Raw genomic sequence first — 57,671 nt, forward strand, 5'->3', positions numbered from 1 at the left:
TGCGGATGGACCACGCAAGCGAACTGCATGCGCTGGCCAGCGAGAAGGGGCTGATGCTGGCCTCGGCTCCTTGTAGCTTTCTGGGCGAGGCCGCGCAGACCATCGGGGCCGCCCTGCGCGCGGACGTCGCGGGGAAGCCCCGCCTGATCTATGCCGAGCTGGACGACGATTTCATACCGCAGGCACCCTATGCCAGATGGCAAAGCGAAAGCGGCGCGTCCTGGCCTGCGGGCGATGAATTCAGGGTCGGGTGTACGCTGGAACATGCGGGCTATTACCTGACATGGCTGATTGCCCTGTTCGGATCGGTGCGCACGGTGGTTGCGGCCTCGGGCGGACAGGTCAGCGATCAGTTGCCGGTGGATGATCCGGCCCCTGATTTTTCCGTCGCGACGCTGTTTTTCGAATCCGGCGTGGTGGCGCGGCTGACCTGCTCGATCATCGCGCCGCACGATCATGCGTTGCGGATCATCTGTGACAAGGGCGTGATCGAACTGGACGAGGCATGGAACAACGCCGCCAGGGTCCGGTTCCGCCGCCGTTTCACCCTCCGCCGCCGTTTGGTGAACGCTCCCGTCGCCCGCCGCTTGCGGCTGCCGGGCGAGACCCACCCCAAGGTTGGAAGGTGGGGATCGGCCTCGATGAACTTCATGCTGGGGGTTGCGGAAATGGCCGACGCAATTGCACAGGATCGCCCGCCGCGCATGTCGGCGGAGCTGGCCTTGCATCTGACCGAGGTCACGCTGGCCATCCAGACCGCGGGCGAAACCACCGGCGCGCAAGTCATGCAAACCCGCTGTGATCCGATCGAGCCGATGCCGTGGGCGCAACGCCTGAAAGGGGCCCTGTGATGAGCGATGTGATCAGGTTGGGCATTGCCGGAACGGGCCGCATGGCGGCCAGCATGGTGCAGGCCGTGGCGCTGACCCCCGGTCTTGTGGTGCAGGCCGTCGCATCGGGTCAGCCCGACCGCGCGAAGTGGTTCGCGGATGCCTGCGGCGTTCAGGAGGCGATGGATACTGCGGCGCAGATGGCCGCCAGCGACAGTGTGGATGCGATCTATGTCGCCGGGCGCACCCGCGATCACGCCGCCGCCGCGCAAGAGGCCCTGCGCGCGGGCAAGCCCGTGCTGGTGGAAAAACCGCTGGCCGCCGATCCGGACGAGGCGCGCGCGCTGGTCGCTGCCGCGCGCAAGGCGGATTGCCTGCTGATGGAAAACCTGTGGTGTCTTGCCCTGCCCGCCTATCGCGCCCTTGCCGAACAGCTTGGCAGTGGCAGTTATGGCACGCCGCTGCATCTGCATTTCGATTTCGGATATCCGGTGCGGCCCGACAGTTATCCGTCGCTGTTCGATGCACAGGATGGCGGCGCGATCCTTGATCGTGGGGTCTATGGCGTGTCTTTTGCCCTGCAATTGCTTGGCCCGGTTGCACAAGTGGACTGCGTTGCACAGACCGATGGCCATGGCGTTGATTTGCTGTCCGACATCCGGCTGCGGCACGAGTCCGGCGCAACCTCGCATGTGGCGGTGGCGCTGAACGCGCTGATGTCCAACACCGCATCGCTGGCCTGCACGCATGGATGCCTCGGGCTGGGGGCGCCGGTAGTCGGGTCCGAGGTTTTGCAGGCCACGCAGATGTTGCCGCAAGCGGCGGCGCAGGCCGTACCGGGAAACGCGCCCGGACTGAAGGACCGGATCAGGGCCGCGCCCTTTGCCCGTCGCCTCAAGCGCAGGCGCGATATGTCGGGTGGTCGGTTTCTGGCTTACGGGGCCAATCCCTACCTGCCGGTGCTGGCGCATTTCACCGGCCTGATCTGGGCAGGCCAGGCCGAAAGCGATCTGATCCCGCTGGATCTGTCGCTGCGCACGCAGGAGGTTCTGCAACAGGCGCGGCGTCAGGCGTTTGGAGGATAGGCAGATGCGCATTGGCTATCTGATGAACGCCTACCCGATGACCAGCACCACCTTTATCCGGCGCGAAATTCACGCGATCGAGGATGAAGGGGGCGAGGTCTTGCGCTATGCCATTCGTCCCTGGGACGAACCGCTGGTCGATGCGCAGGACGAGGCGGAACAGAGGAAAACCTTTTACCTTCTTGTCGGGCGTGTCCCGGCCCTTCTGGGCGATTTTGTCAAGGAGACGCTGGCAAACCCACGCGGCATGGCGCGCGCGCTGAAAACCTGGTGGCGGCTCTGGCGCAACGCCGGGCGCGGGTTCGTGCCGCATGTGGCCTATCTGCTCGAGTCGGTTTCGCTCAAGCGGCGGGCGGTCAGCGACGGCATCGGCCATTTGCACACCCATTTTTCCACCAACTCCGCCGCCGTGGCGATGCTGTCGCACAAGCTGGGCGGGCCTGGCTACAGTTTCACCGCTCATGGCCCGGACGAGTTCGTGGATTGGGGCCGGTCATCGCTGGATATGAAAGTGGCCGAGGCGCGCTTTGTCGTGGCGATATCAGAGTTCTGCCGGGTGCAGATCGCCCGCGCCGCAGGCATGGATCAATGGGACAAGATCCATATCGTGCGCTGCGGCATAGACACGTTCGAGTTCGCCCCGACAGATGCGCCATTCGATGCGCAGGCGCCTTTTGTGACCGTCGGGCGGTTATGCCCGCAAAAGGCCCAGACCCTGATCGTCGAGGCCGCCGCGCGCGTGGCCCCGGCACATCCCGACCTACGCATTATTCTGATCGGTGACGGGGAAACCCGGGATCGGGTTGAGGCCGCGATTGCGCGCCACGGGTTGCAGGGCAATATCACGCTGCTTGGCTGGTGCGACAACGCGGAGGTGCGCGAAACCCTTGGCCGGGCGCGCGCCCTGCTGCTGCCGAGCTTTGCCGAGGGCCTGCCCGTGGTCATCATGGAGGCCCTCGCGCTTGGCCGCCCGGCGATCTCCACTTATATCGCGGGAATTCCCGAACTGGTCGATGACGGTTGCGGCTGGATCATCCCCGCCGGTTCGGTCGAGTCCATTGCACAGGCCATGCAATCCGCCCTCGACGCGCCCTCAGACACCCTTGCCGCCAAGGGCGCCGAGGGGCGCAGGCGTGTCGAGGAGGGGCATGATGTGATGAAGAATGCGCGACGACTGAAGGCGCTGATCGAGGAAAGCAGCAAGGGATGAGCGGAGGATTTCGATTTTCCCGGTTGTCGGATTTGCGCCTAACCTTAACCGTATATTAATTTCGTCATTGCGGGCACAAAGGGGATACGGAAATTTGAAGATCACATTTATCACCCCGCCTCCCAACTTGTCGGGGGGATCCCGCGTGATCGCGATCTATGCCGATTTGCTGACCGACATGGGGCACGATGTGACAGTTGTGGCTCAGGGCCGCAAAAAGCCCGGAAAACTCCGGCGTTTGAAACAATTCCTGAAGGGGCACAAACCCAAGGTCTGGCCAACGACCAGTCATTTCGACACCATGAACGCCCGGTTGCATGTGGTCGATGGCGCGCGTCCTATCGGGGATGCGGATGTTCCCGATGCGGATGTGGTGATCGCGACCTTCTGGACGACTGCCCAGACCGTCGCCAATTTGTCGGACTGCAAGGGCCGCAAGTTCTATTTCGTGCAGCACCACGAGGTCAATAATCCGCTGTTTGCCGATCAGGCGGCCGCTACCTATCGGTTGCCGTTCAGGAAAATCGTTGTTTCCGGCTGGCTTCGCGATGTCATGCGAGAGACCTATAGCGACGATGACGCGCAGCTCGTTCCCAATGCCGTTGATCACCGGCAATTTCGGTTCAGGGCACGGAGCAAACAGGACGCGCCGACCATCAGCCTTATGTATTCCGGCAAAGGATTCAAAGCTCTCGATACAAGCTTAGAGGCCCTCGCCCTCGTCCGGCACCGGTTGCCCGATCTCCGGGTGCTGGCGTTTGGAACGCCCACGCCGCTGGAGCGTTTGCCACTGCCCGATTACGTAACTTACGTTCAGTCTCCGGCGCAGGATGAAATTCCAAGGCTTTACGCCGCCAGCGATCTGTATCTGTTCGGTAGCCGATCCGAAGGGTTCGGCCTCCCTGTGCTCGAAGCGATGGCGTGTGGCTGTCCAGTGGTCGCAACGCGCACGGGCTGTGCGCCGGACGTGATCGAAGAGGGCAAGACAGGCTATGTTGTCGATGTGGACGATGCCGAGGCGCTGGCGGATGCGATGATCAAGCTACTGACAGCCGATGCCGATACATGGCAGACCATGTCGCGGGATGCCGCAAAGGCCGTCGACGGCTATTCCTGGGAGGCCAGCGCCAGAGCATTCGCCGGGGTACTCGGGGCATAAGCTCTGGTTCGCCGGAATGGGTTATGCTCAGTCCTGCCCGAAATACATCCGTCTTAGTCGCCAGCCCAGATAGACCATCACGACAATAAACGCCCCAAGCGGCAACAGCAGCGCAATGGCGCCGGGCAGGCCGAGCACAACGAGGATATCCTTGAGCGGGATGACGATGCCGTGGAACGCATAGATCGGCAACGCCAGCCCGCCGATCACGATCATGACCTGAAGCACTCCGCGCCCAAGGCCGTTCATGCGGTTCCACGACCTGAGGATTTGATCGAATGCGCCCACGAGAAATACCGCGGTACTGAAATAGAACACATATCCCAGCAGGCTTTGGAAAAAAGGCGATCCACTGGTGGCAAAGGGGGCCGGCGGCAGCACGTCCAGCGCGACGATCATTGACATCGCCATTCCGAAGGCCCCGGCCACGGCAAGCGTCTTGCTGGCTTCGCTCAGGCTTGTTTGACGCGAGAACCAGTACCCAAGGGCGATCCCTGAAAATACCAGTGCACAAAGCTTGAAATAGCTATAGCCCGCCACTGCAAGCAACCTTGGCCATTCAAGGATACTGTCCAACTGTCCTGGCAGGACGGCCTGCAAGAACCAGGTCACGGGCAGCGCCAGCACCACGACGATCAGCGCACGCAGCACCACATTGCCCCCGGCAGTCAGGTAACGCAGCCAGAGCGGCGCGGTGGCAAAAGCCACGACATAAAACGCCAGGATATTGTAGAATGCGTGCGCGACTTCGAGGCCACCGATATCGGCCTCCAGAATATAAAGCCGCAGCAGACGCACCACCGCCATCAAGGTCAGGCCCGACAGGACCAACAGGAACGACTGACGCAGGCGTTTGTTGACGGCGGTTGTTTCACCGATATAGCGGGGCAGGAAAAAGAACCCCAGTCCGATACCGAAGATGCTGGCGAAGCCTTCGGTGCCCATGCGGTAAACGCCGCCCAGATAGAAATCGACCTCTCTCCCGATGCCCAGCCGGGAAAAGAACCCGGGCCCCCAATGCGAGAACATGACCGCAAGCGCCATGAGGCCGCGGGTGATATTGATCGCCCATGTGGCGGTGGTACGTTCGGGCAGGACATCGGACGCGGGCGAGGTTTGCCCGGTGGCGCTCTCGGCCTGCGCAACCTCGCTCAGGCTGCGGCCCTCCAGAGTGGCGCGCACGGCGCGTCGGGTAAAGCCATGCTCCATGACCAGCCCGATCTGAACCGCGCTGAGGGAATCCCCGCCGACATCATAAAACGTATCGCACGGGCGCATGGCGACCTGTCCGACCACCTTGCGCCAGGCTTCGGCAATGCGGGTTTCGGCCGGGCTCATGCTCCCGGTCGTTTCGTGCGGCGATGCCATCTTTGCACCGGGCGGCGTTTGATTGTGCTCTTCGAACAGGGTGCGCAGCTTTTTGCGCTGTATCTTTCCCGTGCCGGTTTTCGGAATGTCCTCCACTTCGAAGACATGCACGCAGCCGCTTTGATTGACGCCGAATTTCCTCAGCGCGATATCGGCGGCCTTTTCGACCAAGGGCGCGCGCTCGGCAATGTCCTGATGGACCGCGACAATCGCCGCATCGCCGCGCAGGGGATCGGGCACGCTGCCCACGGCGATCTGCCCGGTGCAGTTGCACAGCCCGACAATCGCCTGTTCAAGGTTCTCGGCGTTCACGTTGACGCCGGCGATATTCATCTGGTCGTCAAGGCGGCCCTCGTAAAACAATTGCCCGTCGCGGATCGTGCCCTTGTCCTTGGTGTGCAGCCAGTCCAGATCGTCGGTCAGCGGATCAATCCCGCCTGAGGCATTGAGTATGCCCAGGGCCACATGTGCGCCGCGAATGCAGATTTCGCCCTCGTCCCCGATCTTCACGGCGGCGGGGGCGCTTGTGGTTCCGACGCTTTCCAGAAGCGCCTCGTCGCTGTTCGAAATATCGAGGAATGTCGTGCGCGAGGCTTCGGTCAGGCCATAGTGCTGCACGATCCGGGCCTTGGGGAAAACCCTGCGCAAGGCGGCCTTTTCCGGGCCGGACATGTACTGGCTGCCGATCTCGATCCAGCGCACGGCCTCCCCCGCCCGGCCGATCGCGTCGGGGGCCGACAGGATCACGCGCCACAGTGTCGGGACTGCGGAAATCGCGTTGATCTCGCCTCGCTCCAGCATCTCGCGGATTTCGACCGGGTCGAACCGCTCGGGCAGGAAAAATCGCCCACCGGCAGCGGACACGGCGCGAACACGCCCCAGACCGAAGGAATAGGTCACGGGTACGCCGATATATTCGCGGATCGATTCATCCGGCTCCATCGCCGCATTCAGGCGTGTGACAACGTCCGAGATATTTCGCTGGCTCAGAACGATGGGCTTTGGAAGGCCTTCCGTGCCTGACGAGAACAGGATCTGCGCGGGCGCGTCCGATGTGCCGGGTACGAACTGTTTCTGCCCCCATCCGCCGCCCGGTTTGGATGACAGGCGTTCCGTGACATGGAGCCCGGGATAAAGCGACAGATCCAGCCCGGCGCGTTGTATGGTGAACAGTGTTTCGCTGTCATACAAACGGAATGCGTGGTCTATGAAGTCGAGTGAATTGCTGGCCTCGATCGCAATTGTCCTGAGCTTGTTCGTCATTTTTCCATCTCAAAGCCGTCAAACTGTCGCTGTAACAACCCGCTACCGCTAATTCGGCCTGGGCCTGCATTGCCTGAACAAAAATCAATTCCGCCAAACACCTGAAGAGTGGCAATTTTATGAACCGGAAAGCAACAGTTCAGAAGTGGGTTTCGAAATTTATCCCGCATCGGCGGGCCCGGAACCTTGTGTAGCGGAGGCAGATCCGGGCTAATGGTCTGGATTGCCTTGGGACACATTTGATGACGCGCGATTTATTCGGAACGGAGAACTTGCAAGCATGATGGATAGCTCCAGGCTCAAGGTTCTGATCGTTGCGCCGAATGCCTCGGCGCGGATGGGGGGCGAGGCATTCCTGCCGCTCAAGTATTTTCAGCTTCTTCGGCAGCGCGGGTATCCGGCCAGGCTGATCGCGCACAGCCGCAACAGGGACGAATTGATCAAGGCCCTGCCGGATGAGGCCGAGCATATCTATTTCATCGAAGATACCCGGTATCACCGTGCGGTCTGGCGCCTTGGGAAAAGATTGCCTGTGGCGGTGCGTACGCCGCTGATCGGCAATCTCATCAACCAGATCAACGAGGTCTGCCAGAGGCGTCTGATCCGCGATTTGCTCCGCAAGGGGCTGGTCGATCTGATTCATCAGCCTATCCCGGTCTCGCCGCGTGCGCCGTCGCGGATATACGGGTTCGGTGTTCCAGTGGTGATCGGGCCGATGAATGGCAACATGTCCTATCCCGAGGGGTATGAGGATTACGAAAGCCGCGCATCCCGCCTGTTCGTTCCCGCGGCGCGCACCCTTGGGCGTCTGGCGAATGTCCTGATCCCTGGCAAACGGCGCGCCGATGTTCTGCTGGTTGCCAATGAACGGACCCGTGCGGGCCTGCCAGTGCCGAACCGGGGCCGCGCGGAGGTGCTTGTTGAAAACGGTGTCGATCTGTCGGTCTGGTCCGGTGATACACTGGCAACGACAGCGACTGCGCCCGGAGCGCTGAAACTGGTGTTCATGGGGCGGTTGATTCCGCTCAAGGGGCTGGATTTCTCCATCGAGGCGGTCCGCCTGGCGCGCCAACAGGGGGCCGATGTGACATTGGATATCCTTGGAGACGGGCCCGAGCGTGCCGCGCTCGAAGCACAGGTTGCGGCAGAAGGCCTGACCGATCACATCCGGTTTCACGGCTTCCGTTCGCAAGCCGACTGTGCCGACGTGTTGCGCGCCTCGGATGCGTTGATCCTGAATTCCTTGCGCGAATGCGGCGGGGCCGTGGTGCTTGAGGCGATGAGCATGGGCCGCCCGGTGATCGCCGCCGATTGGGGTGGTCCGGCGGATTACATCGACCCCGGTTGCGGCATCCTTGTGCCCCCCGTACCCCGGCAAGATTTCCCGGATCGTCTGGCCCACGCCATTTTGGACTTGGCGAACAGCCCCGAAACAAGGCAGACTATGGGTGAGGCAGGCATAAAGAAAATCCAAAGCCAGTTCGACTGGCAGAAAAAAATAGACCGGGTTTTGGGGATTTATCACGAGGTGGTCGAAAAGCACCGCTGATACATGACCCCATTGAGCAGGAGCAGTATCAGACATGTCGATGAAACGCTTGAGCGCCGTTGTACGGGATTCCGCCCGATTTTCGCCAATTTGTTCTGATCTTTAAGGGATCACCGGTCCGAACCTGGTTCGGGCCGAAGGTAAGGCGAGGACATCATGAACAACATCGTGCCAACGCGCAGAATGCCAAAGCACTTGCAGGGCACCCGCCGGGGATTGTTCTTTTTGCTGCAATCCACCCCGAACCTGGTGAGCGATGACGTATCCGCGATGCGGGCGCCCGTGCAGGCTGTCAGCCCTGCGCCCCGGCCAGCCGAACCCGAACCCGAAACAGCCGATACGTCCGCAATCAGCGCGTTCCTGTCCTCGGACGATTTTCATTTCAATCTTTGAGGGACGGCACAAGCGTTCTGAAGCCTGATCTAAAGGATAGGTTCTGCCGGCAAAACCCTAAAATACGGCTGCGAATTGAGCGGGAAGGTGCCTGGTTTCATGGTGATTCCCGGGGTTGGTTTGTTGCCGGTCAACGCCCCTGTTACATAAAAATCAAAACAAAGTTTGCGATGTAAATTCGCAACGCGAGGTGACGGTGGTTCGTCTCAAATCTGATCGGGGGCGGTCTGAAACGATTCAGATCTCTCTCAGGGTGTACCGGTTCGCAGCTGTGTCCTGCGAGCCTTGTTTGTGTGATCGGTCGCCAAGACAACTTTTTTGCGAGCTTGCCGGAAAGTGGTGCAATCTTAAGGGGGTATGTCCTTTGTTTCGTCCTGGGCCCGCCCTGAAATGAACAAGAACGTAGGCCAAGCATTTGGCCATTAGAGGCAGTCAGAGACCTTGGGAGCATTGAAATGCGGTTCTCGGAAATCATGCAGGCGGGTACAATTACGTCCGTCTTTCAGCCCGTCGAAAATAATATAGCCAACTACTGGGGTTCGAATATTGGTTCCGTGTTTCAACAGCCGGAACCTGTGCAGCCGACCTACTCACCCTTCGCAGGCAGTTTTCAGGGGATATTATCCTCATTTTATGATACGATGGATTGGTCGTGGCTCTGGCCCGGCGGTGCGTTTTGGAAGCCTGATACATCGACTCCGGATTCGGACGCTGATGAGAGTGAAACGGACGATACGGATGCCGTGGTGGACGCGGAGCCTCCCGAGGAAACAGACGCTCCGGCGAGTTCCGGACAGGGCCTGAACGTCAGTTATTTCGATGTTGGAAAAGGTATTCAATCCCTGTCCGAAGTCGATTTTAACGCCACCCCTGACGCTACCGAGGTGATTGGCGCGCTCGATATGTACCGTACCCGTGATGCTTGGTGGGACGGTGGCCCGAAAAACAAATTCGCAGCCCGTTACGAGGGTTATCTGAACGTGACGACGTCCGGTGAATATACCATCTACCTGACATCCGACGACGGTACGGCGCTGTATCTGGATGGCGATCAGGTCATTGATCACGATGGACGCCACAGTACATCGGAAAAGTCGGTCACGCTTCATCTCGAAGCTGGCTCGCATGAGCTTCAGCTTGATTATTTTGAAAACCTTGGCGCGCAGACTCTTGTTCTGGAATGGGCCGGGCCGGATTCCAATGGCGAACGCGTGACGATCGACGGCGACAGCTTCAGCTTTGTGCCGTTCGACACCGATGACGATGACATTGCCGATGGGTCGCATGACCATGACGATACCGTCACGGGGTCGGAAGGTGATGATACGGTCGATTCCGGTGACGGAAGTGACGACGGCATGGATATGGGCCATGGCGACGGAACCGATGACGGCATGGACCACGATGACGGAACCGATGGCGATATGGGCCATGGTGATGGCTCCGATGGCGACATGGATCACGGCGACCATGGGGATCATGACAATGCAGGGCTGGAGCAGCCCACCACCCCGGAAGAGGAAGACGCCTTTGTTCAGGCCGTCATCAGTGACCCTGACGAGGGTCACATGATGCATATGGACGACGAGTCGAAGGCGATGGAACATGGCCAGCTCCTCGATCTGGTGCCGCGCAACGAGGCCACGCATATCGCCGTTCGCGATGGCGACTGGTTCGATCCCGATACCTGGTATCAGGGCCGCATCCCGGATGCAGGCGCCAAGGTGCTGATTCCCAAGGGTGTTTCCGTTCGTTACAATGACGAAAGCGATGACTCGCTCTTTACCGTCCGCGTGGATGGGGAACTGTCATTCGCCACCGATACGGACTCGCGCCTGCTGGTGGATACGCTGGTTGTGGACACCTCGGGCCGGCTGGAGATCGGGACGGCGGACAATCCGATTCAGGACGACGTCAATGTCGAGATCGTCATCGCCAATAACGGCGATATTGATGTCGATTGGGATCCCTCCCTGCTGTCGCGTGGCGTGATCTCGCACGGACAGGTCGAAATCCACGGCGCGGAAAAAACGGGCTATACCGCCGTTGCCGAGGCCCCGATGGCTGGCGATACCGAAATCCGCCTTGCCGAAATTCCCGACAACTGGTCGGTTGGGGATACGATCGTTCTGACAGGAACGCACAAGACCGGCTGGACGCTTAATCCCCAAACTTCACAAAAGGAACATGTCGAAAGTCAGGACGAAGAGGTGGTGATCACCGCGATCGATGGCGATACCATCACCATTGACCGGGCGCTGACCTACGATCACGACGCCCCGCGTGAAGACCTTTCGGCTTATGTGGCGAACATGAGCCGCAACATCACCTTCTCCAGCGAGGATGGTGATGCGTCGGAAATCCACCACCGCGGTCATGTCATGTTCATGCATAACGATGATGTCGACGTGCGTTATGCGGCGTTCGACGATCTGGGCCGGACCGACAAATCCGAACCGGCGTTCCATGTCGATACGCTGGACCCGGCGAGTATCGAAGCCGACACCAACATTCAGGCGCGGTATTCCTTTCATTTCCACAGGACCGGCACCGAAGATCAGGACAATCCGGCAATCGCCTTTGGCAACGCCGTCAGCGGATCGCCCGGCTGGGGTTTCGTCCATCATTCAAGCCATGCCGAATTCGTGCAGAACATCGCGTTCGACGTGTTCGGTGCGGCCTTCGTTGCCGAAGACGGTGACGAAACGGGCCTGTGGTGGGAAAACATGGCGATCAAGAGCGAAGGCATCGGTTATGGCCACGCCAAGACCAAGTCGGGGGAAGATACTGCGCGTGACGATGTCGGGCGTACGGGTGACGGATTCTTCTTCGGTGGTCGCGCCGTCGAGGCGGGTCATAATATCGCTGCCAACACGACCCATGGCTTTACCTGGATGTTGCGCGCTGCCGATGCGGTTCCGACTTCGGATCAGTTGAACCAGCCGGACGCATATTATGCTCTCGAAACGCCCAGAAGCAACGATCAGATTCCGATCCAATCGTTCCACGACAACGAAGCTTTTGGCACGCAGGTCGGTCTTATCGTTGTGAAAACCAGCAGATGGCAAGGCCATGATGTGCGTACGGTCATGGATGGGTTCACGAACTGGGAAACGTCCTACGGCGTCGAACTGACCTATACGTCACACTATACTCTAAAGGATTTCGATCTTCTGGCGACAGAGAATACGGACAGAATCGCGAATGCCCAGGTCGGGTTTGATTTCGGTCCGCATACTTTCGACCTTGTAATAAACGGGCTGAAGGTCGAAGGATTCAAAACCGGCGTGAATATGGCACAACGGTTCCCGGCAGACTGGACCGATGCTGATTTCGGTCATGTCATTATTGATCTGGAGGCCAACGGAAATGGCGTCGATCTGGCCGGTTTCGATTCGAACCGCCATATGATCATGACTTCAGATCAACTTGTTCCGGGGCGGCTGCAATTTGAAATGCATGGCGAAACCACCATTGATGTCAGTGAAGGGTTGGGCCTGTTCTTTGACGGTATCAAGACCGATTCCATCGGATCGCGTGACCGCCAGTTCATCGACGATCCGCAAAAGGCATGGTTAAAGCCCTTGCTTCTGCGGGATGGGTATTTTGAAACCGAAGACGGCGATTATGTCATGTTCGTCAAGGATTTCGTTGCCGACCGTGCGACGGGTGACCTTCTTAAGTTTACCCACGTCATAACACTGGACGCGACACAAAAGGAACTGGACAGGCTGGGGGCTGTCAATAACGGTCTTGTCGACATCAACAGCAGCGCGCCGGTCGCCAATGACGATACGGCAAGTACGGCCATGGAAACCCCGATCGTGATCGACGTTCTGGCCAATGATTCCGATCCCGATGGCGATGCCCTGGCAATCGACGGGTTCACCAACCCGTTCCATGCCGACCTCACGCTTCAGGACGATGGAACACTGTTGTATCAGCCGCACGAAAACAAGGTCGGGACCGATAGTTTCGATTACTGGGTTATCGACGATAACGGCGTGTTGTCTCAAGCGACTGTCGTCGTGGAAATCTTCGACCTGTAAGAGCGGCCTCGGTCGCGGTGTTCAGAGGGCCCGCATGATGGCGGGCCCTTTCCTATTTCAAGGCCGCCGCATCCCGGTCACGTATCCTGCGCTGGCAACGGCCATGGAGCGCCGCAAGGCCGAGACGCCGCGCCAGTTTGTCGGTCACAAAAAGCGGCAACCCGTATCGCCGGATCGCTTTTCGCCAGATGCGCAGCCGGTTCACCATCCGAAGCCCCAACCGTTCGACCGAACCGGGATACACCGGATCGCCCGATGGCGAATAACCACGGCTTTGCAACAGGGTGCTGACCTTGCCCTCGACCAGCGCAACCTCGCGCGGGGTGGATTTTCGTTTCCATTGTTCGATCAGAGCCGGGTCGGGGGGGCTGTAAGTCGTTTTCTCGTGATAGTGCAGCATGCTGTCCTCGAAAGCGACGCCGAGGAATTCACAGACCCGGTGTAGTTCCCGCGGTGCGTTGTCAATCAGATCCTCGTACCTGAGATGTAGTACCTGATCGGGTTGCAGCCTGTCAGCCGTGGCCTCCCATTCACGCTCGGTGTTCATCCACTGATCGACGCCATGATACAGCGTGCCGGCCCATCCCATTCCGATTGAGGAGCGGGCCACATCCCGCGGGTCGCGCAGCATGTGGATGATTCTTACCGCGGGTAAAATCTCATGCACCCGCCCGATATTCCGATGAATATTCAGCGTCAGCACGCCATCGCCCCTGCGCCGGTATTGCCCGATGAAATCCTGCAATAGCGCGATACCGTCCAGTCCCGCAGGAATGCTCAGGCCCGAGGCCAGAAACCCCCTGCTCTCACACAACGCCGCCAGATCGTAGCGCCACCCACCTGGCTGATCCGGGTCAAGTAGCAGATGGTCGAAAAGAAAGTCGACCTCGCCGGGGTTGTTGAGCGCAGGGTGCGCGTTCAGCATCAGGCGAAACACCGTGGTGCCCGAGCGAAGGGCGCCGAACACAAAGACCGGAGCGTCGCCAGAGGGTGCATCGGTCATTCGCGGTCAAATCCCCGGCACGAAACGCGGCAGGCGCCCAAGCAGGGCATACATGCTGTCTTGTAGTCGCGCTTCGGCATCCGCTGGCTCTTCATCCACGCCGATAGGGGTGATCAGCCGGACGATGGCGCTGTCGTTGCGCCCGTTGCGCAGCTTACCCATCATCAGGTGCAGTTTCGCACTGTACATCGAGGCCGTGCGCACGCCTTGCTGCTCGTACCAGTAATAGACAAGATTGCGCTGCACGCCTTTCTGAATGATCGCCCGGTTCAGGGTGAACGGGTCCCCTGCCCTGTCGGTGGTTTCGATCTGTTCCAGCTTGGCGATCTCCCATCCGGCCCCCGGCAGGCAGACTTCGGGGGAATGCACGCCACCCTGGGTCTGATCCTTGTACCAGGCCAGGAAAATATCGACAGTCAGCGGCGTACCCGGTTTGACAAGCGAGGCCATCAGATAGTCATCGGCCCTCAGGGCATTCTCGATCGAGGAATCCAGCCGCCCGTGCTGAATGGCGCTCCAGTCGCCGACTGTGGTCGGGAACAACAGGAACGGTTCGCGCTCCACCACCACCGCGTCGCGTTTCGGCATCGCCTGCCACCCGATGGCCAGCATACCCACGATGACCGTCGTCAGGATCAGGGCCGAGGACGGGCGCACCAGACCGATGCGTTTGGCCTGTGTGCCCAACCCTTCGGTTTCCAGATCGAGCGCCTCGATCAGGCCTACCTTGTCGCGGCGCAGCTTCACCAGAACCCAGGCAAAGGCAAACAGGATCAACACGCAGGAAATGAAGATCACCCAGCCCTCGAAGAAATGCGAAAACCCTTCGACATGTTCCAGCCCGTAATTGTTCACGATCCAGCCCGCGATGGCGATCCGTACCGAGTTCATGAAAACGGTGATCGGCGCGGCCGAGATCAGCAACAGCGCCTTGTGCCACATCGGCCCCTGATAGAGCACCGCGAAGATATAGGAAAAGCTGAGGATCGGGAACAGATAGCGCAGGCCCGAACAGGCCTCGGCCACCTGAAGCTTGTAAACGCCCAGGTCGATGATGTTGCCCTCGAGGTAAACGGGAACGCGCAGCAGTTGCAGGAAATACACGCCCAGCTCCGAGGACACCCCCTGAAGATAGGTGGACAGCCCGTAGTATAATGCACCGGGAAGCGGCAGCATGTAGACCAGATGCAGGACCGGCGGCCAGAAATGCTTGCCGGTGGTCCAGCCGAAACTGATCAGCAAAATCGCCCCGACCCAGAGGATCAGGGCATAGGCCACGATGTCGGGGATCTCGATCAGCTTGCCCGCGGCGCCCATCAGAACCGCGACGATCAGCACCAGAACACCGGGCCAGCGATCATGCACATGACCGTCATTGACCGGCACGGTTTTCAACTGTCGCAGGAACAACAGGCCCGACAGCACCGGGATCAGCGGCCCGTGGCTGTATTCCGGCAGTTGCCACGCCTTCAGCAATTCGGCGATGCCTTCCTGGAAAAACAGGCCAGCCGCCACAACGGCCAGAAGCAGCCACAACATGCCCCAATGCAGAAAATCACGGGAGGCTTTTGAAATCCGGGAAACGGAACCGGTATCTGACATGGCTGTACCTTGATAATTGAATTCGAACTTTATGAGCCGATCAGGCGCTCTGAAAAAACATTAACGATATGAAGTCATACGCGATTTTGCCTCGCAATTCCACGTTAAACCAGCCTTTCCAGACATGCGAAAGCCGTTGATTTGACGATATTGGAGAACAGTCGATTTTTCGCCCGAATGATGGTATCATCAAGCATTACTTATTTATATCAGTATGTTGCATGATTTTTAACCGAAAGGTTTCACAAATTCATTGTCGCGCTTTCGGAAACCGGCCTGCGGGCGGCGTGGCAATCACAGTCCGGTGAAGGCCCTCGATGGGAATGCCGCCGTGAACTGCTTATCTGGTGTCTGGGGTGATCTATGGGTGCACTTTGATCACCATGACGATCCTCGGGATACGGTTACAGCCAGCGCCACATCCCCATACAGGTGATTCGCCCAAATATCCGTTTCCAAAAACGCGCCAATTGCTCAATTGAGAGTCTATTGTTTATATGAAATGCAACTCACGAGGGAAACGCCCGGCCTTCGTGCCGCGCAACTCTACCCAAGGCAGAACTGCTTTCTTTTCAGGCGGTTTTCCTGAAAGATGACCGAATTGTGGCGATTGCATGGCGAAAAACGATGCCTTGGGATTGCCGGCGAATTGAAGCAAGTACGTTATCAGGAGTTCCATAATGAGTCTCTTTTCAAAGACCAAAACCTTTACCGCCGCGGTGTCCTTTGCCCTGATCGCAGGTGCGTCGCATGCCGCCACCGTCGAGGTCAGCAATCAGTATTCGAACACCCACGGTTCCTATGGCCACAAATCCATGACCCTGACAGACGATCAGGCTGGCAGCATTTCGGCCAGCGTGGGGGCGTTTGCGCTCAGCGCGACAGGGCTGGGAAGTTTCATCGCGTTCTGTCTGGATATCGACGATGTCCTGCGCCTGTCCTCGCAATACGATGTGACCGAAGACAGCAGCGGCTTTGTTCCCTATTCGAACACCACGGAACTGTCTCTCGAACGCAAGTCCTGGGTGCAGAAGCTTTACGATACGGCGTATTCCACGCTCGACCTGACCAGGGATGAGGATTCGGTGGGGTTCCAGCTGGCCTTGTGGGAGGTCGTTTTCGAAGGTGACGACGATATCGCCGCCAGCGGGTTCGACGCCGGTTCCGGTGATTTCTCGGCCTCGGGGTATGGGGACGGTGTTGCGCGGGCCAATGAACTTCTGGCCGGAATTCTGGGAAACACGACCCAGTCCTACAAGCTGACCTTCCTTGAATCGAACGATCAGCGCGGCAATCCGCAATACAGCCAGAACCTCGTCACGGCCTCGCCTGTTCCGCTTCCGGCGGCAGGGTTCCTGCTCATCGGTGCCCTGGGCGGTCTGGCCGCAGTTGGCCGCCGCAAGCGGGCCTGATCCCCAGGATTGCCCGCACCCGAAACGCAGAAACGCCCCGAACGTGATGTTCGGGGCGTTTCTCCATGTCCAGCAGGGCACATACCCCGGCCCGGATCAGGCGATCGTCACCATGTCGTAGGTGGTTTCGTACCCGATGTCTTCCATCGCGGCGATGCTCATCTCTGACATGTAGTTGCCCGAGTAGCGCAGATAAGGCGTCAGCAGTTCCTTGGTAAAGGTTCCGTCGTGCCAATGCGCGCCCGAGCTGTCCAGTTGAACGCCCTGATCCGACAGGGAATCCCCGCTGGCAATATCCGCGAATTCGCTGTTATAGGCCTCGATGGCATTCGCCCCGGTAAAGCGCATCTGCCCGTCGATCTGCTCCACCAAGCCAAGGGTCGAGAACAACGTGCCAAAGCCCAGGGCGTGCATCATTTCATGCGTCGCAAGATCTTCCCACAGCCCCTTGGAATCCAGCGCATCGACATCCGCCTCGTCGAAGGTCAGGACACCGGTGCTGGGAAGGTAACTGTCAGAACGCAGGCTGCGCGGCCCGCCCGTGGCCCAGGCCCCGCCGTCACCATCTATCGCCGCCTTCGTCACGGTGATCCGGATATCGTCGATCCCGTTATGGCTGGGCAGGTCGCCGGTGATGAAATCGCTGATCGCCTCGGCGGCATTCGCCAGCGCGGCTTTCTGCGCGTCGGTCCAAAGGCCGTCGAAGAGCAGCTCGATATTAAACCCGTCCGGCGTATCCAGCCCGCTGACATACACATCCGGGTTGTCGCTGCCGGTGTTGGTTTCTCCGGTATCCGTCCCGCCAGTGTCTCCACCGTCAGTGCCGCCGGTATCGCCGCCATCGGTCGTGTCGCCGCTGTCGGTCTTGTCCTTGTTCTTGCCGTTGCCCTTGCCTTTCGACCCCGAAGTGCCCCCGTCATCGGTCGAATTCTTGCCGCCGCCTGCCCAGACCGGTTTTGCCTCGGCATCTACGATCTGATCGTCGTGATCGTGATCGTCGTCGTCTTCGGCAGCGAACTCCTTCAGGGGGCGGGCACGCTCGTCCAGATCGGTCGCGGCATTTTCCGCCGCGCGCATCAACCCCTCCAGCGCGTGTTGCGCCGCATCGGGGAAAAGGCTTTCAAGGTCGGGAATTTCCGGGACGTCCTCGCCGCCATGTCGCCACACCGCTGCATGTTCGGGCGGGCCGGCGCGATCCGGCTGAGGCCCTTCGCCTCGGGCAAAGAACGTCTCTACCGTGTCAGAATCGAATTCAGGGGGCAGAACGTCTGCCAACGGGCCGTTCTGGCCGAACAGGTCATCTCGCTTCATGTCTGTCTCGCTCGATATCGCCCCCGATCGGAGCAGGTTTTTTGAGCGATAACTTGGTCAAAAATAAGGCGCCCGTAAAGGGCGCCCTATCCGAACGAGTGATGTTCTGTTTCGCTTCAGGCGGCTTTCCGCTTGCGGCGGGCGATCAATCCGCCGATCCCGAGCGCCGACAGCATCAGCGGCAGACCGGCCGGCAGCGGGATGACGCCGCCCGGGGGGGTGTTTCCGCCGCGGGCATACACAGACAGGTGGCTCAACGCATGTTGTTTGTCCTGCGTGTTGTCCTTGATGAACGAGGGCATCACGAACGTGCCGCTCTCAGCATCGGCAACAACGTTGTACAGGTAGGCAGCGAAATCGGTTGATCCCTTGAGAACGATTATGACCTGTGAATATTGTGACAGAATTCCATCTGTCATGTCCCAGCCACCGCTGGTCGCGCCGCCATCGGGTGTTGCATCAAGGCCCAACGCCGCGCCGCCGGCATCGGTGCCGCCGGGGGTGTCGTCTTTGCCCAGATAGCTCCAGTCGGTATAGCCGAACAGGCCTGTGGTGATGGTACCGTCGTCGTCAAATGTGTCGGAATTGAAATCGACTTTGTTGTCATTTTTCGGATCGGGTGACAGGCTGCCGAAACAGTCGGCGGCATTTGCCGTCACATCCGTTACCGAGCATGTCAGTTCATTGGTCCAGGTTGCCGCACTCGCAGCCCCTGCGACGGTAGACAGCGCCAGCGCCGCCACGGCAGGTATCAATTGTTTCTTCAAAATATTCATATCCGACCACCCCTCTATTGCAGCCATTCAATTACTTTACAGTCGCGACGGCACTCCTCCGGAGATTCATCGCATCGCCGGATACGTTGCCACATTTCCGCCCCAATCCCTAGTATTTCCTTTAAAATAAGGGGGTTTTTATGGCAAAAACATGTTCTGCGGGAAAATTTCAATCTAAGCGCGAACGGTACTCTCGTGACTCCCTCGACAATCGGGTGGCCAGGCCCGAATTGAGCCCCGAATCGCTACAATCGCAGGCCTGTGCATCTGCCCGCCAATGCCAATGATTCGGTAGCTTTTCCGGCTCGTGCCTGCTGCCCCGGACCGCCCCGGCACATGTGTCGCGCTCTGCATGTCTTGTGTCTGACGGGCCTCCTGCCACAAGATTGTGAATAAGTCCTTGTCAGAATCGGAAAATCCGGTCATTTAATTACGGTAACAAGCGAATAAAACGCGATTTTCCGTAACAAACGGAAAACGGATGAGGACAGAATGGCAGTGGATCAGACCCGCATCGACGCGCTGATCGGAGATCATGCAAGCAAGCTTTCCGAGCGGCTTCAGGCGCATCGCGCCCAGCTTTTTCCGCCCAATGCGCGCAAGGAATTGCGCCGCTTCACCTCGGGCGAGGCGGCCGACCTTCTGGGCGTGAACGACGCCTATCTGCGCAAGCTCCATCTCGACGGCAAGGGCCCCTCCCCCGAGGTGCGCGGCAACGGGCGGCGCTATTATTCCACCGCCGATATCCAGGCCCTGCGCGAATTTCTCGAGGACGGCGCCAAAAGCCCCGGCACCTACCTGCCGGGCCGGCGCGAGGGCGATCACCTTCAGGTCATCACCGTGATCAACTTCAAGGGCGGGTCGGGCAAAACCACCACCTCGGCCCATCTGGCGCAGAAACTGGCGCTCGATGGCTACAAGGTGCTTGGCGTCGATCTGGACCCGCAGGCCAGTTTCTCGGCGCTGCACGGTTATCAACCGGAATTCGACCTGCTGGATGGCGGCACGCTCTACGATGCGATCCGCTACGAAGACCCCGTGCCGCTGCGCGAGGTGATCCAGAAGACCTATTTCACCAATCTCGACATCGTGCCGGGCAATCTGGACCTGATGGAATTCGAGCACGACACCCCCCGCGCGCTGGCGCAACGGGATGGTAACCTTTTCTTCACCAGAGTCGGCGCCGTTCTGGCCGAGGTCGAAGGGGAATATGACGTGGTCGTGATAGATTGCCCGCCGCAGCTGGGGTTCCTGACCATGTCGGCCCTGTCGGCGGCCACTGCCGTGCTGGTCACGGTGCATCCCCAGATGCTCGACGTGATGTCGATGTGCCAGTTCCTTCTGATGACCTCCAACTTGCTGGGCGTGGTGTCCGAGGCGGGGGGCGATATGTCTTATGACTGGCTGCGCTATGTCATCACCCGCTACGAACCCGGCGACGGGCCGCAGAACCAGATGGTCAGTTTCATGCGCTCGATGTTCGGGGAACACGTCCTGAACCACCCGGTGCTGAAATCCACCGCGATTTCCGATGCCGGGATCACCAAGCAGACGCTTTACGAGGTCGAGAAAAGCCAGTTCACCCGCTCCACCTATGAGCGGGCGATGGAATCCCTCAACGCCGTCAACGGCGAGATCGAGGGCCTCATTCAGCAGGCATGGGGGCGCTAACCATGGCACGCAAGAATCTTCTCAAGGGATTGATGGAAGAGGCCACCAGGCCCCCTGCCCCGTCCGAGCCCCCCGAGGCCGGCGAAGACACCCGCGTCGATCCCGCCCGCCCGCGCTACAAGGGCGGGGCCATCGGCGCGGTCAGCCAGTCCATCGCCGAACTCAAAAGCCGCTCGGTGATCGAAATCGACCCGCATCAGATCGACGCCGGCGGGCTGACCGACCGGCTCGATGACGATGACGGCGATCATCAGGCGCTGGTCGAGTCGATCCGCGAAAGCGGGCAGCAGGTACCGGTTCTGGTGCGCCCGCACCCCGGCGATGAGGGCCGCTATCAGATCGTCTATGGCCGCCGCCGGGTTCTGGCCCTGCGCGACATCGGCCAGCCGGTCAAGGCGCTGGTGCGCGATCTGGACGATCGGGAACTGGTGCTGGCGCAGGGGCAGGAAAACGCCGCCCGCAAGGATCTGAGCTTTATCGAAAAGGCCAATTTCGCCAGACAAATGCGAGATTTGGAATATGATCGCAAGGCGATCTGTGCCGCCCTGCATGTGGACAAGACCGTGATCAGCCGCATGTTGTCGGTGATCGACCGCATCCCGATCGACGTAATCGAGGCCATCGGCGCCGCCCCGTCCGTCGGGCGGGATCGCTGGATCGCCCTGGCCGAATTGCTCGACGGTGAAAACGGCGCCACCCCGGACGAGGCCGTGGCCCTCGTCAACCTGTCCGGCCCCGCCGACAGTTCCGACAAGCGGTTTGAGGCGCTGATCAAGGCGCTCACCCTGCCCCGCCGCCGCGCGCAGGAGGACCGCCCGAAACCCGAGAAAAGCAAGCTCAGGGGGGCCGACGGCACCCCCATCGGCCATGCCACTCACAAGGAAAACGCCACCGTCCTGACCCTGCCCCACGATACGGCGGACGGGTTTGACAAATGGCTGATCGACCATCTTTCAGAAATTCACCGCGACTGGCTGGACCGTCGCGGGGAATAGCCGGTTTCACGGCTTCAACGAGGACCAGAGCAGAAAAAAGACAAGGAGGCACGAAAGGACAGGACGAAAAGGAAAGAGCCCCCCGAGAGAAACTTCCCGAGAGGCCCTTGGTTCGTGATTAAGCACCTCTGAATCTAAGGTCTCAGGTTGGCGGCTGTCAACTGGCGTCGGACTCCGGCGGGCGAAAAAGTTTTGTCTCGTGATAAGCTATGGACGTTTTGACAACGACGCCCTTTGGGCAGCGGCCGGTTTCGGCTGCTTTGATGAAACATGCGCAGGCCGCTCAGGCGCAGCCCGCCATTCCCCATATCAACAAATGGGAACTGTTTCGCGAACTCTGCACCGCCAAGGCCGCTTTCGGCGTGTCCGACCGCGATCTGACGGTATTGAACGCGCTTTTGTCCTTTCACCAGGAAACCAGCCTGTCGGACAATGACATGCTGATCGTCTTTCCCTCGAACGCCGCTCTGGGCGAACGGGCGCACGGCATGGCCGAAAGCACCCTGCGCCGGCATCTGGCCGTTCTGGTGGAGTCGGGTCTGATTCTGCGCCACGACAGTCCCAACGGTAAGCGCTACGCCGTGCGCGGTGCCGATGGCGACCTGTCGCGCGCTTTCGGCTTCGATCTGCGCCCGCTGCTGGTCAAGGCCGATCAGATCACCACAGCCGCCGCCGAGACCCGCGCCGCGGCCGAGCGCCTGCGCCGGATGCGCGAAGACCTGACCCTGATGAAGCGCGATGCGATCAAGCTGGTGGCCTACGGGCAGGACAATGCCCCTCACAGCGCCTGGGAGGCCCTCCAGAGCCGCCTTCTGACCGTTCACAAGGCCATGCGCCGCAAGCTGCCCCTGGACGATCTCCAGACCCTCTCAGCAGAATTGCGCGATGTGCTGGCCGAAACACAACGCCGTTTGGCTGTTGAGTCAGAAGAAATGAGCGGCAGTGACAGTGAAACTGAGCGTCACTATCATAATTCAAACAAAGACTCTCATGAATCTGAACTCTGCCATGAAAATGGCGAAGGCGGCGGGGATAGCCCTCCTGATCCAGAGGCTGAACATGCTGAAACAGAGTCTAAAAAGCAGGTAAACCTGCCGCTCGCTCTGGTCACCAAGGCCTGCCCCGATTTGCAGCCCTATATGCAGGACGAAATCCGGTCATGGCATCAATTGGTCGAAGGGGCCGCTTTCGTCCGTGGCATGATGGGCATCAGCCCCGACGCCTGGCTCGAAGCGCAACGCGCCATGGGCCCGGAAAACGCCGCGATCACCGTGGCCTGCATCCTGCAACGTGTCTCCGAGATCAACAGCCCCGGCGGCTATCTCAGGGCCCTGTCGCGCAAAGCACAGGATGGCGGTTTCTCACCCGGTCCGATGGTCATGGCGTTGCTCAACACTGGGGCAGCGTAAGACGATTATTGCAATGTCAGAGTCGTATTCGACTACCCGGTTCGCTGCGATGGCGGTGAGTTGACAGCTGTCAACTCCTGGGCTGGAGGGTGCTTCCGAGGCGAAAGTTGACAGCTGTCAACTCAGCGCCCTGCCCTGCCCGTCAGGTCGACAGGAACCGCACATGCCCCGGCTCGATGATCGCCGCGGTCAGGCGACCTGTCTGGAACGCCCCGGTGTCAATCCCGATCCGCCCATCGCGGAATTCCGGGGCCGTGCGGATGAAGTGCCCATGAACGACCCACAGATCGTCCTTCCGGGGTGTCGAGAACAGTTTGGGATGACCCCACAATAACCCATGTCCGCGATGCGCCTGAATGGGTTGCGTAGGATCGCCCCCGGCATGGCTGGCCACGATATTGCCGTTCCGCCAGATCAGAGGGCGATGGGCGATCCAGTCCAGCAATTCCTCCCCTGCCCTGTCGCGCAATGCGGCGCTCAGTTGGTCGGGGTTGCTGCCATCGTCAGGATCGATCCCGAAACTGCGCAAGGTCTCCCGCCCGCCATTGCGCGACCAGAGCGGCCATTTGCTATTGGGGAGGTGCAGGAAGTCGATCATCATCGCCTCGTGATTGCCCATCAGGCAAACCACGTCGCCGGGTCCCCTGCCCTGTTCGAGATCTGCCAGCCGACGCAAAACCTTGGCGCTGTCAGGACCGCGGTCGACATAGTCGCCCAGACAAACCACAGGCAAACCCGGCGCTTCGGCCTCCAGCTTGTCCAGAAGCGCCTCAAGCAGATCGTCATGGCCGTGAATATCCCCGATGGCGACAAAGCTGTGGTCCGGGTCAATCGGTGCCGAGAAGCGAAACCGCCGTTTTCCCAGCCGGGTTATGAAATCCTGAATCATCGCCATGGGTACAGCTTTAAGGTGTTTGAGAACTTCGGCAAGGGGTGGCGTGTTATTTGCGGGCCGTTAACAGATTGTGCGGGAGTTCATGGTGTTTTCGGTGCAAAGGAAATAGCGACGAGCGTTGCTGCTTTGACAGCTATCGACGTAGCGAAACGCCTGATGCGTGTCACAACCCCGCCGCTTTGGTCAGGTTTACCCGGAACCGATCCCGCCTGCGCTGATAGCGGCGGGTCATTTCGGCGGAGGTGTGGCCAAGCTGTTTCTGGACATAGCGTTCGTCGACCTCGGCGGAACTGGCGAGACCGGCGCGGAGGGAATGACCGGAGAACAGCCGCAAGCGATCCTTCTCGGGGAGGTCGGCGCGGATGCCAGCGGCGAGGACGGTTTGCTTGATCAGGCGGGCGACGTGTTTGTCGTTGAGGCGGGTTTCTAGGGCACGTTTGCCGTCGCGGGAGGTGCGGGTGAAGATGGGGCCGAAGTCGATTCTGGCGAAGTGCAGCCATTGTTCGAGCGCGTGAACCGGGCAGGTTTGTTCCGAAGACCCGCGGCCGATCTCGACCTCGCGCCAGCCGGTTTTGGCATTGAGCGTGAGCAGGGCGCCATCGCTGAAAACTTCGATCCAGCCGCCGGAGTCGGGCGTGTCGTCCTTGCCGACATCGAGGCTGACGATCTCGGATCGCCGCAGGCCCCCGGCATAGCCGATCAGCAGGATCGCGCGATCCCGCAGGCCCCGCAGATCGTGGGGCAGGGTGGCCAGCATGGCGAGGATATCCTCGGCGCCGATGGCTTCTTTCTGCACCGGGGGGCGGGCGTGTTTGCGTTTGATTCCGGCCAGCACGGTGGCGATATGGCGGTTCTTGCGGTCGAGCGTCAGGCCGCGCTGCGCGTAGTTCCAGGCGAGGCCGGAGAGGCGGCGCTCGATGGTCGAGACCGAAAGGGCAGGGGCGTTGCCAGCCGGTGCGGCAAGGTCCGCAAGGTAAAGCCCGATCATTTCCGGCGAGGGGGGCAGGGGATCGGTGCCTTTCAGACGGCACCAGCGGGTAAAATGCGCCCAGTCCCTTGCATAGGCTTTCAGCGTGTTTTCGGAGGCGGCGGCGCGGGCATAGTCGCGTGCGGTATCCACCAGCCGATCCAGCGTGCCCGACCCGGCGACATGGGAGGGCAGGGCGATGTCGTCAGCCTCGTCTTGTTTTGGAGAGGCGTGAGGATTATACTCCTTTGACATACGTATTCTCCGGGAGGTTTCGATGGGGCGTGTGAAGGTCAATCTGACGCTGGACGCGGACGTGGCGGAAACGGCCCGATCGCTGGGGCTGAACATGTCGCGCCTTGCGGAGGCCGCGATTTCCGAGGCCGCCAAGGTGGAACGCAACCGGCGCTGGCGCGAGGAAAACAGCGCGGCGATCAGCGCCTATGCCGACGAGGTGGCGCAAGAGGGCCTGCCCCTCGCGCGGTACAGAAGCTTCTGAGGCGCAGTTGCGATGGCGCAATTCGATCTTTACCGGCTGAGCGGCGGGCAACTTGTGGTGGATTTGCAGACCGACCTGATCGGCATCGAGGCCTCGCGGGTGGTGGCCCCGTTGCGTGAGGCGGGCCGGTATGCGGCCTTTCCGGGGCTGACGCCCTCTGTCGAGGTCGGAGGGGCGACATGGATCGTGCGCGTTCAGGAACTGGCCGCTGTTCCGGGGGCGGAATTGCGCGACGTTGTCGGATCGTTGTCCGAACATCGGGACGCGCTGAAGCGCGCCCTGGATATCCTGATCGACGGCGTTTGACGGGGAGCGGGCAAAAGCGCGCCGATCTCTCTGGTCGCGCTGAGCCGCGTTAAGCGTATCAGACGGGGCTGAGGCTGTTTTCCCGGTCTTTGGCGGCATCTTTTCCCTGATATCCTGCGCAAAATGGGGCTGTGACATAGCCTAATCCATTCATGTCCGATAAGGCAACATTATTGGACGTGACGGGGGACCACAAGGCGGGGCGGTTTGCACATCATATTGTGGACGAAAGCGCCGCGTCGATGTAGGCTCTTGGCATGACATATGCCCGCGACCTCCGCATCAACGGCCCTGACACGCTACCCCGGATGCCCGCCTGGGTCACCTCCGTGCGCGCCGAAACCCCTGAAACTGTGGCTTTTCGGTCGGGGGCTGCGTTCTCGGTGCTCGATCAACTGGTAACTGATCCCAGGCATGGCGTGCCGGTGAGGTTGCTTGCCAACCGGCTGGCGCTGAGCGCCGCAACCATGACCTCGAAACTGGAAGGGCGGCTGGCGCGAGAGGCGGATATCCGCGATGCCTGGCATCTGACGCCACCGGGCGAGGCGCGTGGGCCGGACGGCGATTTGCTGGAGTTCTGGCGCGGGGCGGTGCGCCTGCGGGCGGGCAGCGCTGGTGAGATCGCCGATTTGGTTGGAGGGGGTTTTGCAGGTGACGTTGGTGTCTGGCTGGACGCCGGGCAAGAACGCGCCCGGACCCATGGGCCGCTTGCGGGTTGTGTGGCTGTCCTGCGTGCCGTACTCGACGCCGACGACCGGGCGGAGCGTGTGGCCTGTCTGCTGTCCGACATCGTTCTGGCGCGGGCGCTGAACTGGAAGGTGGTGCTGCCCGTCTCGGCGCAGCGGCTCAGCAAGGGGATGCTGCGCGATCTGGCTGCGAACGGGCAGGGGGCCGGACTGGCGGTTCAGGCGCGGAGTCTGGAAAGCGTTGGGGAAACGATCCGGCTGGCGCGGGACCTTGCCCGCCGCGCGGAGGCGCTCCGTGCTGTCGCGTCGAAGCTGCGGGCGAAAGGGTCGGACGCGGCGGTCGGGCTGTTCCTGAGAGAGGATGCCGTGGCGCCTTCGACCATGCTGTCGCCGCGCATTCGGGGCACGTCGATCCCGATGAGTGACCGCGCTGCACGGCGCTTCTGCGACCGGCTGGTCGAACTCGGTGTCGCGCGGGAGTTGACCGGGCGGGCGAGTTTCCGACTCTACGGGATCGCATCATGACAACAGCGACCCGGAAACGGAAACCGGCGGATGAGGGCGGCGCCGTCTTTGACCGGGAGCTGAACGACCTGCCGCCGGAGCTGCGCTGGCGCGAATGGATGGGGCGGATCGAGGCGGTGTTGTTTGCCAGTGCCGCGCCGGTTGGCCGCGAGGATCTGGCGCGCCTGGTGGGGCAGGGGGCCTCGGTCGAGATGCTGATCGAGGATATTCAGGCCGAGTTGGGAGGCCGTCCCTATGAACTCGCGCAGGTGGCGGGTGGCTGGATGTTCCGGACCCGAACGCGGTTCGCCGAGGCGATCAAGGTGGCGGCCGATCTCGGGGAGCAATCGCTGGCCTTCACCGAGATGGAGTTGGGGGTGCTCTGCGCCATCGCCTATCATCAGCCCATCGACCGGGCGGGGCTTGCCGAGATCTTCGGCAAGGAGGTCAGCCGCGATCTGCTGGCCCGGTTGCGCACCAAGGACCTGATCGCGAGCGGGCCGAGGTCGCCCCGGCCGGGTGCGCCGCATACCTTCGTGACGACGGAGACGTTCCTAGTGACCTTCGATATGCAGAGCCTGCGGGACCTGCCGGAGTTGGAACTAGGTGCCGGAGAGTGAAGGAACGCGCGCTCACGATCGACGCAATTGTTGTTAAGGCCTGTCTGGCGGGAGAGAATCGCGACTCCCGGGGAAATCGACCGGGGCGAAGTGGGCGCCCGGCCGAGATCGGCTGGCGGAGGCGCATGTGCCAATTCCCGGTGAACCCGTCTTCCATTTGTCTGGTTCTGGCAACTTCTTCTTCTTCAAGCGAATCCGGAGCCCTGCGCCTGGTGCAATCCTGTATGCCAGCCCGTCCGATGGGCGAGGGCGCCTGCTCTGCGCGAAAACCGGCCATGTTGGGCTATGCTGCGGCAGACGGAGGCGGAAGACCAGGACAGGAGCGTGAGAATGGAAATCGGAATTGACAGGAGCCGCGGCCCGTCGCAGCTTGCGGACCGAAGGCATTCGGCAGGGTGGGGGGCTGCGATTGTCGGCGTTGCATCCGCCTCGGTGCGGTCTGTCAACGCAGGGTGCGAAGGGATCGCGTTATGACGGATCGGCAAAGTCGCAAGTCACGCACGGGGGGCGCGGTAAAGCGCGCGTCCTCGGCCGGGTCCGTAACCGCCCCTTCGCGACAGGCCGATTTCCTGTTGGTCGGCGGCGGCGTCGCGAGCGCCATGGCGGCCGAAACCCTGCGGGCGGAGGGCGCGGCGGGTTCGATCCTGATCCTGTCGAATGAACCGGTGCGCCCCTATCACCGGCCACCATTGTCGAAGCAGACGCTGATCGAGGATGCGGAAAACCGGATTTTCGTTCATTCCGAGGAGTTCTATCGCGAAAAGGCGATCGATCTGGAACTCGATACGACGGTGATCTCGGTCGATACGGAAAACCATGTGGTGACGACGGCGGCGGGCGCGCGGATCGGCTATGGCAAGCTTCTGATCGCGACCGGCGCGATGCCGAAGGACCTGTCCGTTCCGGGCGCCGACCTTGCCGGCATCCATACCCTGCGGCGGAAGGCCGATGCCGAAGAGATTCGCCGGGATGCCGCGGGGGCCCGTCATGCCGTGGTGCTTGGCGGCAGCTTCCTGGGGATGGAGACGGCGATGACGCTGCTCGGTCTCGGGCTCGATGTCACCATGATCGAAGCCGGTCCGCAGCTTCTTCCCTATCTCGAATCCGCTGAGCTGTCCGCGTATTTCAGGAGTTATGTCGAAAGCCGGGGTGTCACGGTCCTGCTGAACGAAACCGCCACCGCCTGCCACGGCGCCGAGCGGGTTCGCGCGGTCGAGACGAATTCGGGGCAGCGGCTGCCTTGCGACCTTGTCATCGTCAGTATCGGCGTCGAGCCCGCCGCCGGGTTCCTGCAGGACAGCGGCATCGCGCTGGACGACGGACACATCGTGGTGGACGCGTTTCTTTGCACCAACGCGCCGGATGTCTTTGCCGCCGGCGATGTCGCTGCCTTTTACGATCCGGTTTTTGAGCGCCGCCGCCATGTCGGGCATTGGGACAATGCGGTGAAACAGGGGCGTCTGGCGGCCCGGAACATGATCGGGCGGCGGCTGCCTTATGACGAGGTCTCATATTTCTTCTGCGAGATCGGCGAGATCGGCTTCAACATGCTCGGCTGGCCCGAGGTGGCGGAGGAGCGGATCGAACGCGGCGCACTCGAAAACCGGTCCTTCTCGATGTTCTATCTGAAGGGCGATGTTCCGTGCGCGCTGTTTTCGATTGGCCGGCCCGTGGACGAGACCCGCCGCATCGAGAGCATGATCCGCCATCGCGTGAATATCCGCGCGGTCCGGGACCGTTTGACGGACCCGAGCTTCAGTCTGGACCATGTCCCGATGCAAACCGCGCTGGTGCTTCAGGGTGGCGGCGCTCTTGGTGCCTTCGAATGTGGTGTCGTCAAGGCGCTTGAGGAAGAGCGGATATTCCCCGACATCGTCTCCGGCATATCCATCGGCGCCTTCAACGGAGCGATCATTGCCAGCCACCCGCGGTGCGCCACCGAAGCGCTTGAGTCTTTCTGGGCTGAATTGTCGGTGACCACCCCCGGCATACCCTTCGCCCTGGGCAGGCGCGCGCTTGCCGAGTTGCAGATACTGGCATTCGGGGTGCCGGGATTTTTCGAGCCTCGCTGGATGCAGCCGATGGCGTCATTCAGCAAACTGCCGTTCAACTGGACGAGTTACTACGACACCGCGCCCGTGAAAGAGCTGCTTGCGAAATACGTCGATTTCGCGGCTTTGAAGACAAGCCCGGTACGGCTGCTGCTTAGCGCCGTCAACGTCGCCACCGCAGAGCTTGTTCTGTTCGACAGCTATGTCAACGATCTCACCGCCGACCACATTCTTGCAAGCGGCAGCCTGCCGCCGGGATTTCCCTGGACGGTCATCGACGGCAAGGCCTATTGGGATGCCGGCATCGTCAGCAACTCGCCGCTGGATCTTCTCATGGATCGGTGCGGTCCGGACGGGAAACGGGTTTTCGTGGTCGATCTTTTCGCGGGCGAAAGCCCGCTTCCGGCCAATATGGCCGAGGTGCTGCTGCGGCGAGACGAAATCGTCTATACCGAAAGCATCAGGAGCGACCTGCGCCGGCGCGAGACGATTTCGGCGTATCGCAAGCTCATCAGCCATCTCGTTTCCCGGCTCGACCCCGCCGAGGCCGCTAGACTCGAGCTTTTGCCGGGATATATTCAGCTTATGGGCGACGGGGGCGAGACCACCATCACACGGTTTGCCCGGCAGAGACAGGAGGGGGCGTCGTCCGACTACAATTTTTCGACCGAGACCATCGAAGCCCATGTGGCCGAAGGTTATGCTGAAGCGAAGAAGGTTCTTGGCATGGCGGCGGGGCCTCATGACAGTTCTCATAAATGATGCGACATGCACCATGACAGGTGATGTCATGGTACAGAAATTCGCCTTCTTCGTTCGTTGCCGGTTTGAAACGGTCGGCGCCAAAGCAGATATCGCCGGGGTTCGTGAAACTCAGGGCAAGGTCCGGACAGCGCATGTCTCGGACCGATGGGACCAACGCGGCGCCCGTCAGGTTGCGCAGGCGCATGCCAGACGACGTTTGCGAACGGTGCGCCCATCTTTTCGATTTGCACTGCATTGCCCATTCCCAAATTTGAGAGACGTCCGATGAAGAAAACCTCCAAACTCAACTACTGGTATTGGCCTATCGTCTTTCTGGCCTTGCTGCTCTTCCAGTACTTCTACTCTGCCGAGACTCAGATCGCTCGTATCCCCTACAGCGAATTCTCGGCCTATCTGGAGCAGGGGCGTATCGCCGAGGTGGCGGTTTCGGATCAGTATATCCAGGGCGAGTTCATCGAGCCGGTGGATGGCAAGACGATGTTCGTCACGACCCGCGTAGAACCCGATCTTGCCCGCGATCTGGCGGCGCACGGGGTGACGGTCAGCGGCCAGATCGAAAGCACTTTCCTGCGCGATCTGCTGTCCTGGATTCTGCCGGTGATCCTGTTCGTGGGCATCTGGGCCTTTCTGATCCGCCGTATGGGCAGCGGTGCGGGCGGCATGATGCAGATCGGCAAGAGCCGGGCAAAGGTCTATGTCGAGACCGAGACCGGAACGACCTTCGACGATGTGGCAGGGGTTGACGAGGCCAAGGAAGAACTGCGTGAGATCGTCGAATTCCTGAAGAACCCGCAGGAATACGGCCGCCTTGGCGGACGGATGCCCAAGGGTGTGCTTCTGGTCGGCCCGCCGGGCACCGGCAAGACGCTTTTCGCCCGCGCCGTGGCCGGCGAGGCCGGGGTGCCGTTCTTTTCGATCTCGGGGTCCGAATTCGTCGAGATGTTCGTGGGCGTCGGCGCGGCGCGGGTGCGCGATCTGTTCGAACAGGCCCGCAAGCAGGCGCCGGCCATTATCTTTATCGACGAGCTCGACGCGCTCGGTAAGGTGCGGGGCATCGGCCCGGCCATGGGCGGCAACGACGAGAAGGAACAGACGCTGAACCAGTTGCTTGTCGAGCTGGACGGGTTTGATCCGTCCGCCGGCGTGGTGCTGCTGGCGGCGACCAACCGCCCCGAGATACTTGACCCTGCCCTGCTGCGGGCCGGGCGCTTTGACCGGCAGGTTCTGATCGACCGTCCCGACAGGAAAGGCCGGATCGACATTCTTCATGTCCATCTGCGCAAGGTGACGCTGGCGTCCGATATCGACCCGGAGCAGATCGCGGCGCTGACGCCGGGCTTTACCGGGGCCGATCTGGCCAACCTGGTGAACGAGGCGGCGCTGCTGGCGACCAGGCGCAAGGCCGACGCCGTGGCGAAACAGGATTTCGACAATGCGATCGAACGGATCGTCGCGGGGCTGGAAAAGCGCAACCGCCTGCTGAACCCCCTGGAACGCGAGGTGGTGGCCTATCACGAGATGGGTCATGCGCTGGTGGCGATGGCGCTGCCGGATTCGGATGTGGTGCACAAGGTGTCGATCATTCCGCGCGGCATCGGTGCGCTCGGCTATACCATCCAGCGCCCGACCGAGGACCGTTTCCTGATGACCCGCGAAGAGCTGGAAAACAAGATGGCGGTGCTTCTGGGTGGGCGGGTTGCCGAAAAGATCGTCTTTGGGCATCTGTCGACAGGCGCCGCAGACGATCTGGTCAAGGTGACCGACATCGCCCGCGCGATGGTGACCCGCTATGGCATGTCCGAAAAGCTGGGCCATGTCGCGCTGGAACGGCAGCAGAACACTTTTCTGGGGCAGGGCGCTGCGCCGCAGGATGTCTCCTATGGCGAGGCGACCGCCGATGTGATCGACGCGGAAGTGCGGGCGATACTTGATGCCTGTTTCCAGCGGGTCGAAGCCCTGCTGACCGATCTGAGGCCGGTGCTGGAGGACAGTGCCCGCCTGCTGCTCGAACGGGAGACGCTTGACGCCGACGCGCTGAGCGACTTCGACGCGCGGGTGAAACGTACGGTCGGCGAAGTTTCCGCGGCATGACAGGGCGTCGGATCGGCATCGCCCTTGGTGGCGGGTCCGCCAGGGGCTGGGCTCATATCGGGGTCCTCGAAGTGTTGCAGGAGGCGGGCTTCGCGCCCACGCTCGTCGCGGGCACGTCAATGGGTGCGCTGGTCGGCGGTGCCTGGGTGGCCGGCAGTATCGACGCGTTGAAGGCCTGGGCATTGCAGGTGGACCGCCGCCGGATCGCGGGGATGATCGACGTCAATCTGCGCACTGGCGGGCTGATGGACGGGCAGCGCATAAATGGCTTCCTCTGCGGCCTCGGGCTCGACAGGGATGTCGGCGAGTTGCCGACCGCCTATACGGCGGTGGCCACCGATCTTGCCGCGGGCGATGAAGTCTGGCTGAGACACGGGTCGCTGGTCAGCGCAATCCGCGCCTCGATTGCCATTCCGGGCATCATCAGCCCGTGCCGCATCGACGGGCGCTGGCTCGTGGATGGCGGCCTGGCGAATCAGATACCGATCTCGGCCTGCCGGGCGATGGGCGCGGATATCGTCGTTGCGGTCAATGTCAATGCGGGCCTGCTGGCCAAACATGCGGCCGGTTTCAGCAATGCGGAGCCCGATACCGCGCGGATCGCTGAAATTCTCGAACAGGTTCCGGCGCGGTTGTACCCGCTGGCCGATCGTGTGTTGCCACAGCTGATGGCTGGCGGACCGCAAAGACCGGGCTATTTCGAGGCCCTTGCCGCCTCTTTCAGCATCGTGCAGGACAAACTGGCGGCCGCGCGCCTTGCCGAAGCGCCGCCGGATGTCATGATCATGCCAGAGGTCGCGGCGATTTCGTTGATGGAGTTCGACCGGGCGGAAGAGGCGATCAGGGCGGGGCGCGCTGCCACCGAAGCGGTGCTGGAGAGGATCGAGACCCTGGTGGCGTGCGACGGCCCTGTCTGAGGCACCCGGTATAGTCTCAGGCCTTGGCCCCGTCCGTGTCTCATCATCCATCGCCGCGCAGGCGTCGGCGAGCGCGGACCCTGCATCGCGCCGACAGTCCCGATACTGCGCCAGATCACATATCTAAAAGTTTGGAATCGGTATAGGCTCTCACTACGTGATCCGAGTCGAATACCAAGGTTCGGACCCTACATGACACAGGAATGAGAGACGATGGAGCAATACCACGAGACTGATCCTGAGATCAGCCGCGCCGCGCGCGATGCCGTGGCAAACGGCGACGATATTCGTCGCGAGATTCGTGACATTGTCGCGGGCGCCGTGGCCCGCCGGCCGTTGGAACAGGACAGCTTGCGCCATGTTCTGAAACTCGTCCTCAAGGGGATGGCCGAAGGAATGCCTGAAAGCTCTGGCGAGATAACTGCGGCGATGCGCAAGGCAGGAGAGGGAATCGCGGATGCGATGGAGCCTGTTGCCGAAGCCCTGCACCTCGCCATCGACGAAGCCCGCAGCAGGGGCGACGAATTCACCGAAAACGATCTGAAACGCGCGACGGACGATCTGGCCGCGCTCGACCGGCTTTATATCGACACGATGCGTGACTTCGCCAAGGCGGGGGCGACCACCGCACAAAGGACAATCGGCGATCTGGCCACTCATATGGAGCGCAGCAGTGACAAGGCTGCCGGGGTCGTGCGAAGCGCTGCCGAAACCGTGGGGCAGGGCATGGCCGCTTCGGGCCGCCCTCATCTGTCGGATGTGAACCGTGCCGCGAGGGCCGGGATGGGCACGATTGCCGCGCTCGGCAGCGCGATCCTGGGCGGGATCGCAGAAGGGCTCGCCGCGGCGGACCGATCGCCGCCCGCCGATGAAACGAAAAAGGACGGCTGATGTCGGCGGGTATTCCCTTTGCGGCACAGGATCTGCGGCGGCTGGCCGAAATCTCGGGTATCCTGATCGCGCACGGCTTCGGCGATCTGGTGCGTCAGCTTGGTGCTGACAAGCTGGTCGGCGGGATCAGAAAGGTGACGCATCGGGAACCGGCCTCGCCGGATCACGGTCTGGCGCCGGAAGAGCGTCTGCGTCTCGCCCTTGAAGAACTGGGCCCGACCTTCGTCAAACTGGGCCAGATCCTGTCAACCCGTGCCGACCTGTTGCCCTCTGCCTATATTGCGGAACTCGGCCGTTTGCGCGACAAGGTGCGCACGCTCGACTGGGAGGATCTGATCGTCGAGGTCGAGGCCGAACTCGGCATTTCTCTGATTGACGCGTTCGATGCGCTCGATACCACGCCGCTGGCCGCCGGGTCGATCGCACAGGTGCATCGGGCGCGGCTGAAAACCGGCGAGGAGGTTGTGCTCAAAATCCGTCGCCCCGGCATCGTTCCGGTGATCGAGGCGGACCTGCGGCTGATCGGACGGCTGGCGAGCCTGGCCGAAGCGGAGGGGCTTGGACGGTTTCGACCGATCGAGATTGCCACAGAATTTTCCCGCTCCCTGCGCAGTGAGCTTGATCTGGCCAATGAATGCCGCAATGCGGAACGGGTCGCGACCAGTTTTGCGGACACACCTTATATCCGCATTCCCGCTGTCTATTGGCAGTGGAGTTGCGAAAACATGAACGTGCAGGATCACGTTACCGGTGTCCCCGGCAGCGATCTGGCGGCGGTCCGTGCCGCGGGGCTGGACCTGACGGTGCTGGCGCGGCGCGGGGCCGATGCTGTGCTGAAGATGATTTTTGCCGACCGGTTCTACCATGCCGATCCGCATCCGGGGAATGTCTTCTACGGACCCGGAAACGGGATTTCCTTTATTGATTTCGGCATGGTCGGGCAATTGACGCGCCAGCGCCGGGACGAGGTGGTGGATCTGCTGTTCGGCGTTGTCGAAAAACGGGCCGACAAGGTGGCCGAGATTCTGTTGAGTTGGGCCCGAACCGATGACGGGGACCCTGTGCGGCTGACCGCTGAAGTCGAAAGATTCATTGACCGGGTGCATGGTGTTCCGCTCGGGCAATTGCATCTGTCGCGCATGATTTCCGATCTGGTGGCGGTGATGCGCGAGCATCGTCTGGCTCTGCCATACGATCTGACGATGCTGATCAAGGCATTCATCTCGCTCGAAGGCATGGGGCGGGAACTCGATCCCGATTTTGACATGGTCAGCGCCGCGCAGCCATTTCTGGAGGATCTGGTCTGGCAGCGCAGCGGGCCGGGGACCCTGCTGCGCCGTGCCCGAGAGGGCGTTTCGGATGGCTTTGGGCTGATGACGGAGCTGCCGCGCGATCTGCGCAAGTTGCTCGATGTCGCCCAGACCGGCCGGCTGAAACTGCATATCGAGCTGGATCAGGGCGAGCGGTATCTCAAACGGTTCGACCGCCTGATGGCGCGGCTGACGATGGGTGTTGTCATCGCGGCTCTGATCATCGGCTCGTCCATTGTGATGGCGGCTTCGGGCAACGAACTTTCCATAGGCGTTTCGGTCTTTGCGCTGCTTGGGTTTTTCGGCGCGGTGACTGGCGGGATCTGGCTGCTTTGGGCGATCTGGCGGGACAGATGAGCCGGGTGTCACATTGGCGCTCTTGCCGATCCTCTCGGAGCCTGACCTACACCCTCGCCCGGGCAAGATCACCTAAAGCAGGCAGATCCTCGACATCCGCCGCGCCGAGCGCGGAACGATGATACGCCAGACGGCATGGGCGACGATCTCGCGGGGAAACGGCAGCCTTTCAGGCGAGGCATGATCAACGGTATCTTCATCCCGGCCGCTTAAGCGGAAATCGCGGGGCAAACACATTGGCAACGGCTCCGGGACAGCCATTCTCGAAACCTATCCGTCAGAACCGAAACTTTCCTCATAGGCGTGTTCGATCCGTGCTGCTTCATCATCGGTCAATGCCTCGAACTCATTGGTTCTGACGCGACGTGAAAGGGTACCACCGTTTTGCCGCAGGAAGCGGAACAGCAAATCGATGGTGCGTTCGGGCATTTCAACGATGTTCTCGATCCGGGCGCGGAACGCATCATAGCCGTGCAGGAAGGCCGTTTCGGAAGGCAGGTCTTCTTCAATTGTCTTCTGAACGCATGAATAGAGAAATTCCGCATGTGGGGTCGCATCGAAGAAGCGGTAGAAATCACCCGTGTCATTCAAGACGCGAACATTGAACTTCTCCGTCGGTTCCCACTCGATCAGCGGCAGGAGCCGTGCTGAATAGCTCTCAAGGACCATTCGGTACTCATCGATGCGCTCAAGGATTGCGGCGGACACGGGGAAGACCATGCCTGGAGGGTTGAAGCCGCGTTCCGCAAGGACATGATGAATCAGGTAGCGGTGCAGCCGGCCGTTGCCGTCTTCAAACGGGTGGATATAGACGAAACCGAATGCGAGGATTGCCGCGGAAACCACCGGGTCCGAGTGCCGAGACGCACCCTGATCAAACGCGATCATACCGTCGGTCAGGGACGGAAGATCTTCATGCCGCGCGCTGATGTGATCAGGCAGAGGCATGCGTGTCTCGCGGTCATGCCCCCCAACAAAACCGCCCTCGTCGCGGAAACCCAGCTTAATGAAACGCGCGTCGCCTATGACCATCCGTTGCAGCCGGAGCAGTTCATCCCGGTCGAGAGGTTGGCGACCGGCTTCGCCGATGGCACGGCCCCACCGTTGAATGCGGTCTTGAGGCGGGCGTTCACCTTCGATGGCATAGCTAGAGCGTGAGTCCTTGAGCAGCAGGAATGCAGCTGTTCGTGCGAGTAAGTCTCGGGGGATGTCAGCGATGACCGCACGGGCACGGCCCGGCAGGTCCATCGCGATGAATTCTTCGAGTCGTCGCGTGCGGAAGACCAGCGGGCAAAAATCTTTGGTTCCCGGCAGGTTGTTTTTTACGCGATATCGGGGAGCGTTTTCACCTTCCGTCGCGAATTGCTGGTCGGGGTCAACGACAGGCACGTAGCGACCGCCTTTCGCATCTGGCAAATCCAACCGGCTGCCTGTCAGCCATTCATACAGAAACCAGATACGCCTTGCGTAGCTGCCGGTCGGCTTGTTGCGCACGATTTCTGCGATGGCATCGGGTCCGGTGGCCGCGAACAGCCTTGTGAGGACAGCGAGATCAAGCCCTTCGTACTTGAGTGCGAACGTGAGGTGACCATCGAGGTCTGCACTCGGGGCGTGACGTGGTGTCAGGATGCGCCAGGCATCATCCTCGACGATGCGGTGATGGTTGCCCGTCGCCGACAGTTTGCGGGGCAGGGGCACAGACAATCCGTAGGCATCTGTCAGTGCGCCGTAACCCGCCAGGGTGGCGGTCTCCGGGAGGCGACGCTCCTGAAAAATGGTCCTCGGGCCCGAAAAATGTACCTCTTGTCCGGATGGCATGAATCCTGTTCCCTGGGCGTGAATTTTCGTTGGCGAGCATGGTCTCCATGAAATTTGTTCCTATCACATGAAAAATATATGTGAAAAGAGGATTTTCGTGAAAAATAGTCCTTCGTATCCAGGAATCTGAACAAGTCAGGTCACAAATCTATCCGGGACCGACCGACGTGCGAGGATTGGCAGCGGCCCCGGCCAGCATCAGCCGCCGGATCTGTTCGACATCATCTACCGTCCAGATATCGGTCGAGAACACCCGGCCCACGCGTTCCACGCCGATTGTCGGGTCGCCAATATAGTAAATCCGGCGCTCGGCCTGGAAGGCGCCGGCAGGCACAGGGCCCTTCACCAAAGCATGGTCGCGTGATTGAACGGATACGAGCATTGTCGCATGACCTCGACCGGCGGCTTCCGAAACGGCGGGAAACAGAGCATCCGCCGGAACAGGAAGAACATAGAACGAGCAGATCAAGAGCGTCTGAAAGTGCTCTGCGGGCGGCCCCTGCCAGACCGGGCGCGAGACTTTCCGGCTCTACGGGGGTTGCGCGACGCTCAGGGAGAAATCCGGCCCGGATCTCGATCTATCTCCCTTGTGAACGACGCGGAAGACCTTGCCGCGATCCTGAAGGTACCGCCATTGTCCGGCCTTCGGGGTGTCCGCTTGCATCCCCTTGAGAGAAAAATCGCCGATCCGGGTGCCCGGATCGGCACGATGCCGCCGTGCGCAACGGAACTCGTTGGGTTCAGGGATCAGGGACATAAGTTGTTGGTTAAGTTTCCAGATCCAACTTAACAGTGAGGGTGTCATGGCTGACCATGTCAATTCGTTCAAACGTATATCCATGCTGCTGGCTGCGGCGGCCATAACGGCGCTCCCCGTCGAGGCGCAGGCCTATGTCGGTCCGGGGGCCGGACTGACAGCCATCGGAACGATGATCGCATTCGGCGCGGCGGTGGTGCTCGCGCTTGTCGGGTTCGTCTGGTATCCGATGAAGCGCTTGATGAAGGGCCGCTCCGACGCGCGGAATGCGCAAAGTTCCGCGATTGGCAGCCAGGAGCGAGGTGAGTGATCATCGCGGGCCTGGTGCTGGGGCTGGTCGCCTTTATTACGGTTCTCCGACTCCTGGAGGCAGAGGGGGCGGCCCGGCACATCGTGTCGACGGCGCAGCAATCCATTCAGGTCATCACCGATCCCGACCTCTCCGACCTGGACAAGGAGCGTCAGGTACGGCGCGCCTCGCTGTCGCTCTTCGGGAGTTTCCTGAAGATCGCCGGTATCGGCGCAGCGTCGCTCGGCGCAACCGTGCTCGTGATCTGGGCCGGTGCGGCTTTGGGCTTCTACACCGTGGATGCCGTCCTTGCGGTCGCGATGGACTGGCGGTTCCTCCTGGGATCGACCGTGGGGGCCGTCGCGCTCTGGATCCTTCTCGACCGCGTGGGCGGCCGCAGCCCGGCCCCGACATCGCGGGACACCGGCGAAGTGCCCTACGGCCCGATGGAACAGGCGCTGCACGATTTCGCCTTCGCATCGCCCCGTCGCCAGCGCCGGCTCGGGGCGATCGAGACCCGCCTGTTCCGCAGCCGTATCGACCCCGAACACGCTGCACGGCCGGTCTTTATCACCTCGCTGCCGCGCGCGGGCACGACGATCATGCTGAACGCTCTGGCGGAGTTGCCGGAGTTCGCCTCGGCAACCTATCGCCACATGCCGTTCACGCTGGCACCGCTGCTTTGGGGCAGGATTGCGCCGCTTGTCCAGAAGACCGCCGAGCGCGGCGAGCGCGCGCATCGCGACGGTATCGAGGTGTCGGGCGAGAGCCCCGAGGCGTTCGAGGAAATGCTCTGGCTGGCATTCTGGCCCGACCATTACGGGAAAGACCGCATTCAGACCTGGAGTGCCGACCAGTTCGACCCCGTCTTTGCCGATTATTTCCGCACGCATATGGCCAAGGTGGTCGCGGCCAAGCCGGGCGCGCGGCGCTATGTGTCGAAGAACAACGCCAACATCGCCCGCCTGCCGCTGCTCGACGCGATCTGTCCTGACGCGACCGTGGTGATCCCGGTGCGCGACCCCCGCGCCCAGGTCGCATCCCTGATGCGCCAGCATGCGCGGTTCCTCGACCTGCATGCGCGCGAGCCTTTCGGCCGCCGCTACATGGAAGGTGTCGGCCATTTCGAGTTCGGGGCGGCGCTTCGCCCCATCGACTTCGGCACGGATAGGCCCGCTCCCGCAAGGGAGGAGATCGGCACGGATTTCTGGCTGCGCTACTGGATCGACGCCTACGAGCATGTATTGGCGACGGCCGGCGGCAATGCGGTCTTCGTCGATCACGACGCGTTGTGCGTTGCGCCGGGGGACCATCTTCCGCTGCTGGCCGAGGCGATCGGTGCCGAGGACGTGCGGGAGATTACAGGCCTCGCAGCGAAGTTTCGCGCGCCTGCCCCGCTGCCCGAACTTGACCACGCCAGCCCGCGGCTTCTGGACCGGGCGCTGTCGCTGCATGGCGTGCTTCGCCAACGCGCGCTGGCGCCGACGGTTACACCCTTGCGCAAGGAAACATTCGTATGACCAAACCGCCGCTCCCGGAGCGACTTGCTCCGGTCGTGTTCGTCGTATCTGTCGGAGCCCTTGGCATCGTCTACGGGACAGTATCGTCATGGTGGGGCTGGTTCCCGGCACCACAGATCGGGATGGCGCACCGGACATATCTCGATATCAGTTCGAACTGGCGCAACGATATGGGGCTGGAACCGACCCGGCACCTCGTCGCGCCTGACGATGGCGATAGCGGTGAAGCGGACCCTGATCGAGGCTACGAGGTTTTTCAGCCTGACAGAATCCAGCCCGGCTATACGCTCGTGGCAGGCCTCAACAACGATCCCGATGGCACATTCCACGTGGTCCGGCTCTTCGACGCCTCGGGCGAAGAGGTGCATCACTGGCCGATCCGCTACGACGAACTCGACGGAGAAATCCGCCCGCAGAACACGATGCTGCACGGAATGGAGGTTTTCGAGGACGGCTCAATTGCCGTGACCTTCGACTCGGGGCAGGCGCTGGCACGTCTCGATTCCTGCGGCGAGCCGATCTGGAGCAATACCGGAGGCTATCATCACACGCTCACCCGAGACGGAGCCGGGAACATGCTCACCTGGCGCGAGGAGATCATCGTCTGGGTCGACGAGGAGACCGGCGAGGAGGTCCATACGCTGGACCTGCGCCGCGACATCGCGCGTGGCGACGATCGTGCGCAGCAAGGGTACCTGGACATCCGCACGATCACGCCGGAATCCCCGGAGCAGAAGGTCCGTTACGGCGTCGATCCGTTCCATCCAAACGACGCCGAACCCCTGAGGGAAGAGATGGCCGACGCCTTCCCGATGTTCGAAGCCGGTGACATCATGCTGAGTCTGCGCGAGCTCAATCTCGTTACCGTGGTCGATCCCGAAAGCGGCAGGATGAAGTGGTGGCAACACGGGCCGTGGTTCAAGCAGCACGATCCCGATTTCCAGCCCGACGGCACGATCACCGTCTATGACAACAATACCGGCACCATGCGCTCGCGAATCCTGAAGATCGATCCCGAAAGCGGCGAAGTGACCGAGCTTTATGCCGGAACCGAGGATCAGCCCTTCTACTCCTGGCGGCGCGGCAAGCATCAAATCTTGCCGAACGGGAACCTGCTGTTGACGGAGGCCGAGCATGGGCGGTTGCTGGAGGTCGATCCCGAAAGGCAGCCGGTTTGGGAAAGGCACATGAAATGGGATGCCGAGAGCAATGTAATCGTGACCGAGGCCCGTTACATCCCTGAAGATTTCTTCACGAACGGTGTCCCGAGCTGTTCGAACGAAGTCAGTGACGCCGGGAATGGCGCGCCGGGCTGACCCCCGGTGGTTTTGGCAATGGGGCGGTGTTTGCCGAGATAGGCGCCATGGCCGGGGAGTGGAAAGAGCGTGGGAATCAGGCCGCTGCAAGTTGATCGGCTGAAAGCCTTCCATCGAGGACAGCAGCTCTCACTGCCGCCACGCGGTGAGAGCCGCGCGGAGACCATCGCATCCGCTGCTTTTTGCCCATGCGGGTGTTGGCAAGGTTATTCACAGGGCCCTCGGTCCGACATGTCGATACCGCTCGTCCTTGCTGCTTCCGCTTTGCATAGTTGGCGACGGCGGAGCGGTTGTATTCAAGGTCTGTTCTCAAATCCATGGCGCGTGCAACGACAGAAAATGCCGCCTTTCGCCGGGGGCCGGAGGAGGTCTTGCGGATTTGCATTATACCTTTGTCACCACCGACCGGTTCCTTGCCGCCTTCGGCTTGGAAACCCTGCGCGATCTGCCGGACCGGGAGCAGCTGGAGGATGCGGGGGTGGTTGACCCTGCATAGGCGTTTGGGCGGCGACACGAGTTGCATTTTGGTCTTTCTGTGAAGCGGACCATTCACCGGAAGGCTTGAAGCTCATCCGAATTCCAGGGGCAGGGTAAAATCTGGTTGCGATTAGATATGTGATAACATAACAGTATCCGCGCTCCTTGTCGGGCACCGTCACGCATCTTCGACCAAAGGCAGGACCGAATTATGATCGCACGCCCTTTTCTTGCTGCATATTTTCTGACGACCGCGGCACTTGCCGTTTCATCGGAACGGGCGTGGGCCCAGGACGATGCCCCGTTCGAACTGGACCCCATCATCCTGAGCGTTACGGGGTCTCCCCAGTCTTTGCAGGATGCGCCGGGGAGTGTGAGCGTGGTGTCTGGCGAGAGCCTGCGCGACAGGCCGATTGAAAACCTGGCCGATGCGGTCGAGGGCGAACCGGGTGTGCAATCCAGCGGGGTCGGGCTGGGGCGGCGTGGCATTTCGATTCGGGGAATGTTGCCGGAACAGACGTTGATCCTCATTGACGGACAGCGGATCAGCAATTCTTCGTCGGCGGTGCAGCATTCGGATTACGAACTGGGCTGGCTTCCACCCGAAGCAATCGAACGCATCGAAGTGGTGCGTGGCCCGATGTCTTCGCTCTATGGTTCGGACGCCTTGGGCGGCGTCGTCAATATCGTCACGCGTGTGCCGACGGATCGGTGGCAGGGCACGATTTCGGCTATCGGGCGGATGACCACGCATGGTGACGGCGGTGATATGCAGGATCTGAGCGCTTATGCCAGCGGTCCGATTGTGCCCGGTGTGCTAGGCCTCAGCCTCTGGGCACAGGAAAAACGGCGTGAGGAGCTTGTCTCGGCCACTACTCCCGGCACGTCGGCGGCGGATAACGAGAAAAGCCGCATGGCGGGTGGCACGCTGACCTGGACACCCGATGACCGCCAGGTGCTCAGGTTTTCTTTCGGCTCCGGCTATCAGCGCCGATGGATGGATATGGCAACTGCGCGCGGTCCCGGTGGTTATCGTTCGACCGACACGATCCGGCGCAATCGGCTGTCGCTGTCGCATGATGCGGATTGGAGTTGGGGCAGCACCGCGATCAGCCTCTATCGCACGGAACTCGACCGGAAGAATCAGCGCACCGACGGGGTGGCGCCTGCGGGGCCGCATCGGTTTGTTGACACGGTGTTCTCAGCGCGGGCGCGGTTTTCGGCCGGGGCAGCCCATAGTTTTACCCTGGGGACGGAACTGCGCGAGGAGAAGCTGAAAGATCCGACGGTGAATGCCGCCGGTCGTGCGTCGAAAACGCATTTCGCGACCTATCTCCAGGATGAGATTACCCTTGGCGATGACTGGACTCTCGTCCTGGGGGCGCGAGCCGACCATCATGAGGATTTCGACTGGCATGTGAGCCCGCGAGCGCATCTGCGATATCAGGTGAACGATGCGCTGAGCCTGCGGGTCGGTGTGGGCTCGGGCTTCAAGGCTCCGACGATGAAGCAGCTTTCGCCCGATTATGCGGCGATTGCGGGTGGCGGACGGTTCACGATTGTCGGCAATCCCGCTCTGAAGCCCGAAGAGAATATTTCGGTCGAGGCGGGGCTCGCATACCACCGCGCGGATTGGTCGGTGGAGGCGACGCTTTTCCATAACGATGTCGAAAATCTCATCCAGGCGATCTGCACCACCAGTTGCTCGGGGGCGCCGGGGGCGACATGGAGCTACATGAATGTCGACAAGGCGCGTCTGCGCGGACTGGAACTGAGCGGCGACATCGATATTACGAACAACGTATCCCTGACGGCCAATTACACTTATCTGGACGCGACAGACCGCGAGACGGGCAAGGATCTGACAGGGCGCTCCAAACATATGGCGAGCCTGGGTATCGACTGGCGTTTCACACCCCGCACGAGTGCTGCGCTGCGCGTTAATTACGTGGGCGAGCAGGACACCAGCACGGGCTCAGGGCGTCAGCCGGCCTATACGATGGTGTCGGTCGGTGGACAGCATCGGTTCGACAACGGGGTGACGGCGCTTTTCGGTATCGAGAACCTGACGGATCAGCGTCTGGCGAACGAGAATACGGATTACGCCTTCGCCGATCCGGGCCGTCGTTTCTATGTTGGCCTGAAAAAGTCGTTCTGATCGATGCTCGGGTTGTTTTTGAAAAGCGCGCTTCTGCTGTGCTTTGCCACAGGGGCCGTGTTGGCGGACGTATCCGATCAGGGTGTGCCGGTCGTGCGTGTGATGTCCAACGATTTTGTTCTGCCGGGGAAGATACAGGCGCTGCGGCAGGTGGCCGAAGAGGCCGGGGTGCGGTTGGAACATACCTACATCGAGGAGGCGTCTTCGGACGACTGGCCGCCGGATGCGGATCTGGTGGTATTCGATGTGCCGCGACCGGGGGACCGTGCGCAGGTTGAAACGTTCTGGACGGACCGCGCCATGCCGGATGAAATATCGGTGCCCCGGATCACCGTCGGCGGCGGCCCCCCTGCGTGGGAAGGTATGCCAGCGCCCGATGCGATGAAACTGGCCGGGTATTATGGTTTCGGTGGGCAGGCGAACCTGCGTCATTTCTTTCGTGCTGTCGCCGCGTGGCATGACGGCGACAGCCTTGCGCAGTTTCCCGCCCCAAGACGCCGCGCGATGACCGGCGTCTACCACCCGGCGGCGGACCGGACATTCGACGATGCCGAGTCCTATCTGTCATGGGGTGCGGCGCGTTGGCCGGACGCGCGGGGGCGTGTACTCTTCGTGTTTCACCAAGGCGATATCGCCAGCCTGCAAACCCAGGTGATCGACGGATTGATTGCCAGAAGCGAAGCGGCGGGGCTTGTTCCGCTCGCCGTGTGGGTCGATGCGTCCGATCCCGAGGCGCTGACCCGCTTCGCCAGGCCCGCGAAGGCGGATGCCATCGTGAACCTGACCCATATGATGAACGGGACCGCCCGCAGCGCCGAGTTCGAGGCGCTGGACGTTCCGGCGATCCAGACCTTGTCCTACCGTGGCGGAACCCGTGAAGAGTGGAAAAAGGCGGATACGGGGATTCCCGCCCGGTTGAGCGCGCCGTTTCTGGCTGTCCCCGAGGCCTGGGGTATGTCCGATCCGATCGTGCTGAGCGCCGTGGAGGACGGTGTGCAGGAACTGATCCCCGCGCAGGCCGATCTGTTGATCGGCAAGCTGGTGCGGTTGGCGGCGCTGCGCCACACGCCTGCCCGCGAAAAGCGCCTGGCGCTGATGTTCTGGAACTATCCCGCCGGTGAAAAGAACCTGTCGGCCTCGAATCTCAATGTGCCGCGCAGTCTGGAGCGATTGACGCATGCTTTGGGGCAGGCGGGGTACAACGTGCCGGTTCTGCCCGAAGCGCGGATGATCGAGGCCGGGCAGGCAATGCTGGCTGCGCTCTACAGGACCGGGCCGCTGGAAAATCTTCTGGCGCGCGATCTCGCCGTGGCGATTCCGGTATCGGATTACCAGACATGGGTGGCAACATTACCGCAGGAGAAACGTCATGCCATCGGGCATCTCGATCCGGTCGGCACGCATTGGGCCGTGCGCGAGGTCGATGGCCGCCCGAGCCTGATCGTCCCCCGGCTGAGGCTCGGCAATCTCGTGGTTTTGCCGCAGATGCCGCGCGGCGGCGATCCGGGGGCGCACCTGCACGATATGACGCATCCGCCGGATCATCTGTATATGGCGGCCTATCTCTATCTGCGCCGGGAGTTCGGGGCGCATGCCCTGATCCATTTCGGGACGCATGGTACGCAGGAATGGCTGCCGGGCAAGGACCGGGGCCTTGCTGCCCTAGACGATCCGTTTCTGATGGTTGGCGATCTGCCGATATTCTATCCGTATATTCAGGACAATGTAAGCGAAGCCCTACAGGCCAGACGGCGTGGGCGAGCGGTAACCGTCAGTCACCAGACACCGCCGTTCGGGCCATCCGGCCTCTATGATGAATTGCGCGACATACATCGGCTGTTGCACGATTACATTCAGCTCGAGGCGGGGGCTGTGAAGGAAAATACAGGGCGAAAGATCGTCTCGGCGGTCGTTGCGGCCGGCATCGACAAAGATCTGGGGATTACAGAAACCGCGCTAGGGGCCGATCTGCCGGCGCATCTGCCCGCGCTGCACGATCACCTGCACGAACTGGCGCGACAGGTCATTCCGCTTGGCCTGCACGAGTTTGGCGCGCCCGCCGATCCCGAGGCGCGCCTGACCACCATGTTGCAGCAATTGGGGCCGTCTTTTGCACGTGCGGCGGGCGACGACCCCGAAGAAATGCTGACCGGGGATCAGGAGGCGCTCAGGAGGTCGCGCAGTTTCACGCTGTTGCAGGCCCATGTTCTGAACGGAGAGCCACTGGACGGTCTGGCCCCTGGGCTTGGGCCGTATCTGGAGCGCGCCCGCGCGTTCGAAGAAAACCTGCTGGCTGCGCCGGGCGAAATTGCGGCGCTGCTGAACGGTCTTGCCGGAGGTTTCGTCGCGCCCGGTTCGGGGGGCGATCCGGTGCGCAATCCCGAGATCCGTTCGGGCCGGAATCTGCACGGGTTCGAGCCTGACCGCCTGCCGTCGCGTGCGGCCTACGAGGCGGGCAAGGATGCCTTCGACAGCCTGGCCGCCACGTTGCGTGAGGAAAATCAAGGGGCATGGCCCGAAAAGATCGCGTTCAGCCTTTGGGCCTCCGAGGCGTTGCGGCATCAGGGAATTACCGAAGCGCAGGTTCTGCACGCGTTGGGGCTTCGGCCCGTCTGGAGCGAGGACGGGCGGGTGGAACGGCTGGAGATCGTTCCCGAGACCGAGATGGACCACCCTCGTGTCGATGTGGTGATCCAGGTGACCAGCGTTTATCGCGACCAGTTCGATGGGTTCATGCGTCTTCTGGCCGAAGGGATCGAGGCGCTGGCCGCGCGCGATCCGGCCGACAATATCATTGCGCGGAACAGTGGGCGTATCGCGGAGACGCTGAGGGCGCGCGGGCTTGCTGCGGACGTTGCACGGCGGCAGGCCTCCCTTCGGCTGTTTGGCAATGCGCCCGGCCAGTATGGGTCGGGCCTGTCGCACCGGGCGCTCGAGTCCACCTCATGGGACAGCGACGACACGCTGGCCGAGCTGTACCTGGATGGAAACGGCTATGCGTTCGGTCAGCAGGACTGGGGCCTGCGCAGCGAGGGAGGCAATCTTCTGGCCGATCAGTTGTCCGGGACGCAGGCGGTCGTGATGTCCCGATCGTCGAACCTGCATGGTGTGCTGTCAACGGATCATCCGTTCGATTTCATGGGCGGGCTTTCACTGGCAGTGCGTCACCTGGATGGGGGGTCGCCATCGCTTTTCGTGACCGACCTGCGCAGTGGGCCCGCCGTCACGAAACCGCTGGCGTCCTTTTTGTCGACGGAGCTTCGGGCGCGCTATCTCAATCCGCAATGGATCGGAGAAATGATGCGAGAGGGCTATTCCGGCACGCTTTCGATGCTGAATGCCACCAACAACCTGTTTGGCTGGCAAGTGGTCGATCCCGCCACGGTACGGGCGGATCAATGGCAGGCGATGTTCGAAACCTATGTCCAGGACAGCCGCGATCTGGGTCTCGATGCCTATTTCGAGACCGAAAACCCGACGGCGCAGGCGCAATTGATGGAGCGCATGGTGGAAGCGATCCGCAAGGGCTATTGGGATGCGCCGCCTCAGACCCGTAAGGCGCTGGCAGAACGCTGGCGGGAGCTTGAAACGATGCACGGGGTTTCTGCCGGAGAGGATGTGACGCGCGCGTATCTGGCGCAAATGGCCGCGGGATTCGGGCTTGCCAGCGATGTGGCGCCCGAGCCCGGCGCGACAAATACCGTACCGGACAGCGGACAAGCCGATCCGGCCGGTTCCCCTCAGGCACAGCCGGTCGAGGGGCAGACGCTTCAGGCCGTGGACGCCATGTCCGGGCAGCCCTCTCGTGACGAGGTATCGCGACTTTGGGCTGCGGGCCTTCTGCTGTTGCTCTTTCTTTCGGGGGCCGGGCTGCAATGGCAACGGGCACGTCCGGCGCGCGTGGCGGCCCTTCAGGGACAGGACCCAAGATGACACGAATGGAATTCGAACTTTTTCAACTGGCGGGCCTGTTCCTTGCGCCCGTTCTGATGCTGATCGTGGCGGCGCTCGCTTATGCGTTTTTCGCGCTCGGGATGTTCTTTCTGGAATTCTGGCAGCGCATGCGGGGAACGCATCGGCCGCTCGACCCGTCGGGCGAACTTGCTTCCGAGGATTTCGAGTTGCGGATATTGAAACGACTCGAATGGCTGCGGATCGTGTCGCGCACCGCTCCGATGCTGGGGCTGGTGGCGACGATGATTCCGATGGGTCCGGCGCTTCTGGCGCTTGGCCAGGGCGATGCGGCGGCGGTGTCGGAGAATCTTGTCGTGGCCTTCTCGGCGGTGATCCTGGCCCTCGTTGCCGCAAGCATCACCTTCTTCATCCTGACGGTTCGCCGTCGTTGGATGCTTGAGGAATTGCGCGATCATGAAAGGAGTGTCGCCTGATGCGTTTTCTGGATGGCGATGACGGTGATGACCCCGTTCTTTCCGTCGTGAATCTGATCGACGTATTCCTTGTTATCACCGGCATCCTGATGGTGCAGACCGTGGCCAACCCGCTCAATCCGTTTTCGGAGGATTCCGTCACGGTGATCGAGAATCCGGGCACGCCGGAGATGCGCATCACGATCAAAGATGGCCGGGAACTGACGCGCTATGAAGCAAACGGAGAGATCGGCGAAGGGCAGGGTATCCGCGCGGGCACGACCTATCGGCTTGACGATGGCAGGATGATTTACGTGCCCGAGGAATGACGGGAAAACATTGCAATCAATTGTGCGTTCGGCGCTTATCTGAATTGAGTTTGGGGTGATAAGGAAGCCGGGTTTTGGGGGGCCTGCGCAAAGTCTGTCCGATGGCCACTGACCTCATCAGGCAAGATATGATATATTGATATTATCCGGTTGATGTCGTCGGTTCAGGCGGACCAGGTGCCCATAGTTTCGGGTAATAATGTCGATCGAATATGTGTGCCAAAGGTCGAATGCATCGAATCTGTCGTGTCGGTAAGATGTGGCAGTGGCCTTTGCGGTCTGTCTTGCTCTGGCTCCCTGGAGACCCGGATATGCCCGGTCACGAGGCAGGAATTCATGATCCGCACTCATGAATGATAGCAATGGACGTTGGCTAATACGACGGGCAGGCAGGGTTATATTACAGGATACGGGATGCAGGGCTGAAGCTCTTGTGTCCGGATTCTGCAACGCGTGCCGGGACTGAGCAACGATATGAAGCGACTCCGAGTACATCGCCACGGTGCCAATTATCGCGCCCTGCGGGGCAAGTGCCGCTCTTCGTTGACGGTTGGTGCGAACCAGGAGTTGCCTCATGCTGAACCACAGCGCGCTGACCGCGCGAGTTCGGGAAGGCCGTACCAACCGATGAGGTTCTTCGATATGAAAGCCGATGCCCGATGCTGAACCGCCGTAGTTTTGCCGCCACCCTGCTGTCAGCCTCCGCTGTGCCATTCGTGAATCGTGCGATTGCGCAGACCGAAAGCGACATCCGCTCTGCTGTCAGGGATCTGCCCCAGTTTCATGCGATGATCGTGCAGCGCGGCGATGATATCGTTTTTGCCGAAGCGCTGCGCGGTCCGGGCCTCGACCGGGTTGCGAACATCAAGTCCTGCTCGAAAAGTATTGTCGCATTGCTTGCGGGCAACGCCATCTCGCAAGGGGCTATTGCGAGCGTGGAGGCCACGCTTGGCGTGGTGGCGCCCTCGATCATACCCTCGGATGCAACCCAGGGTGTCGCGGATCTGACCATCGAGGACCTGCTGACATTGCGCGCCGGTCTCGAAGGAACGTCGGGCCCGAATTACGGGGCGTGGGTCAATTCCGACAACTGGGTGAGTTTCGCCCTGCGACGGCCGATGATCGCCACGCCCGGCGAACGGATGATCTATTCCACTGGCACCACGCATGTTCTCGGTGCCGCCTTGACAGTTGCAACGGGGCAGAGCCTGCTCGAACAGGCGCGCTCGGTTCTCGGGCGTCCGCTGGGGATCGAGATTCCCCCATGGACCCGCGATCCGCAGGGTTTCTATTTCGGCGGCAACGAGATGGCGCTGACCCCGCGCGCCATGTTGCGCATCGCCATGCTCATGCGTGATGGCGGACGGTTCGGGGGTGAGCAAATCCTCTCGGCCGACTGGATTCGCGCGTCGATCCGGCCCCATACCCGCTCACCTTTCTCTGGACTTGACTATGGCTATGGCTGGTTCCTGACTGACAGCGGCTTCATCCTCGCCCGTGGTTATGGCGGGCAGGTTATTGCAGCACACCCGGAACGGGATCTGGCGGTTGCCATCACCTCGGACCCGAATTCTCCCGCGCGGTCGGGAGGGTATTTCGGGCAATTGATCGACCTGCTTGAGGGGCCGTTGCTGACACTGGGGTGACGGTGAAAAGGGACGCCACGGGGCCAGATACAACGAAAGGAAATCATCATGATGAACGAACGCGATAACTCACCCGAACGCCCGGAAAGCAACCGTGCCGACAATGTCAGCCGGCGCAGCGTGGTCACCGCCGGGGCCGGATTGGCGATTGGCGCCGCCGTTCCCGCTCTGATGTCGGGCACCGGTGCGCGGGCCCAGGTCACGAACGGCAGGCCGCGGACGCTGATCATCGCCTCACATCCCTATCCCGACCGCTCTGTCGTCAACAAGGCATTGTGGGAACCGGCACAGGCCGCCGAGGACACGATGTTCAAGAACCTCGAGTCTGTTTACGGTGACAATCTGCAAGGGTTCGACCGCACAGAAGAACGCCGGATTTACCGGGATATGGAGCGGCTCGTTCTGATGTTCCCGATCCACTGGTTCAACATGACGCCGATGATGAAGGCCTACATGAACGAAGTCTGGGGGTCGGGTGCGCCATCCGAACTCAGGGGGAAGGAGCTGCTGGTCGTGACGACCACCGCGGGTGGGGCGGATGCCTATCGCCCTGAAGGCCGTCTCGGCTTTACCATCGAAGAGGTGCTGACACCGCTACAGGCCAGCGCGAACTACACTGGTATGAATTTTTCGGAGCCGCTCGCATTCCTCGGTGCGGCCGGTGCAGGGGCCGATGCACTGCGACAGTATCAGGATACCTTGGCGGCAAGGCTGCGTGAGGCTCCGAGAAGGACCTGATTGGCGTGGCCGGCGGATCGACATGTTTCAATCTCGTGCAACAAGCAGCGAAACCTCCGGCAACATATCGGCGGCATCGTATGTCGGTATCCGGAATTTTCCGAACGGGTGTTGCCGGTGTCAGCCGGTGGTGGTTCACTTGCGCCGGTTGGCCCAGAGTTCGGCAGCCTCGGCACGGGAGTGATCCATTGGCGTTGCGCTAATTGACAACAGGTTTAACGCGACAGCGGCAGTTTCGATGATGGCCGCTGTCGCATCCGGGTGGGTGACGCTTCCGTCCCAGATTGCCTGCCATTTCTCCAGGCGGCTGAAATTATCGTTCGTTTCAGGATTGGCATTGCCATTGGACGCAGGGCCGAACAGCCGGTTTTGGGTGACTTCACCGTCGCGTAGCACGAACAAAGCCTGGCTTCTGTGAGGCACGATTTGTGCTGCGTCCCGGTGCCCGAGCAGGACAGCGAAGCGATCCCAGCCAAGTTCCTTCGCGGCTTCGAGTTGCAGTTTGGGGCGATCACTGCCGCGTATGCCTGCCAGGGTTGCCGGTGCTGCGCCGGGATTGAGCAGGGCCGAGACATATTGCGTTGCATTGGGCATCATGAACAGCGGGTATAGCCAATGCAGTTTCCGAAGGTCCGGCGCGAAGTTCTCGATGGGAAGATAGGCCAGGATACCGTGGTTATCGTCTGCGTGTTCTGCCTCCGGCTTTGTCAGAACGGGTAGCTGCGCATAGTCAAACGCCCGGTGGACAACACTGTTGTGCGGGCCATGCATCAGGACCCGATACCCGGCCCGTGCCACAAGCCGTGCTGCATGAATGAAGAGTGGCGCGCCTTGTGTGCGCGGTGACAGATATGCCGGCCAATCGAGGTCGAACGGTCCGGTTCCGGGGTCATCCAGGTGGCTGTGCCGACGTGCTGCACGGGTAAATCCGACCAGTTCCTGTTCAGTCAGTCCGCGGCTTTGCAGGGCAATCAGAAATGCGCCAATCTGCACATCGGCCGGTTGCCCGGACAAAAGGATGGTAAATGCGTCATCGGCTTCGGCCGCGTTCAAGGGACGTGTTTGCCCGGCAGTGTTTCCGATTGTCGCAATGTATGAGGCAAACCGAAGCGAGGCTTCGGGGTTTTTGTTCATTACCGCTATACGCTGCGCTATGTCTGTGGCGCCCGGTCCGCGATCTGGTTGGCGCCATTGGTTCAGGGCCAGCGGAGGCTGAGAGAGCAGTGAATCCCGTACCGGTTTACTGTCACATTCCGGCAGAAGCAGTGAATTTGCCTCGGCCACAAGAGCGCGGATGCGTGGGCGCAGGTTTTCGGCAAAGGCCGTGGGGACCATCCCCTTGCCGGTGCGTTCAAACAACTCCTGGCCGTAGTGTTCGCGTAACTGTCGTAAAATCCGGCTCATTGCGGACGGGGTCTTGCCCAGTTTCCCGGCGGCGCGTGCCAGCGTTCCCTCGACCAGTATCGCATCAAAGGCGACCAGAAGTTTCAACCGGTCCAGATCCTGGATCAACTCTGTCATTGATGTGTCTTCATCGGTTTTCACGCTGTCCATCACATCCTCATGTTGCACCTGGGTTAACTTAGATCGGTTCTAAAGTTTTTATATTTGCTCCCGGTTGTCCATCTTTATAACCCACTAAATAAATCAGGAATAGGGCGGCGCGAAAACTCACGAAAGCGTGAGAGCCATGTGGCTGTCTGCCCGACACTTTTAGGGATGATCGACAATGCGAGTATTATTCGGCGCGGCACTTTTGAGTGCGGTTGCAACACTGACGAACGCGCAGGACACCACCATTGAAACAGCGCAAGGTGCTGTGACGCTTGCGGGCCAGCCGGAAAAGGTTGTGGTGCTGGATCTGGGGGTTCTCGATATTTTCAACACGCTGGATATTCCTGTCGCGGGTGTGGCCGGTGGCCCCAAGCCGGACTATCTGGCCGATTACGGCAACGCGCCGATTTCTCAGCTGGGCAGCTTTTTTGAGCCGGACATTGAAAAGATCAATGCCCTGTCGCCCGATCTGGTGATCGTGGCCGGCCGGTCCCGCGCCAAGCTGCAAGAGGTGGCCAGGGTTGCGCCTGCTATCGATATGACGGTGGAAAGCACCGATCTTGTTGGCTCGCTTGAGCGGAACATGACCGAGCTGGGCAAGCTGTTCGGTAAGGAAGATCGCGCTGCCGAGGCGATGGCCGCGCTGGATGCCCGTTTTGCTGAAATGCGCGAAAAAACGGCGCAAGAGGGGACGGCGCTGGTGCTGATCACCACCGGCGGCAGGATGAGCACCCATGGCGCGCAGGGCCGTTTCGCCGTGATTTTCAACGAGATGGGATTTGCCCCCGCTATTGAGAATGTAAAAGCCGGCACTCACGGGCAGCCGATTTCAAACGAATATATCCTCGAGACCAACCCCGACTGGTTGTTCGTGGTGGACCGCGATGCCGCCATCGGGCGTGACGGACAACCGGCCAGGCAGATGCTGGACAACCCTCTGGTGCACAAAACCACAGCCTGGACCGAAGGCCAGGTCGTGTTTCTGGACCCGGCGGACTGGTATCTTGTCGGTGCGGCCGGTCCGACGGCGCTTGATCGTGCATTGACGCAAATCTCAACCGCGCTTGCAGACTGAATCTACCAATGACAGTTCGTTCCTATACTTCCACGTCCCAATGGGCGCGGGCTGTCAACTTGGTGCAGATGAAGCCCTTGCTTTATTGCTTTGTGGTGGTGTTGCTGATCGCTGCCAGCTTGCTTGTCGGTGCGACGGGGGTGGGGCTGACGAGTCTTCTGACAGATCCCGATGCGCGTGAGATATTCCTGATCAGCCGTCTGCCCCGCAGTGCGGCTTTGGTTCTGGCCGGGGCCAGTTCTGCGATCATGGGAGCCATTGTTCAGCGTCTCGTCAGCAACCATTTTGTTGAACCCTCGACGATGGGAACTGTCGACAGCGCCGGCTTCGGTTTGCTGGCTGGACTTTTGTTCCTGCCCGATGCGCCCCCGATGTGGCGCATGGTTATCGCCGCCGCCGGGGCGTGGCTGGGCACGGCGATGTTTCTGCTGCTGTTGCGGTCCGTGCCGATGCGCTCGCCCTTGATGCCGCCGCTTCTGGGGATCGCGTTTGGCGGGATCATCGGTTCGGCCACCAGTTTCATCGCTTATCGGTTCGATCTGATGCAGGCGATGTCATCATGGATGACCGCTGATTTTTCGGTGGTGCTGAGTGGCCGTTACGAACTGCTTTATGTTGCCGGGGGCATCACCCTGCTGGGCTGGTTTGCCGCCGATCGCTTTACCCTGGCCGGGATGGGGGACGATATCGCGCGCGGGCTTGGCCTGAATCCAACAATGGTGCTGGCGATTGGCATCACGATTGTGGCGGTGGTGACGGGCGCCATTGTCGTGACGGTCGGGTTCATACCGTTTCTCGGGCTGATCGTCCCCAACCTGATTGCCCGGTGGCGCGGTGACAATCTGCGCAGGTCCTTGCCGCTGGTGGCGTGGCTGGGCGCGGTGATGACGCTGGCCTGCGATATCTTCGGGCGGCTGATCTTTCACCCCTTCGACCTGCCGATCGGCGTGACCATGGGCGTGCTGGGCGCGGTCATTTTCCTATGGCTTTTGCTGAAGAGGTTCGGATGATGAGCCCCGCCGACCGTAGCATGCGTGCCCGAGTACTGATCACCGGTACAACCGCGTTATGTGCGGGGCTGATACTGGCATTCCTGACCATCGGGGCGACCGGAGATTGGGGGTTCGTCCTGTCGTTTCGGGGCGACAGGCTGATTACGATCGCATTGGTGGCCTGGGCGGTGCCGTTCTCGACGGTGTTGTTCCACACACTGTCGAACAACCAGATTCTGACGCCATCGATCATGGGATTCGATGCGTTGTTCGTCTTGATCCAGACGCTTGGTGTTTTCCTGCTCGGCTCTGCCGAGGTGGGGGCGATGGACTCCCGCCTGGTTTTCGCCGGGGAACTGGCGGTCATGACCCTGTTTTCAGTGGGGCTTTACCGGCTGCTCTATGCGCGCATGACGCGGTTATTAGAGTTGTTGTTGCTGGTCGGTATCATTTGCGGGGTATTGTTCCGTTCCGTCGCGGGGCTGTTGCAGCGGCTGATTGATCCCGGTGAATTCCTTGTGTTGCAGGATCGTATTTTCGCCAGCTTCAGCGGGGCGAGCAGTTCGGAACAGTTGAGTGCAGCTGTGCTGATCGGATTGTCCAGCGCCTGGGCCTGGTATCGTTTGCCAGCCATCGACGCGATGCTTCTGGGCCGTGACGGGAGCATTGCGGTTGGCGTGGATCACAAGCGCCTGTCGCTGGAGATTTTTCTGATTGTGACCTTTCAGGTTGCGGCCACCACGGCGCTTGTGGGGCCGATCACGTTTTTCGGGCTTCTGGTTGTCCACCTTGCCTATCGTCTTTTGCCCGGCGCACCCCACGGGATGCTGATCCCGTTGTCGATCTTGCTTGGGTCTGTGCTGCTGGTTGGCGCGCAGGTCCTGCTGGAGCGGTTGCTGGGGTTCATCGGAACCGTGAGCATGATCGTGGAATTTGTCGGTGGGGTGGTCTTTGTTCTCTTGCTGATCGGGGGACGAAGATGATCCGGGTTGAAAGCCTCACCAAGACATATGCCGGTTCAACCGTGGTCGATATCGACGCGCTACACCTGCCCCAGGGGGGAGTGACGGCGATTATCGGACCGAACGGGGCCGGGAAATCCACCTTGCTGTCCATGATTGGCCGGCTCGAGATACCCAGCACCGGGCGCGTGTTGCTGGACGGGCAGGATGTGCGCACATTTCGCAACAATACACTGGCCCGCCGCCTTGCGGTGCTGAAGCAAGACAACACACTGGCCGCGCGCCTGACCGTTCACGATCTCGTGGCGTTTGGCCGCTATCCCTATTCCAGGGGGCGGCCGACGCAGGAGGACAGAGAACAGATCGACGCGGCCCTCGATCTGGTAGGCTTGCAGGACTTCAGATACCGGTTTCTTGATGAACTGTCCGGCGGGCAGCGGCAGCGCGCCTTTATCGCCATGGTGCTGGCTCAGGATACTGAATACGCGCTGTTCGACGAGCCGCTCAACAGTCTCGACATCAACCATGCGGTTGGTGTGATGCGCTTGCTGGGCCATGCCGCTGACGAAATGGGTAAAACCGTTGTCGTGGTATTGCACGACCTGAACTTTGCCGCCCGTCATGCCGATCACATCATTGCCATGCAGGCCGGCAAGGTCGTCGAAGCGGGCCCCGTTGCCCGGATCATCCGCGAGGATCTTCTGAGGCGGCTCTACGACACGGGCCTGACCGTAACCACCAGAAACAACAGGGTGTTCGTCGATGTCTTTGGATGATCGCCCTTTTCCGTAATCCCCTTCCAGCCAAATGCCTTTCGGCCAGCAGCCAGTGATATGGGGTCTCTTCTCACTAAAGGACAGACCTATGAAAAACAGATTGAGACCACATCTGAAGATGACAACAGGCGTCGGCGCCATCGCTGCGGCCACGGCGCTGGCCACATCCGCCGCAGCCCAGGACGCTGCCGACGAAACCGTGGACCTGGGCACGATCACCATCACGGCTGGCGGGTTCACCCAGAATGTGACCAATGCGCCTGCCTCTGTCACGGTTGTGACCGGCGAGGAGCTGAAAAAAGCGAACATTACCAACCTGTCGGATGCCCTGCGCGAAGTACAGGGTGTCGTGACCACGGGTGTGGCGAATGAAAAAGACATCAAAATCAGGGGCCTGCCGGGGGAGTACACACTGATCCTGGTGGATGGAAAACGTCAGGGCACGCGTGAAAGCCGCACCAACGGGTCCGCCGGGTTCGAGCAGAGTTTTATTCCGCCTGCCGCTGCAATCGAGCGGATCGAGGTCGTTCGCGGGCCGATGTCATCGCTTTATGGTTCGGATGCGATGGGCGGTGTGATCAACATCATCACCAAGCCGGTGGCATCAGAATGGGGTGGCTCGGTCACGGCGGAAACACGTATTCCGGAGCATGACGACGACGGAGGATTGAATCAGTTGTCCTTCTACCTGAACGGTCCGGTCATCGAGGACAAGCTGGGCCTGCAAATCTGGGGGCGGCGTCTTGTGTCGGATGAGTCGGGTATTCTGGATGGCCCCCGTGAGCGGCGTGATCTGGACCTGACCGGCCGTTTGATCTGGACCCCGGTGCAGGATCACGAATTTGCGCTGGAATATGGGAAAACCACTATCGAAAGCCGTGCCACGCCAGGGGAAAGCCTGGCCCTGACGGATGACCCGTATCGTCGCGACAATACCCGCGAGGATCTGGCGC

The 57,671-nt window shown here is 61.1% G+C and carries 45 protein-coding genes and 2 pseudogenes (2 of these 47 cut by a window edge); 35 read left to right on the forward strand and 12 right to left on the reverse strand.

The window, feature by feature from the left end; genetic code table 11:
* The 4 genes from BUB53_RS17540 to BUB53_RS17555 form a co-directional block, all read left to right on the forward strand.
* A protein-coding gene (locus BUB53_RS17540) for a Gfo/Idh/MocA family protein (protein WP_073036484.1) crosses the window boundary here: on the forward strand, window positions 1–851 show its 3' portion. Its footprint begins 292 nt before the window's first position; the window shows 851 of its 1,143 coding nt (coding positions 293–1,143); its start codon lies beyond the left edge, outside the window; it ends in the stop codon at window positions 849–851.
* Window positions 851–1,915: a Gfo/Idh/MocA family protein gene (locus BUB53_RS17545; RefSeq protein ID WP_073036486.1), complete on the forward strand. Its 1,065-nt coding sequence runs from the start codon at window positions 851–853 to the stop codon at window positions 1,913–1,915. Before BUB53_RS17540 ends, BUB53_RS17545 begins: the two co-directional genes overlap by 1 nt.
* Window positions 1,916–1,919: 4 nt before the next feature.
* Window positions 1,920–3,125, forward strand: a complete 1,206-nt coding sequence (locus BUB53_RS17550; RefSeq protein ID WP_073036488.1) for a glycosyltransferase — start codon at window positions 1,920–1,922, stop codon at window positions 3,123–3,125.
* 127 nt (window positions 3,126–3,252) lie between these two features.
* Window positions 3,253–4,284, forward strand: a complete 1,032-nt coding sequence (locus tag BUB53_RS17555; RefSeq protein ID WP_327213555.1) for a glycosyltransferase family 4 protein — start codon at window positions 3,253–3,255, stop codon at window positions 4,282–4,284.
* Between the two features lie 27 nt (window positions 4,285–4,311).
* Here the strand turns inward: BUB53_RS17555 and BUB53_RS17560 are convergent, their stop codons facing one another.
* Window positions 4,312–6,915 (reverse strand): AMP-binding protein, encoded by a 2,604-nt coding sequence (locus BUB53_RS17560; protein ID WP_073036492.1) that lies wholly within the window; start codon window positions 6,913–6,915, stop codon window positions 4,312–4,314.
* 280 nt (window positions 6,916–7,195) lie between these two features.
* On the opposite strand from BUB53_RS17560, the gene BUB53_RS17565 reads away from it, so the two are divergent.
* From BUB53_RS17565 to BUB53_RS17575, 3 genes are all read left to right on the forward strand, one after another.
* A complete protein-coding gene (locus BUB53_RS17565; protein WP_084729281.1) occupies window positions 7,196–8,464 on the forward strand; it encodes a glycosyltransferase family 4 protein in 1,269 nt (422 codons plus the stop codon).
* Window positions 8,465–8,620: 156 nt separating this feature from the next.
* The gene (locus BUB53_RS17570; protein WP_073036495.1) at window positions 8,621–8,857 is read left to right on the forward strand and encodes a hypothetical protein; all 237 of its coding nucleotides are present in this window, start codon (window positions 8,621–8,623) and stop codon (window positions 8,855–8,857) included.
* A gap of 746 nt (window positions 8,858–9,603) precedes the next feature.
* On the forward strand, window positions 9,604–12,906 hold the full coding sequence (locus BUB53_RS17575) for a G8 domain-containing protein (RefSeq protein WP_159437865.1): 3,303 nt from the start codon (window positions 9,604–9,606) through the stop codon (window positions 12,904–12,906).
* Window positions 12,907–12,958: 52 nt separating this feature from the next.
* Here BUB53_RS17575 and BUB53_RS17580 read toward each other — a convergent pair whose 3' ends face one another.
* The 3 genes from BUB53_RS17580 to BUB53_RS17590 all read right to left on the reverse strand — a co-directional run bounded on the left by BUB53_RS17580 (window position 12,959) and on the right by BUB53_RS17590 (window position 16,190).
* Complete coding sequence (locus BUB53_RS17580) at window positions 12,959–13,909, reverse strand: sulfotransferase family protein (protein ID WP_073036500.1); 951 nt, start codon at window positions 13,907–13,909, stop codon at window positions 12,959–12,961.
* A 6-nt stretch (window positions 13,910–13,915) separates the two neighbouring features.
* Window positions 13,916–15,511: a VPLPA-CTERM-specific exosortase XrtD gene (xrtD, locus tag BUB53_RS17585; RefSeq protein ID WP_073036502.1), complete on the reverse strand. Its 1,596-nt coding sequence runs from the start codon at window positions 15,509–15,511 to the stop codon at window positions 13,916–13,918.
* Window positions 15,512–16,004: 493 nt separating this feature from the next.
* Window positions 16,005–16,190, reverse strand: coding sequence for a hypothetical protein (locus BUB53_RS17590; protein WP_073036505.1), 186 nt, complete (start codon window positions 16,188–16,190; stop codon window positions 16,005–16,007).
* A 1-nt stretch (window position 16,191) separates the two neighbouring features.
* Here BUB53_RS17590 and BUB53_RS17595 point away from each other — a divergent pair, with 1 nt between their 5' ends.
* The gene (locus BUB53_RS17595) at window positions 16,192–16,923 is read left to right on the forward strand and encodes a VPLPA-CTERM sorting domain-containing protein (RefSeq protein ID WP_073036507.1); all 732 of its coding nucleotides are present in this window, start codon (window positions 16,192–16,194) and stop codon (window positions 16,921–16,923) included.
* A 96-nt stretch (window positions 16,924–17,019) separates the two neighbouring features.
* On the opposite strand, the gene BUB53_RS17600 is transcribed toward BUB53_RS17595, so the two are convergent.
* Both BUB53_RS17600 and BUB53_RS17605 read right to left on the reverse strand, forming a co-directional pair.
* On the reverse strand, window positions 17,020–18,234 hold the full coding sequence (locus tag BUB53_RS17600; RefSeq protein WP_073036509.1) for a leishmanolysin-related zinc metalloendopeptidase: 1,215 nt from the start codon (window positions 18,232–18,234) through the stop codon (window positions 17,020–17,022).
* A gap of 116 nt (window positions 18,235–18,350) precedes the next feature.
* Entirely contained in the window at window positions 18,351–19,010 is a 660-nt protein-coding gene (locus tag BUB53_RS17605; RefSeq protein WP_073036511.1) for a VPLPA-CTERM sorting domain-containing protein, read from the reverse strand.
* Window positions 19,011–19,502: 492 nt separating this feature from the next.
* Between BUB53_RS17605 and repA the strand changes: the two genes are divergently transcribed.
* The 3 genes from repA (at window position 19,503) to repC (ending at window position 23,085) form a co-directional block, all read left to right on the forward strand.
* Entirely contained in the window at window positions 19,503–20,681 is a 1,179-nt protein-coding gene (gene repA, locus BUB53_RS17610; protein ID WP_073036513.1) for a plasmid partitioning protein RepA, read from the forward strand.
* Between the two features lie 2 nt (window positions 20,682–20,683).
* Entirely contained in the window at window positions 20,684–21,676 is a 993-nt protein-coding gene (gene repB / locus BUB53_RS17615; RefSeq protein WP_073036515.1) for a plasmid partitioning protein RepB, read from the forward strand.
* A 209-nt stretch (window positions 21,677–21,885) separates the two neighbouring features.
* Window positions 21,886–23,085 (forward strand): plasmid replication protein RepC, encoded by a 1,200-nt coding sequence (repC, locus tag BUB53_RS17620; RefSeq protein WP_073036518.1) that lies wholly within the window; start codon window positions 21,886–21,888, stop codon window positions 23,083–23,085.
* Between the two features lie 142 nt (window positions 23,086–23,227).
* On the opposite strand, the gene BUB53_RS17625 is transcribed toward repC, so the two are convergent.
* Together BUB53_RS17625 and BUB53_RS17630 are read right to left on the reverse strand one after the other, a co-directional pair.
* Window positions 23,228–23,980 (reverse strand): metallophosphoesterase, encoded by a 753-nt coding sequence (locus tag BUB53_RS17625; protein ID WP_229709581.1) that lies wholly within the window; start codon window positions 23,978–23,980, stop codon window positions 23,228–23,230.
* Window positions 23,981–24,143: 163 nt separating this feature from the next.
* Window positions 24,144–25,202, reverse strand: coding sequence for a tyrosine-type recombinase/integrase (locus BUB53_RS17630; RefSeq protein ID WP_073036519.1), 1,059 nt, complete (start codon window positions 25,200–25,202; stop codon window positions 24,144–24,146).
* Window positions 25,203–25,224: 22 nt separating this feature from the next.
* Here BUB53_RS17630 and BUB53_RS17635 point away from each other — a divergent pair, with 22 nt between their 5' ends.
* The 9 genes from BUB53_RS17635 (at window position 25,225) to BUB53_RS17680 (ending at window position 35,944) form a co-directional block, all read left to right on the forward strand.
* Window positions 25,225–25,446: a type II toxin-antitoxin system CcdA family antitoxin gene (locus BUB53_RS17635; RefSeq protein ID WP_073036521.1), complete on the forward strand. Its 222-nt coding sequence runs from the start codon at window positions 25,225–25,227 to the stop codon at window positions 25,444–25,446.
* A 12-nt stretch (window positions 25,447–25,458) separates the two neighbouring features.
* Window positions 25,459–25,752 (forward strand): CcdB family protein, encoded by a 294-nt coding sequence (locus BUB53_RS17640; RefSeq protein ID WP_073036523.1) that lies wholly within the window; start codon window positions 25,459–25,461, stop codon window positions 25,750–25,752.
* Between the two features lie 257 nt (window positions 25,753–26,009).
* Window positions 26,010–26,963, forward strand: a complete 954-nt coding sequence (locus tag BUB53_RS17645) for a DUF1403 family protein (protein WP_073036525.1) — start codon at window positions 26,010–26,012, stop codon at window positions 26,961–26,963.
* Entirely contained in the window at window positions 26,960–27,562 is a 603-nt protein-coding gene (scpB, locus tag BUB53_RS17650) for an SMC-Scp complex subunit ScpB (RefSeq protein ID WP_073036527.1), read from the forward strand. Before BUB53_RS17645 ends, scpB begins: the two co-directional genes overlap by 4 nt.
* A 470-nt stretch (window positions 27,563–28,032) precedes the next feature.
* Entirely contained in the window at window positions 28,033–30,375 is a 2,343-nt protein-coding gene (locus BUB53_RS17660; protein WP_073036531.1) for an FAD-dependent oxidoreductase, read from the forward strand.
* Between the two features lie 267 nt (window positions 30,376–30,642).
* Window positions 30,643–32,469, forward strand: coding sequence for an ATP-dependent zinc metalloprotease FtsH (gene ftsH, locus BUB53_RS17665; RefSeq protein WP_073036533.1), 1,827 nt, complete (start codon window positions 30,643–30,645; stop codon window positions 32,467–32,469).
* A complete protein-coding gene (locus BUB53_RS17670) occupies window positions 32,466–33,386 on the forward strand; it encodes a patatin-like phospholipase family protein (protein ID WP_073036535.1) in 921 nt (306 codons plus the stop codon). The genes ftsH and BUB53_RS17670 overlap by 4 nt, the downstream gene beginning before the upstream one ends.
* A 213-nt stretch (window positions 33,387–33,599) precedes the next feature.
* Complete coding sequence (locus BUB53_RS17675) at window positions 33,600–34,277, forward strand: DUF6781 family protein (RefSeq protein WP_073036537.1); 678 nt, start codon at window positions 33,600–33,602, stop codon at window positions 34,275–34,277.
* Window positions 34,277–35,944: an ABC1 kinase family protein gene (locus BUB53_RS17680; RefSeq protein WP_073036539.1), complete on the forward strand. Its 1,668-nt coding sequence runs from the start codon at window positions 34,277–34,279 to the stop codon at window positions 35,942–35,944. The genes BUB53_RS17675 and BUB53_RS17680 overlap by 1 nt, the downstream gene beginning before the upstream one ends.
* Before the next feature lie 270 nt (window positions 35,945–36,214).
* Here BUB53_RS17680 and BUB53_RS17685 read toward each other — a convergent pair whose 3' ends face one another.
* Both BUB53_RS17685 and BUB53_RS17690 read right to left on the reverse strand, forming a co-directional pair.
* Complete coding sequence (locus BUB53_RS17685) at window positions 36,215–37,762, reverse strand: Fic family protein (RefSeq protein ID WP_084729283.1); 1,548 nt, start codon at window positions 37,760–37,762, stop codon at window positions 36,215–36,217.
* Window positions 37,763–37,910: 148 nt separating this feature from the next.
* Complete coding sequence (locus BUB53_RS17690; RefSeq protein WP_073036543.1) at window positions 37,911–38,144, reverse strand: hypothetical protein; 234 nt, start codon at window positions 38,142–38,144, stop codon at window positions 37,911–37,913.
* A gap of 421 nt (window positions 38,145–38,565) precedes the next feature.
* Between BUB53_RS17690 and BUB53_RS17700 the strand changes: the two genes are divergently transcribed.
* Genes BUB53_RS17700 through BUB53_RS17710 form a run of 3 tightly spaced genes read left to right on the forward strand, consistent with a single transcriptional unit; the run spans window position 38,566 to window position 41,644 of the window.
* Window positions 38,566–38,829 carry a hypothetical protein gene (locus BUB53_RS17700; RefSeq protein ID WP_229709580.1) on the forward strand — a complete coding sequence of 88 codons (264 nt, stop codon included), beginning with the start codon at window positions 38,566–38,568 and terminating at the stop codon, window positions 38,827–38,829.
* A complete protein-coding gene (locus BUB53_RS17705; protein ID WP_084729285.1) occupies window positions 38,826–40,328 on the forward strand; it encodes a sulfotransferase in 1,503 nt (500 codons plus the stop codon). Before BUB53_RS17700 ends, BUB53_RS17705 begins: the two co-directional genes overlap by 4 nt.
* A complete protein-coding gene (locus tag BUB53_RS17710; protein WP_073036548.1) occupies window positions 40,325–41,644 on the forward strand; it encodes an arylsulfotransferase family protein in 1,320 nt (439 codons plus the stop codon). Before BUB53_RS17705 ends, BUB53_RS17710 begins: the two co-directional genes overlap by 4 nt.
* A 76-nt stretch (window positions 41,645–41,720) precedes the next feature.
* On the opposite strand, the pseudogene BUB53_RS23245 reads toward BUB53_RS17710, so the two are convergent.
* Window positions 41,721–41,990: pseudogene (locus tag BUB53_RS23245) on the reverse strand (ISKra4 family transposase); the annotation flags it as partial.
* Window positions 41,991–42,029: 39 nt separating this feature from the next.
* Between BUB53_RS23245 and BUB53_RS17715 the strand changes: the two are divergent.
* The 7 genes and pseudogenes from BUB53_RS17715 to BUB53_RS17745 all read left to right on the forward strand — a co-directional run.
* Window positions 42,030–42,140, forward strand: a pseudogene (locus tag BUB53_RS17715) (SMC-Scp complex subunit ScpB); the annotation flags it as partial.
* 192 nt (window positions 42,141–42,332) lie between these two features.
* Complete coding sequence (locus BUB53_RS17720; protein ID WP_073036550.1) at window positions 42,333–44,279, forward strand: TonB-dependent receptor domain-containing protein; 1,947 nt, start codon at window positions 42,333–42,335, stop codon at window positions 44,277–44,279.
* A 3-nt stretch (window positions 44,280–44,282) separates the two neighbouring features.
* Window positions 44,283–48,212, forward strand: coding sequence for a cobaltochelatase subunit CobN (gene cobN / locus BUB53_RS17725; protein WP_073036552.1), 3,930 nt, complete (start codon window positions 44,283–44,285; stop codon window positions 48,210–48,212).
* 5 nt (window positions 48,213–48,217) lie between these two features.
* Window positions 48,218–48,667, forward strand: coding sequence for a MotA/TolQ/ExbB proton channel family protein (locus tag BUB53_RS17730; protein ID WP_200797820.1), 450 nt, complete (start codon window positions 48,218–48,220; stop codon window positions 48,665–48,667).
* Window positions 48,667–48,975 carry a DUF2149 domain-containing protein gene (locus tag BUB53_RS17735; RefSeq protein WP_073036556.1) on the forward strand — a complete coding sequence of 103 codons (309 nt, stop codon included), beginning with the start codon at window positions 48,667–48,669 and terminating at the stop codon, window positions 48,973–48,975. The genes BUB53_RS17730 and BUB53_RS17735 overlap by 1 nt, the downstream gene beginning before the upstream one ends.
* A gap of 659 nt (window positions 48,976–49,634) precedes the next feature.
* Window positions 49,635–50,621 (forward strand): serine hydrolase domain-containing protein, encoded by a 987-nt coding sequence (locus BUB53_RS17740; protein ID WP_073036558.1) that lies wholly within the window; start codon window positions 49,635–49,637, stop codon window positions 50,619–50,621.
* A gap of 48 nt (window positions 50,622–50,669) precedes the next feature.
* Window positions 50,670–51,359, forward strand: a complete 690-nt coding sequence (locus tag BUB53_RS17745; RefSeq protein WP_084729286.1) for an NAD(P)H-dependent oxidoreductase — start codon at window positions 50,670–50,672, stop codon at window positions 51,357–51,359.
* Window positions 51,360–51,494: 135 nt separating this feature from the next.
* Here the strand turns inward: BUB53_RS17745 and BUB53_RS17750 are convergent, their stop codons facing one another.
* Window positions 51,495–52,913, reverse strand: coding sequence for a LysR family transcriptional regulator (locus BUB53_RS17750; RefSeq protein ID WP_073036560.1), 1,419 nt, complete (start codon window positions 52,911–52,913; stop codon window positions 51,495–51,497).
* Between the two features lie 175 nt (window positions 52,914–53,088).
* Here BUB53_RS17750 and BUB53_RS17755 point away from each other — a divergent pair, with 175 nt between their 5' ends.
* The 5 genes from BUB53_RS17755 to BUB53_RS17775 all read left to right on the forward strand — a co-directional run.
* Window positions 53,089–53,988: a siderophore ABC transporter substrate-binding protein gene (locus tag BUB53_RS17755; RefSeq protein WP_073036562.1), complete on the forward strand. Its 900-nt coding sequence runs from the start codon at window positions 53,089–53,091 to the stop codon at window positions 53,986–53,988.
* Window positions 53,989–53,996: 8 nt separating this feature from the next.
* On the forward strand, window positions 53,997–54,998 hold the full coding sequence (locus BUB53_RS17760; protein ID WP_229709579.1) for an ABC transporter permease: 1,002 nt from the start codon (window positions 53,997–53,999) through the stop codon (window positions 54,996–54,998).
* On the forward strand, window positions 54,995–55,963 hold the full coding sequence (locus BUB53_RS17765; protein WP_084729288.1) for an iron chelate uptake ABC transporter family permease subunit: 969 nt from the start codon (window positions 54,995–54,997) through the stop codon (window positions 55,961–55,963). The genes BUB53_RS17760 and BUB53_RS17765 overlap by 4 nt, the downstream gene beginning before the upstream one ends.
* The gene (locus BUB53_RS17770; protein WP_073036567.1) at window positions 55,960–56,718 is read left to right on the forward strand and encodes an iron ABC transporter ATP-binding protein; all 759 of its coding nucleotides are present in this window, start codon (window positions 55,960–55,962) and stop codon (window positions 56,716–56,718) included. Before BUB53_RS17765 ends, BUB53_RS17770 begins: the two co-directional genes overlap by 4 nt.
* An 88-nt stretch (window positions 56,719–56,806) precedes the next feature.
* A protein-coding gene (locus BUB53_RS17775; RefSeq protein ID WP_084729290.1) for a TonB-dependent receptor domain-containing protein crosses the window boundary here: on the forward strand, window positions 56,807–57,671 show its beginning. 1,184 nt of this gene lie beyond the right edge of the window; 865 of the gene's 2,049 nt are visible here — the first part of the coding sequence; its start codon is at window positions 56,807–56,809; the stop codon falls past the right edge of the window.

This window comes from Roseovarius pacificus, from assembly GCF_900142665.1.
GTDB classification, from domain to species: domain Bacteria; phylum Pseudomonadota; class Alphaproteobacteria; order Rhodobacterales; family Rhodobacteraceae; genus Roseovarius; species Roseovarius pacificus.

Bases quoted from the DNA above. Each gene is read 5' to 3' on its own strand.
- BUB53_RS17760 (WP_229709579.1), top strand. From the start codon at position 53,997: ATGACAGTTCGTTCCTATACTTCCACGTCCCAATGGGCGCGGGCTGTC.
- BUB53_RS17720 (WP_073036550.1), top strand. From the start codon at position 42,333: ATGATCGCACGCCCTTTTCTTGCTGCATATTTTCTGACGACCGCGGCA.
- BUB53_RS17545 (WP_073036486.1), top strand. From the start codon at position 851: ATGAGCGATGTGATCAGGTTGGGCATTGCCGGAACGGGCCGCATGGCG.
- BUB53_RS17675 (WP_073036537.1), top strand. From the start codon at position 33,600: ATGGAGCAATACCACGAGACTGATCCTGAGATCAGCCGCGCCGCGCGC.
- BUB53_RS17690 (WP_073036543.1), bottom strand. From the start codon at position 38,144: ATGCTCGTATCCGTTCAATCACGCGACCATGCTTTGGTGAAGGGCCCT.
- repC (WP_073036518.1), top strand. From the start codon at position 21,886: ATGGACGTTTTGACAACGACGCCCTTTGGGCAGCGGCCGGTTTCGGCT.
- cobN (WP_073036552.1), top strand. From the start codon at position 44,283: ATGCTCGGGTTGTTTTTGAAAAGCGCGCTTCTGCTGTGCTTTGCCACA.
- BUB53_RS17550 (WP_073036488.1), top strand. From the start codon at position 1,920: ATGCGCATTGGCTATCTGATGAACGCCTACCCGATGACCAGCACCACC.
- BUB53_RS17670 (WP_073036535.1), top strand. From the start codon at position 32,466: ATGACAGGGCGTCGGATCGGCATCGCCCTTGGTGGCGGGTCCGCCAGG.
- BUB53_RS17605 (WP_073036511.1), bottom strand. From the start codon at position 19,010: ATGAATATTTTGAAGAAACAATTGATACCTGCCGTGGCGGCGCTGGCG.
- BUB53_RS17640 (WP_073036523.1), top strand. From the start codon at position 25,459: ATGGCGCAATTCGATCTTTACCGGCTGAGCGGCGGGCAACTTGTGGTG.
- BUB53_RS17680 (WP_073036539.1), top strand. From the start codon at position 34,277: ATGTCGGCGGGTATTCCCTTTGCGGCACAGGATCTGCGGCGGCTGGCC.
- BUB53_RS17770 (WP_073036567.1), top strand. From the start codon at position 55,960: ATGATCCGGGTTGAAAGCCTCACCAAGACATATGCCGGTTCAACCGTG.
- repB (WP_073036515.1), top strand. From the start codon at position 20,684: ATGGCACGCAAGAATCTTCTCAAGGGATTGATGGAAGAGGCCACCAGG.
- xrtD (WP_073036502.1), bottom strand. From the start codon at position 15,511: ATGTCAGATACCGGTTCCGTTTCCCGGATTTCAAAAGCCTCCCGTGAT.
- BUB53_RS17660 (WP_073036531.1), top strand. From the start codon at position 28,033: ATGACGGATCGGCAAAGTCGCAAGTCACGCACGGGGGGCGCGGTAAAG.
- BUB53_RS17630 (WP_073036519.1), bottom strand. From the start codon at position 25,202: ATGTCAAAGGAGTATAATCCTCACGCCTCTCCAAAACAAGACGAGGCT.
- BUB53_RS17755 (WP_073036562.1), top strand. From the start codon at position 53,089: ATGCGAGTATTATTCGGCGCGGCACTTTTGAGTGCGGTTGCAACACTG.
- BUB53_RS17750 (WP_073036560.1), bottom strand. From the start codon at position 52,913: ATGGACAGCGTGAAAACCGATGAAGACACATCAATGACAGAGTTGATC.
- BUB53_RS17580 (WP_073036500.1), bottom strand. From the start codon at position 13,909: ATGACCGATGCACCCTCTGGCGACGCTCCGGTCTTTGTGTTCGGCGCC.
- BUB53_RS17560 (WP_073036492.1), bottom strand. From the start codon at position 6,915: ATGACGAACAAGCTCAGGACAATTGCGATCGAGGCCAGCAATTCACTC.
- BUB53_RS17570 (WP_073036495.1), top strand. From the start codon at position 8,621: ATGAACAACATCGTGCCAACGCGCAGAATGCCAAAGCACTTGCAGGGC.
- BUB53_RS17710 (WP_073036548.1), top strand. From the start codon at position 40,325: ATGACCAAACCGCCGCTCCCGGAGCGACTTGCTCCGGTCGTGTTCGTC.
- BUB53_RS17740 (WP_073036558.1), top strand. From the start codon at position 49,635: ATGCTGAACCGCCGTAGTTTTGCCGCCACCCTGCTGTCAGCCTCCGCT.
- BUB53_RS17600 (WP_073036509.1), bottom strand. From the start codon at position 18,234: ATGAAGCGAGATGACCTGTTCGGCCAGAACGGCCCGTTGGCAGACGTT.
- BUB53_RS17730 (WP_200797820.1), top strand. From the start codon at position 48,218: ATGGAATTCGAACTTTTTCAACTGGCGGGCCTGTTCCTTGCGCCCGTT.
- repA (WP_073036513.1), top strand. From the start codon at position 19,503: ATGGCAGTGGATCAGACCCGCATCGACGCGCTGATCGGAGATCATGCA.
- BUB53_RS17565 (WP_084729281.1), top strand. From the start codon at position 7,196: ATGATGGATAGCTCCAGGCTCAAGGTTCTGATCGTTGCGCCGAATGCC.
- ftsH (WP_073036533.1), top strand. From the start codon at position 30,643: ATGAAGAAAACCTCCAAACTCAACTACTGGTATTGGCCTATCGTCTTT.
- BUB53_RS17595 (WP_073036507.1), top strand. From the start codon at position 16,192: ATGAGTCTCTTTTCAAAGACCAAAACCTTTACCGCCGCGGTGTCCTTT.
- scpB (WP_073036527.1), top strand. From the start codon at position 26,960: ATGACAACAGCGACCCGGAAACGGAAACCGGCGGATGAGGGCGGCGCC.
- BUB53_RS17625 (WP_229709581.1), bottom strand. From the start codon at position 23,980: ATGGCGATGATTCAGGATTTCATAACCCGGCTGGGAAAACGGCGGTTT.
- BUB53_RS17590 (WP_073036505.1), bottom strand. From the start codon at position 16,190: ATGGAACTCCTGATAACGTACTTGCTTCAATTCGCCGGCAATCCCAAG.
- BUB53_RS17685 (WP_084729283.1), bottom strand. From the start codon at position 37,762: ATGCCATCCGGACAAGAGGTACATTTTTCGGGCCCGAGGACCATTTTT.
- BUB53_RS17645 (WP_073036525.1), top strand. From the start codon at position 26,010: ATGACATATGCCCGCGACCTCCGCATCAACGGCCCTGACACGCTACCC.
- BUB53_RS17765 (WP_084729288.1), top strand. From the start codon at position 54,995: ATGATGAGCCCCGCCGACCGTAGCATGCGTGCCCGAGTACTGATCACC.
- BUB53_RS17735 (WP_073036556.1), top strand. From the start codon at position 48,667: ATGCGTTTTCTGGATGGCGATGACGGTGATGACCCCGTTCTTTCCGTC.
- BUB53_RS17635 (WP_073036521.1), top strand. From the start codon at position 25,225: ATGGGGCGTGTGAAGGTCAATCTGACGCTGGACGCGGACGTGGCGGAA.
- BUB53_RS17700 (WP_229709580.1), top strand. From the start codon at position 38,566: ATGGCTGACCATGTCAATTCGTTCAAACGTATATCCATGCTGCTGGCT.
- BUB53_RS17745 (WP_084729286.1), top strand. From the start codon at position 50,670: ATGATGAACGAACGCGATAACTCACCCGAACGCCCGGAAAGCAACCGT.